This window comes from Micromonospora sp. CA-259024, assembly GCF_050936255.1.
Lineage (GTDB): Bacteria > Actinomycetota > Actinomycetes > Mycobacteriales > Micromonosporaceae > Micromonospora.
Map to the genome: position 1 here is coordinate 2220193 of NZ_JBNJND010000001.1, position 56851 is coordinate 2277043.

Consider the following 56851-nt stretch of genomic DNA (forward strand, 5'->3'; position numbering starts at 1 on the left):
GCCGCCGCCGCCGAGCAGCGCGAGGTCGACGTCGAGCGGCGCGGGTTCGGTCACCGCACCACGCTGCCACACCAGCACTCCCCCGCAAGCGCCGCCACCCACGCACGTCGCCCCACCAGGGGCGCATTTCCGCCGTCGCCGGCTATACCTCGCCATCGTCCCAGCGGCGACAGCCCGACCGGAGGAGACATCGATCGGGTCACCGGCACCGCTCGGGCCGTCCGGGCCTTTCCGCAGCTCTCCCCGCCTTCGGGTGGACACGTGACGGCAACGAAGGTTTCTCATTTTCACCTGATCGAGAACCCAACCCACCTAGTGTTGGGCACACCGGTGCTAGTCACGGAGTTGGCCACCCGAACGACGTCCCACGCAGTCAGCGGACGAAAAGTGAGGGAAGACGCGTATGAAGGTCTCAACAGCACTCTGCTCGGCGGCGCTCGGCGTGGGCCTCGGCACGCTCCTGCTGCCAGGCGCCGCACTGGCCGACACCACGGTGTCACCGGCCACCACCCCGGTCGGTGGGACCGTCGTGCTCACCGCGACGACCTGCAACCCGAAGTCGGGTGACGCCATCTTCCGGGTCACCGGCCCCAATCGCGACCAGAACGTCCGATCCACCACGGCCGCCGCTGGCGGCGGGCTGAGCGCCGAACTCTTCACAGCCGGGTTCACCCTGGGTACGTACACGGTGGCAGCGACCTGCGGCGACGGCAGCTCGGCCGGCAGCGCCACGTTCACCGTCACCCCGATCGGCGGCGCACCGGCCGGCTCCGGCGGCGACAGCCGCGACACGGGCGCTCTCGCCGCGGGTGGCACGCTGCTCGGCACCGCCGTCGCCGGCGCGGTGATCCTGATCCGCCGGCGCCGTCCGGTGTCCACTGTCGCCTGATCGGCGACTGCTCCATCCCTGAGGACGGGTGCCCGCGCCGGTGACACCGGCGCGGGCACCCCGACGATTCCCGTACGGAGGTACCCACGTGTGGTGGCGGCGGAGCCTACCGGCCGTGGTCGCTCTGCTCGGCGTGACCGGACTGGGGCTGATCACCGTCGGCCTCACCGCCGACCCGGCGCGGCCACCACGACCACCGGCCGACGCGCCGGGGCGCACCCATCCCGCACCGGACCTGGCGCCGCTACCGCGCTCCGCGCCGGTCCGCGTGCAGATCCCCGCCATCGGCGTACGCGCGGAGGTCGTCCCGGTCGGCGCGGACGCCACCGGCGTGCTGGAGGTCCCACCACTGGATCGACCCACCCTCGCCGGCTGGTACCGACACGGGGTCAGCCCCGGCGAGACCGGCAACGCGGTCCTGGTGGGACATGTCGACTCCCCGGCCGGCCCGGCCGTCTTCTTCGACCTCGGACGGCTGCGCGCCGGCCAGCAGATCCAGATCACCCGCGCCGACGCACAGGTCACCACGTTCACTGTGCACGACGTCCGCGCGTACCCCAAGGATCGCTTTCCCACCGCGCTGGTCTACGGGCCGGCGGACAGCGCCGCGCTGCGCCTGATCACCTGCGGCGGCCGGTTCGATGCCACGACCGGCAACTACGTCGACAACGTCGTCGTCCTCGCCACCCGCACCGCCTGAGCCGTGCCGCCCGCCTGTCGGGAGCCGGACCCCGCTCGGCAGAATGCGGTGGCACCATCCCCCGCGGGCACCGTGGTCGGGGCGGTGCGCCGGCGACGGGAGGCACACGGTGGATCAGCGACCGGTACGGGACCGGGCCGGTCGAGGCGTACGCGGCCTGGCCCGTCGACTGCTCGGCCAGGTCGAGCGCGACTCCCCCACCCCGCGCCGGTCCAACCCGGACGCCGTGGTGGACTGCGCCGTCTACGTCAACGGCCGCCGCGAACCCGGCCAGCCGCACTACGCCGACGCGTACGCCCGCGCTCGGCACCGCCGCGACGCCTTCGTGTGGCTGGGTCTGCACGACCCGGGTCCGGTCGTGCTCGCCGCGGTCGGGCGGACCTTCGGCCTCGACGAGCTGGTCGTCGAGCAGGCGCTCGCCGACGGGCACCGGCCCACCGTGCAGCGGCACGGGCCGGTCACCCTGCTGGTGCTGCGCACCGCCGGATACGTCGAGCACGACGAGCTGACCGACACCTCCGAGGTGATCGACACCGGGGACGTGATGGTGCTGCTCGGTGACCGGTTCGCCATCACGGTGCGGCACGGCGCCGTCGGGGCGCTGCGCAGCGTCCGCGCCGACATCGAACGCCGCCCCACGCTGCTGGCCGCCGGACCGTGGGCGGTGGCGTACGCGGTCTGCGCCCGGATGGTCGACTCCTACCTGGAGGTCGCCGGGCACGTGGAGCGGGACCTGGAACGGGTCGAGGAGGCGGTGTTCGCCCGCGACCGTGCGGCCGACATCCAGCACATCTACCAGCTCAAGCGTGAGGTGGTGGAGTTCAAGCGGGCGGTCCTGCCGTTGCAGACACCCCTGCGTACGCTGCTCGACCCCGACTCCGACGGCCCGCCACGCACCCTGCACCGCTGGTTCGTCGACGTGGACGGCCGGTTGAGCCGGGCGGTGGATCGGGTGGCCGCGTACGACGACCTGCTCACCTCGATCGTCCAGTCACGACTGGCGCAGCTCGCCGTCGAGCAGAACAACGACATGCGAAAGATCGCCGCCTGGGCGGCCATCGCGGCCACCCAGACCGGCATCGCCGGCATCTACGGCATGAACTTCGACCACATGCCGGAGCTGGCCTGGCGCTACGGCTACGCCGGCGCGCTGGCCCTGATGGCGACAGCGGCCCTGTTCCTGTACCGCCTGTTCCGCCGCTCCGGCTGGCTCTAGTTCCGCCTGCCCGGAAGTGGGGCGGACAGGAAGGCGCGGATTCTGGCCCGGGGGTTGTCCGTCAGCTCCGGGCCGTGGGTGAAGGCGGCCGTGTCGTACTCCAACTCGCCCAGGACGTGGGCGGTCCGCTGGGTCATCCGGAAGTCGCTGCACAGCAACTTCGGTGAATAGCGGACCCCGAGCACGTTGAACAACGCGTCGCCGGTGATCAGCAGTCGGGTCGGTTCGTGCAGCAGTGACACGTGACCGGGCGAGTGCCCGGGGGTGTGCACCACCCGCAGGCCACCGCCGACGTCGAGCAGGTCGCCGTCGGCCAGCGGCTGCGCCACCTCGACCGCCGGAAACCGGCCACCGTCGACCCGGGCGAAGAACCGGCCGCCGGTCACCGTCGGATCGTTGCCCGGTTTGCGGCCCGCCTCGGCGTACGGCACGTCGGCGGCGTGCGCCGCGACCGGGGCGCCGGTGCGGCGGGACATCTCCGCGGCACCACCCGCGTGATCGGGGTGCGCGTGGGTGAGCACGATCCGGGTGACGTCCGCCGGCACCTTGCCGATCGCCGCGAGCCCGCGCACGATCCGGGCCGGCGCCCTCGCCAGCCCGCAGTCGACAAGCGTGACACTGCCGTCGTCGTCGTCGACGAACGCGTACGAGTTGACGGCCGAACGGCCCACGGTGGGGATGCGCCAGACGTTCGGGGCGAGCGGCACGACGGGCGAGCGCGTCATGCCGCGAGTCTAGGAATGGTCGTCAACCGGCGGGCGACGCCCGGAGCCAAGCGGCGGTGCGGCAGGATGGCGGGGTGGGTAAGGGTGCCAAACGCCGATCGGCGAACGCGACGACGGGACAGGCGTGCCCGTGCGGCTCCGGCCGGGCGTACGCGGACTGCTGCGCTCCCCTGCACAGCGGCGACGCGCACGCGCCGACGGCCGAGGCGTTGATGCGCTCCCGGTTCAGCGCCTTCGCTCTCGGCGACGCCGACTACCTGCTGCGTAGCTGGCACCCCTCGACCCGACCGCCCCGCCTGGAGCTGGACCCGGGGCAGCGGTGGGTCCGGCTGGAGATCGTCGACACCGAGCGGGGCGGCCTGCTCGACACCGCCGGCACCGTGACGTTCCACGCCCACCACCGCGATGCGGGTCGACCGGGCACCCTGACCGAGCACAGCCGGTTCGTCCGCGAGGACGGCCGATGGGTCTACCTCGACGGCGATCAGCCCTGACGGCCGTCTTCGACGGTGTCGGCGAGTCGAGGGCGCGGGTCGACGTCCCGCGCGAGAAGCTGACCGGAGCCGAGCAGACAGCGACGACCGGGAGTCCCTCGATGACCATGACGTTCATCAACCTGGCGGTGCGCGACCTGACCACCGCCGCCGAGTTCTACCGGGCGCTCGGCTTCACCAGCGACCAGGCCGAGCCGGCCGGCGACAGCATGATGCTCACCATCTCCGACACCACCCGGCTGATGCTGCATGTCCGCTCGGCGTTCGAGACGTACACCGGGGTCGCCGCCACGGACACGGCGACCAGCCGGGAGGTCATCGTGGGGCTGTCCGCACCGAGCCGGGAGCAGGTCGACGAGCTGGTCGACCGGGCGACGGTCGCCGGTGGGGAGACGCTCGGGCCGGGAACGAGCAACGGGCCGATGTACATGCGCGGCTTCCGGGACCTCGACGGCCACCAGTGGTCGTTCCTGCACATGGCCGGCTGAGCGAGCGCCCGGCGGCGGCACATCCCGACCGCCGTCGGACGCCGGTCAGGTCGGACGCCGGGCGGCGCCGGTGGGCACGGCCGCCGAGCGCCGGTGGCGACGCAGCAGCGCCAACGCCACGACGAGGTACGGTCCGGCCGTCACCGCGAACGCCACCGCGTTGCCCGCCGCCGTGGCGAGGACTCCGTAGGCGGCGTACGTCACGATGATCAGCACGTCGGTGGCCATCCCGGCCAGTGAGGTGACGGTGGCGCGGCTGCCACCGGTGATCCGGGCCTGTAGCCGCGCATCGGCCAGGACGGTGGCCAGTTGCGCGGCTCCGAAGGCCACCGCGAGCAGCACGAACCCGACCGGATGCCCGAGCAGTGCACCCCCGGCCAGCCCGACGGCGACGACGGCCAGCAGGCCGGCGTAGCCCCGGCCGCCCATCCGCTCCGCCGTCGGGGCGAGCAACCCGCCGACGGTCACCCCGGCCCAGAGCAGCAGGAGCAGCAGCGGCACGACCTGCGCCCCGACGCCGGTGTCCAGGGCCAGCAGTGGGGCGAACTCGTCGAGTGCGCCCCAGTCGGCGGCGACCACGGCGACCAGCAGCACGGCGGCCCGCACCGGCGGACGCGTGCGGACCTGCGACACTCCAGCCCGGAGCGTGTCCCACCAGCCCAGCTCGCCATCGTCGTCGAGGGCCGGTTCGCGCTCAGCGGCCGGCGAGCGGTGCTCCGGGAACCGGGCGGCGACGGCGGTGGCGAGCAGGCAGGCGAGCACGCTGGCCGCGCCGACCGCCGGGTAGCCGCCGACGGCGAGCACCGGGCCGGCGAGCACGCCGGAGAGCACCACGCCCAGCACACCCGCCGTCCGGGCCCGCCCCAGCACCCGGGGGTACCGGCCGGCCGCGCCGAGCCGGTCCAACTCGGTCCAGACCAGCGCCTCCAACGCGCCGGAGACCAGCGCCCCACCGGCGCCCCAGAGCAGGAACCCGAGCGCGAACGCCGGGTACGACGGCACCAGCACCCAGAGCGCGTACCCGGCGGCGGTCACCAGCGGGGCGAGGCACAGCAGCAGCCGGCGGGACACCACGTCGGCCCACGCGCCGGAGGGCACCTCGAACACGACGCCGGCCGCCGACCAGATGACGAAGAGCGAGGAGATCTGCCCCGCCGACAGGCCGGTGTCGGCGAAGAACACCACGTACAGCGGGTAGAGCAGGACGAGGTCACTGAGGAACGCGTACCCGTAGAGGGTCGCCGTCAGCCGGCGGACCACCGGGTCGGGCACGCGCGTGGCGATGCGGGTCATGGGGCCTTCCCGTGGGAGTGGATTCGGACACCGGACGTGCGGTGCCCGTGGTGGCCCACGGGATCGGCCTACGGCACTGGATCAATGTCGCCAGGTCATGTCGGCGATGCTAACCAAGCCGTCACGGTCCCGGCCAGCGCTTTCGGCAGGGCGTACGCGCGAGGCGGGGGCGGGATCCGAAGATCCCGCCCCGCCGTGTCGCTGGATGTCAGCGCCGGTCGACCGGCGGGATGACCGTGGTGATCTCGCTGTCGTCACCGGCGCGCTGCTCGGGCACCGGACGACCGGAACCACTGCCGATCACCTGGGTCGTGTCCGCGTCGGCAGCGGAGCCCACCACCTGCGTGGCGTCGGCATCGGCGGACGGACGTACCACCTGCGTGGCGTCCGGATCGGCCGGCCGGGTCACGATCTGGGTGGCCTCCGGGTCGCTGGCGGGGGTCGCCGCCCGGGCCGCTTCGGCCTCGGCGTCACGGCGGCCGGCCCGGTACGCACGGGCGTGGGTGGCGATCAGCTGCGACTCCTGCTCCGCACGGGTGAGCCACACCTCCCAACGGCTCTGCATCGGACGGATCAGGCCACCGCCCACCCCGACGACGAGGATCCCGCCGACGGTGGCCAGCACGGCGATCAGCACGGGAGTGGTGACCGCCGTGGCCACGCCGATCTGGTTCAGCGCGGCGATGACACCGAGGCCGAGGATGAACACCGAGGCGGTGGTGGCCAACACCCGGCCGTACGACAGTCCGCCGAGCGCGCCGCTGATGATGTCCCTGACCGCGTTGGCGATGGCGGCGGCGACCACGACGATGACGATGGCGACGAAGGCGCGGGGCAGCCACGAGACGACCGCGGCGATCAGGTCGGAGATCGGGTTCGGCCCCCAGATGCCAAAGGCCAACTGGAGGGTCAGCAGCAGCACCGCGTAGTAGACGAGCTTCGCGACGATGTCGCTGGCGTCGTACCGGGATCGGCTCAACGCGCGGCGGACGCCGCCGCGTTCGACGGCGCGGTCGAAGCCCACCCGTTCCAGGACCTTCTCCACGATCTTCAGCACGGCCTTGGCGATCAGCCATCCGGCCAGCAGGATCGCCACGAAGGCGACGGCCTTGGGCAGGAAGAGCATCACCGAGCGGAGGGCGTCGCCCACCGCGTCGTCGACGTTGTCACTCATATGGTCATTCCTTCATGGGGGTCAGCCGAGACGGTCCGCCCAAGGCCTACCCCCAGGAGCCTGCGGGGAAACGCCCACCGGCATCGGGTGATCATGCGGATGTGGAGTGCCCTTGGTGGTCGGCTGCGGAAGTCCGCCGGGGGTTGGTGTAGCTGCGCGTCGCGGTGCTCGGGATGCTGATGCCGCGCGCGCCCGCTCTCTCTTCGCACGTGACGCGGGTCATGTCAGCCCCCATGTCACGAACGGAGGGGCAGCTTGCGTCTGGTGGTCGTCCACACGGCGGGAACGACCGGCACGAAAGAGGCAGCAGAGCGATGAACGCGACAACAGCGCAGCAGCACGAGGTCCTGGTCCTGGGCGCCGGCTACGCCGGGCTCTCCGCCGCGATCCAGCTCGCGGCCCGCACCAGGAAGCGTGGGAGCCTGCGAGTGACGCTGGTCAACCCCTACGACACCTTCACCGAGCGGCTCCGACTGCACATGACTGCCACCGGCCAGGAGACGGCCGAGATGAACATCCCGGAGCTGCTGGACGGCACCGGCGCCGGATTCGTCCGCGGCTGGGTCACCGCCGTGGACGCCGAGGCGAAGACCGTCCGGATCGACGACGACCGGGTCCTGCGCTACGACAGCCTGGTCTATGGCCTGGGCAGCATCGCGGACACCGTGGCCGTCGCCGGCGTGGACGACCACGCCTACACCCTCAACAGCCCGGAGGACGCCGCCCTCCTCGCCGACCGGTTGACCCGGCTCGACGGCGGGACCGTCGTGGTCGGCGGTAGCGGCCTCACCGGCGTCGAGGCGGCCGCGGAGATCGCCGAGCGGCACCCGGAGCTCCAGGTGGTGCTGCTGGGCCGGCAGGAGCCGGGGGCGAGCATGCACCCGAGGGCCAAGGCCTACCTGGACGCGGCGCTCGCCCGGCTCGGCGTGCGGGTGCGCAGCGGCGTCGAGGTGGTCAAGGTGCTGCCGGACAGCGTCGAGCTCGCGGACGGCTCCGGCACCCCGGCGGCCGCGGTGCTGTGGACCAGCGGCACCCGCGTCTCGCCGCTGGCTGCCGCCGCGGGCCTGACCGTCGACGAGCGCGGCCGCGTGGTCACCGACCGCGCGCTGCGCTCGGTCTCCCACCCGGACGTCTACGCCGTGGGCGACGCGGCGGCGATCCGTCAGGGCTACGGCGTGATGCACGGGACCTGCCAGGGCGGCATGCCCACCGGCGTGCACGCGGCCCTCTCGATCCTGCGGGTGCTGGCCGGCAAGGAGCCCAGGCCCTTCCGCTTCGGCTACTACCACACACCCGTCAGCCTGGGCCGGAACGACGGCGTCGTGCAGTTCACCCACCCCGACGACAGCCCGCGCCCGATCGTGCTGACCGGCAAGCGGGCCGCGAAGTACAAGGAGACGGTCACTGCCGCGCCGTGGCCGACCTTCGCCCGCATGAAGAAGATGCCCGCCTCGGGCGCGTTCTGGCCGCACGGCGGCCGCTACACCCGGATCCGGAGCGCCAAGTGACCCAGCCGCAGCAGACCGGCCCCGACCAGCTCGCCTTCCAGCGGTACCGCACCCTGCTCTTCTCCGTCGCCTACCGCATCCTCGGCACTGCCGCCGACGCCGAGGACCTGGTCCAGGACGCCTGGCTCAAGTGGTCGGCGGCCGACCGTTCCCAGGTCGCCGACCCCAAGGCCTATCTGACCCGGATCGTCTCCAACCTGGCGATGGAGCGGCTTCGTTCGACCCGCCACCAGCGCGAGACCTACGTCGGGCCATGGCTCCCCGAGCCGATCCTCACCGGCCCGGACACCGCCGACGGTGTCGCCATGGCGGACTCGGTCTCCATGGCCCTGCTGGTGGTCCTGGAGACGTTGAGCCCCCTGGAGCGCGCGGTCTTCGTGTTGAAGGAGGTCTTCGCCTTCAGCTACGCGGAGATCGCGGAGGCGGTGGAACGCTCGGAGGCGGCGGTCCGGCAGGCCGCGCACCGCGCCCGCGAGCACGTCCAGGCCCGCCGGCCCCGTTTCACCGCCGACCGCGCCCGCCAACGCGACGTCACCGAACGCTTCTTCGCGGCGACGACGGGCGGCGACATCAACAGCCTCATGGAGTTGCTCTCCCCGGACGTGACGCTGTGGACCGATGGCGGCGGCAAGGTCCGCCAGGCCCTCAAGCCGGTGGTCGGCCTGGAGACCGTGGCCCGTTGGTTCGCCGCGCTCGGCACCGTGACCTACCAGGGCATCGAGCCCGGGCAGATGCGGGCAGAGCTCACCTGGATCAACGGCGGCCCGGGCGTGGTCTTCCGCGGCCCGGACCGCGTGGTCGCCACGCTGACCTTCGACTTCGACCCGGAGGGTCGCATCTCGACAATCCACAACGTGGCCAACCCCGACAAGCTCCACGCCGTCGCCGACGGCACTCGGCACGAACTCTCGTGAGCTGCCGATCGTTGTCGACGCCGGCTTTCGATCTGCAGGCCCGGCTCGACCGGCACACCGCCGATCATCCAGACGTACTCGGCGCAACTCGGCGACGGGCAGGTTGGGCGGGGTCTAGCGCGCGGCCGACTTTTGGCAATATTCTCCGGAGTGCGTGCGGCCACTGGAGCTACTTTTCATCCCCCCGCCGTCGGCCGCAGGAGGAGATGTCATGCACGTCGACCATTCCGAAGTGGATCGCCGGACGCTGCTGCGGGCCGGTCTCGGCGCCGCCACGGTCGCCGTCGTCGGGAGCGAACTCGCCTTCCCGGGCGCGGCCCAGGCCGCCCCGGGCACCGACCTGGACTGGATCATCAGCTGTGACGAGTGGGCCGCCCGCCCGCCGAAGGACCCGCTGTCGGTCAGCGCCATCGCCACCAACAAGATCATCGTGCACCACATGGCGTTCCCGAACGTCACCGACTACTCCCGCGAGCAGGCGGTCAAGCTGGCCCACGACTGCCAGGACCTGCACATCGACGGCAACGGCTGGTCGGACACCGGCCAGCACTTCACGGTGAGCCGCGGTGGCTACGTGCTGGAGGGTCGCCGAGGCAGCCTGGAGCGCCTCGAAGCTGGGGACCGGCAGATGATCTCGGCGCACTGCCCCGGGGAGAACGGCCGGGCCATCGGCATCGAGAACGAGGGCACCTACGTCACCGAGACGCCGCCGGACGCGCTGACCGACTCGCTGGTCAAGCTCTGCGTCGCCATCTGCCGGCAGTACGGGCTGCACGCGCACGACATCTTCGGCCACTGGGACTTCCGCACCACCGCGTGCCCGGGCGCCGCCTTCTACCGGCAGTTCCCGGCCCTGCGTCGACGGGTGCACGCCGCCCTCGGCACCAGGCTGGGTGACGTGCCGGCGCGCCGCTGGCCGGACCTGTGGCGTTTCGTCAACTCCCCCTCGGTTCGGGTGGTGCAGCACCTACTCGCCCATCGGGGCTACGCGGTGACGGTCAGTGGCACCTTCGACGCCGCGACCGTGGCCGCCGTGCAGGACTGGCAGGCCCGCAACGGCATCCCGGTGGACGTGGACGCCACCCTCACCCCGCCGACCTGGGAGACGCTGGTGCCGGAGTTGGACCAGCACGCCACCGGCGCACCGGTCACGGCGGTGCAGGAGATCCTCGCCACCAAGGGGTACGCGGTCACCGTCACCGGGGCGTACGACCACGCCACCCGGACGGCCGTGCAGGACCTGCAGGCGCTGCACGGCCTGCCCCGCGACGGCAAGCTCAGCACGAGCACGTGGTGCACGGTCGTCGGCGGATCGGTGCGCCAGTCGTTCCGGCACCGCTGATGCTGCGGCGGCGGTGCGGGGCGCACCCGCACCGCCGCCAGGCACACCACCAGCGCAAACACGGGCGCGCCTCGTTGTTCACCCTCCATCGGTCTGCGACGATGACGCCGACCAGGACCAAGGAGGGTGCTGTGCAGACGCGACTCAACCCGTACCTGAACTTCCCCGGCACCGCCCGGCAGGCGATGGAGTTCTACCACCGCGTGTTCGGCGGCGAGCTGACGATGAACACCTTCGGCGAGTTCGGCAGCACGGAGCCGGGCCTGGCCGACCAGATCATGCACGCGCGACTGGAGTCCCCCAACGGCTTCACCCTGATGGCCTCGGACACGGCGCCCGGGATGAACCACGTGCCCGGCACCAACATCGCGATCAGCCTCAGCGGCGACAACGCCGACGAGCTGCGCGGATACTGGGCGCAACTCTCCGCGAGCGGGTCGGTGATCATGCCGCTGGAAAAGCAGATGTGGGGCGACGAGTACGGCCAGTGCGTCGACCCGTACGGCATCGACTGGATGGTCAACATCACCCAGCCACAGGCCTGAGCAGCGCCGGGCCGGTTTGGCCCGTGGCGCGGGCGGAGAAACTGCCGGGCATGAGATGGGCCCGCCGAGCCGTACCCGCTGTCACCGCCGCCGTCGCGGCGCTCGCCGCGCGGGATCTGATCCAGCGCGATCACGCGTTACTCCGCAACTTCCCGGTGCTCGGCCGCGCCCGCTATCTGCTGGAGGCGATCGGGCCGGAGCTTCGGCAGTACATCGTGGCCGGTAACAACGAGGAACGGCCGTTCACCCGCGACCAGCGCCGCTGGGTGTACGCGTCGGCGAAGCGGGAGAACAACTACTTCGGCTTCGGCACCGACAACGACATCGAGTACACCCCCGGGTACCCGATCATCAAGCACCGCACGTTCGGCCGGGCCGTGCCGCCGTCGACACCGGCCGCCGGGCACGACGTGCGGTTGCCCTGCGCGAAGGTGCTCGGCGCGGCGCGGGGGCGGGCCCGCGCGTTCCGACCGGAGTCGGTGGTCAACATCTCCGGGATGAGCTTCGGCTCGCTCTCCGGCAACGCCGTCGCCGCCCTGAACAAGGGGACGGCGCTCGCCGGTTGTCTGCAGAACACCGGCGAGGGCGGCCTCTCGCCGTACCACCGCAACGGTGGTGACCTGGTCTTCCAGCTCGGAACGGCGTACTTCGGCTGCCGCGACGAGCACGGCCGGTTCAGCCTCGACCGGCTGAAGGACCTCGTCGCCGGCGCACCGGTGCAGGCGTTGGAGATCAAACTGAGCCAGGGCGCCAAGCCCAGCCTCGGTGGGCTGCTGCCCGGGGCGAAGGTGTCCGCCGAGATCGCCGCCACCCGGGGCGTCCCGGCCGGCCGGGACTGCGTCAGCCCGTCCCGGCACGCCGAGTTCTCCGACTGCGACAGTCTGCTCGACTGGGTGGAGCTGCTGGCCGCCGAGACGGGCCTCCCGGTCGGCATCAAGTCGGCGGTCGGCGACCTGGGCTGCTGGCAGGAGCTGGCCACCCTGATGCGCGACACCGGTCGGGGCGTGGATTTCGTGACGATCGACGGCGGTGAGGGCGGCACCGGTGCCGCGCCGCTGATCTTCACCGACTCGGTGTCGCTGCCGTTCCAGCAGGGCTTCTCCCGGGTGTACAAGGTCTTCGCCGAGCACGACCTGCACGAACAGGTGGTCTTCGTCGGTGCCGGCAAGCTCGGCCTGCCGGACAACGCCATCGTGGCCTTCGCGCTCGGCTGTGACATGGTCAACGTCGGTCGCGAGGCCATGCTGTCGATCGGCTGCATCCAGGCGCAGAAGTGCCACACCGACACCTGCCCCACCGGCGTCGCGACACAGAACGCGTGGCTGGCCCGGGGCCTGGACCCGGCGTCGAAGTCGGTCCGGGCGGCCAACTACCTGCGGACGTTGCGCCGGGACCTGACAAAGGTCGCGGAGGCTTGCGGCGTGGAGCACCCCAGCCTGATCGACACGGACGCCGTGGAGATCCTGGACGGCCGCACCGGCTCCACCCCACTGCACAAGGTGTACGGCTACCGGACGGAATGGGGCCTCCCCTCGGCCGCCGACCAGGCGGAGATCATCCGGCTGATGGCACCGGAGGCACCACAGGGCGGCAGCGCCCCGCCGTCGGCCACCGCCGTCGGCTGACCCGCGCCCGCCGATAACCCGTGGAGCCGGCGCCGGTGGCACCGTATCGTGACGCGGTGCTGATCAGACGCGAGACGCCCGCCGATGTCGATGCGATCCGGGCGGTGCACTCCGCCGCCTTCGCCGCGAGCGACGGCGGTGGCGTACCGGTCGAGGCGACCCTGGTTGACGCGCTGCGCGTCGACGAGGGCTGGCTGCCCGCGTACTCCCTGGTGGCGATCGACCCGGATGGCCAGGTGGTGGGGCACGTGGTGGCCACCCGTGCTCAGGTGGCCGGCCAGCCGGTGGCGCTCGGGCTGGGGCCGCTCGGTGTGCTCCCCGACTGGCAGCGGCGTGGAGTCGGCTCGGCGTTGATGCACGCGGTGCTCGGCGCGGCCGACGCCCGCGACGAGCCGCTGGTGGTGCTTCTCGGGCACCCCGACTACTACCCGCGGTTCGGGTTCCGGCCCGCCGTCGAACTGGGCGTCACCCCGCCGCAGCCGTGGGGCCCGCAGTACTTCCAGGCCCGCTCGCTCACCGCGTGGCGGGATTCGATCCGTGGCGAGTTCCGTTACGCCGGCCCGTTCGACGACCTGTGATCCAGGCCCGCATCCGCCGACGGCGACTCGGCGACCTCGATGGCTGCGTCGCGGGGCTCGCAGAGGTCCACCAGGCCGACCGGTACCCCCTGAACTGGCCCGCCGACCCGCACCGCTGGCTACGCGAGCCGCACCCGGCGCGCGCCTGGGTCGCCGTCGACGCCGACGGGCGGATCGTCGGACACGTCGCGGTGCACCGGGTGCCCGACCCGGCGGAGGGGCCACCCGCCCGGCCGACGGCCGAGGTCGCTCGTCTCTTCGTGTCGCCGGCCGCCCGGGGGTTGGCGCTGGGCAGCGCGCTGCTGGATCGGGCCCGCCAGTGGGCGAGTGCGCGCGGGACCGACCTGGTGCTCGAGGTGGCCTCCGGTGGTGCCGCGGCCACCGCCCTCTACGAACGCACCGGTTGGCGGTGCACCGCCACCAGCACGGCACCGTGGACCGCCCCCGACGGCAGCCCGGTGTCGCTGCGCCACTACACCCTGTGCCCCGACACCCCGCGCCCCGACGCCGCACCAGCCATCGCCGCGAGGCGCCGGGCGAGCAGGCCGGCGGCCTCACGCAGCTCCGGAGGCTCCAGCACCTCCACCTCGTAGGTCAGCCGTGCGAGGTGTGCGGCGAGCCAGTCCAGGCTCTCCCCGCCGACGACCAGCACGCACCACCCGTCGCGGTCGTCCTCGACACGCCCCACCTGGGATGGCACCAACGCCCGCACCTGATCGGGCTGGGCGTGCACCCGCACGCGGGCGAGATGCCGGTACGGTGCCTCGGTCACGGAGCGGCGCACGAAGGCGACCGGATCCGGGTGCTCGCGCGCCCGGAAGCGCCAGGTCGTCGCCACCGCCGCACGCATCCGGTCCAGGCGGAACGTCCGCCAGTCGTCGCGGTCGACGTCCCAGGCCATCAGATACCAGCGGCGGCCTGTCGTGACCATCCGGATCGGCTCGACCGTCCGTTCACGTTCCCCGCCGGCATGGCCGGGATAGGTGAACCGGACCCGCACGGCGTCCCGACAGGCACGGGCGAGTGTCACCAGCAGCTCCGCGTCGATCTCGGCCACCGGGCCGATGAGCGTCTCGGTGGCGCCGTGCACCGCCCGCACCTCGGCCCGCAGTCGCGACGGCATCACCTGGTCCAGCTTCGCCAGTGCCCGCAGGGCCGCCTCACCGGCCCCGGCGACCGTGCCACCGGAGGCGAGCCGCAGGGAGACCGCCGTCGCGATCGCCTCCTCGTCGTCGAGGAGCAACGGTGGCAGCCGGGTGCCCGCGCCGAGCTGGTAGCCGCCGCCGACACCCGACACCGCGTGCACCGGATAGCCGAGCGTACGCAGTCGCTGCACGTCGCGGCGTACGCAACGGGCGGTGACCCCCAGCTCGGTGGCCAGCTCGGCGGCCGTCCAGGACGCTCGCCGCTGCAGCAGCGCCAACAGTCGCAGCACCCGCTCGGTCGTCGCCTCGACGGTCATGCGTCGATCGTTGCACGAATAGCGGAACAACCCTGTCCGCTATCCACGAGAGGCTGGGATCCATGACCGACCAGATCAGGAAACAGGAAGCCCCCGTGATCCGCGACGTACAGATCACGTTCGACTGCGCCGACCCGGCCCGGTTGGCGACGTTCTGGACCGAGGCCCTCGGCTACCAGGTGCAGAGCCCGCCCGGGGACTTCGAGTCGTGGGAGCAGGCACTCGACGCGATGGGCGTGCCGCCGGAAAACCGTAACGACGCATCGGCGGTGGTCGACCCCGAGGGATCGCGGCCACGACTGTTCTTCCAGCGCGTGCCGGAGCACAAGCGGGTGAAGAATCGCGTCCACCTCGACGTACGCGCCGCCCCGGGGCTGGAGGGTGACGAGCGGATGGCGGCCCTGGAGGCGGAGGCCGAACGGCTCGTCTCGCACGGCGCCACCCGGCTCAGTCGTCACGAACCCGCTCCCCCACTGGGCGCCGGCCACCTCATCATGGCCGACCCCGAGGGCAACGAGTTCTGCCTCGACTGACCGGGCGTTCGCCCAGCTCACTGCCGTTATGGTCGGGCGCCGTGCGAACATGTGTACGTGTCGACCGGCGCCACCATCCTGCACGCCGACCTGGACGCCTTCTACGCGTCGGTCGAGCAGCGCGACGACCCGCGCCTCCGCGGGCGGCCGGTGATCGTCGGCGGTGGCGTGGTCCTCGCCGCCAGTTACGAGGCGAAGGCGCGGGGGGTACGCAGCGCGATGGGCGGCCAGCAGGCCCGCCGGTTGTGCCCGGACGCGATCGTGGTGCCGCCCCGGATGTCGGCGTACACGGCGGCGAGCCGGGCGGTGTTCGAGATCTTCCGGCAGACCACCCCGTTGGTCGAGGGGCTCTCCATCGACGAGGCGTTCCTCGACGTGGGTGGCCTGCGGCGGCTGGTCGGGCCACCGGCCGACATCGCCGAGCGGCTGCGTCGGGAGGTCCGCGAACGGGTCCGTTTGCCGATCACGGTGGGCGTGGCCCGGACGAAGTTCCTGGCGAAGGTGGCCAGCGGGGTCGCGAAGCCGGACGGGCTGCTGGTGGTCGCACCGGATGCCGAGCTGGCGTTCCTGCACCCGCTGCCGGTGGAGCGGCTGTGGGGCGTCGGTCCGGTCACCGCCGCGAAACTGCGGGAACGCCGGATCCGTACCGTCGGGGAGGTGGCCCGGCTCGGCGAGGCGGCGCTGGTGTCGCTGCTCGGGTCGGGCGCCGGCCGGCACCTGCACGCTCTGGCGCACAATCGCGACCCCCGGGCGGTGCAGGTGGGGCGCCGGCGCGGTTCGATGGGCGCGCAGCACGCGCTGAGCCGCACCCCGCATGCCCCGGCGGAGCTGGACGCGATCCTCACCGGCCTGGTCGACCGGGTCAGCCGGCGGATGCGGACGGCCGGGCGTTCCGGGCGCACGGTCGTGCTCCGGCTGCGCTTCGGCGACTACACCCGGGCGACCCGTTCGCACACGGTGGGCAAGGCGACGGCGGACACGACGCCGCTGCTCGGCGCAGCGCGTGCGCTGCTGCGGGCCGCGCTGCCCGAGATCGGTCGCCGCGGCGTCACCCTGATCGGCGTCTCGGTGGGCAACCTCGATGACAACCCGGTGCAGCCGGAGCTGCCGTTCCAGCCGGACCCGGGGTCCGAACTGGACGCCGCGGTGGACGCGGTCCGCGACCGGTTCGGATCGGCGGCGCTCACCCGGGCGGTACTCCTCGGCCGGGAACCGGGCGTGGAGATGCCGCTACTGCCGGATTGACCGATCTGCGTGCGGCGTCCTGCGGCGAAGCTGCGACCGGAGACACATCACAGCAGGTCGGCGGTTTAACCGGCGGCCGACGGGTGACCCTTGGGGGCGTACAGACTGACAAGGGGGGACCCACGATGTCCGACGACACCAGCAACCGACCGAGCCGCAACGCCGAGCGCCCACACGACGTGACCGACCCGCTGCTCTGGCAACTGGCGGTGGATGTGCTGAGCGCCCACGAGCCGGACGACGAGGGTCACTGCCGCAACCTCCAGTGCGCCGGGCAGGCCTGGCCATGCGCGGCCCGCACCAGCGCCGAGCAGTCGCTGCGGCTGGCCCGCAGCACGCCCACGTCGGTCGAGATGACCGTCGAAGGCGTCGGTGACGAGAGCCGCACCGGATGGCCAAGCGAGGCGGTACCGGCTCCACGCTGGGGTCGGAACGCCGGCGCGGTGACGTCGCAGCGGGGGCCGAAGGCGTCCGCCTCGGCGGCGTGACGCGACCTGCGTACCGAACCGCACACGCGCGAACGCTCGGCCGGTGACCCGGCCGAGCGTTCGCGTTCGTCCGTCAGAGGCTGAGCCGCTGACCCGGGAAGATCAGACCCGGGTCGGCGCCGATCAGCTGCCGGTTGCGCTCGTACAGCGCCTGCCAGCCGCCGGTCTGCCGGTGATTGTCGGCGATCTCCGAGAGGGTGTCGCCCGGCTTGACGGTGTACGTCCCGCCGCCCGCCGCCGGCGTGGTGCGCTCGTGGCTGCGCGTAGCCGATTGCTCGCCGCGCGACGACCGCTCCTGCTGCCTGCTGGGCTTCGCTGTCGACGTCGTGGACTCGGTCGACCTGGTGGCGGAGCCGCCCGACGAGCCGCCCTTCTTGCCGCAGGTCGGCCAGGCGCCGATGCCCTGCCCGTCGAGCACCTTCTCGGCGACGGCGATCTGCTCGCCGCGGCTGGCCAGGTCGGCGCGGGCGGCGTACTTCTTGCCGCCGAATCCGGCCCAGGTGCTCTGCGAGAACTGCAACCCGCCGTAGTAGCCGTTACCAGTGTTGATCTTCCAGTTGCCGCCGGACTCGCACTGGGCGATCGCGTCCCAGTTGACCCCGGCCTGCGCCGGGGCGGCCGGGCCGAAGAAGGCGACGGCTCCGGTGACCGCACCGACGGCCAGGGTGCCGACGGCGACGCGGCGGGTGGTGACCCGTCGATGACGGGGCGTGTGAACAGACGTCATGTGAGTTTCCTCCACGCCGGCGAGGTCAGCTGTCGGGTTCGGGCCGAGGAGCCCGGCCGCGCGGTGGCGGCTTCACCCCGAGGTGACGTGCACCGAGGAACGTTGGGTCCCCCGCTCCTGCCCGGGTGACTGGGTTCCGACGACCGGGGGCAGAATTTGGCGTTGCCGGCCGTGGTGTCCGCAGTGGCGAACCCGACCGACGTTAGGCACGGTCGGTGACGTTCGCCCAACCGCTGTGAAGTTCTTCACCGGGGTACGCGGGGCGCCGCACCCAGCGGTTGCGGGCGACCGGAACCTGTGCAGTGAGCACAGTGGACCGGTTTCGATCAGGCGTCGTGACGCAGCCAGGCCACGCTGCGGCGCAGCAACTCGACGTGCCCTGGCGACTCGTACGACCGGACGTCGTGACCAAGTGCGCTGTAGACGATCCGGCTGCTCCCGACGGTGCGCGCCCAGACCAGCGGGTGGGTAACGCCGCCTTCCTCGTGGACGTAGAGGGGCTCGATCTCGGCGCCGTCGACCAACTCCAGGTCGGTGTAGCGCTCGTCGAAGACCTCGATGTCGCCGAGACCGTCGGTGATCGGATGCCCGACACGGGTACGCCGGACGAGGCTGAAACCGATCGGGGGGTGGAACGAATGGTCGTGGTCCCAGGCGGCGCCGATCGTCGCCCGCCAGCTGGGCAGCCCGGGGAACGCGAGGGTGGCGCTGTGCGTGGCGAGCAGACTGCCCCCGCGAGCCAGGAGTGTGTCGAGGGCGCGGCCGAAGTCCTCGTCTTCCCCGATCGGGCCGCGGCGGTCGGCGCTCGCGTTCACCACCAACAGGTGGGCGCGGTCGAGGGCCGCGTCGAGGTGCTCGACGGAGGTCACGATCGCCACCGAAGCCGCGTCACCGATCAGCGCGGCCAGCGCGGTACTGGTCTCTGCCAGGGAGTGCCAGCGGTCGGCGTGCGGGCCGGCCCCACTGAAGATGACGGTGTCGACAGGCATGATCATCTCCCGGTGCCGAGGGCCGGCCGGCGGGCCCCGACCAATCGGGTGGCCCGCCGGCCGCAACGAATACGCCCGCTACAGGGTGCGCGCCAGCCGATCGGCGAGCATGCGGGTGAAGCGGGCCGGGTCGGTCAGCTCACCGCCCTCGGCGAGCACCGCCAGGCCGTACAGCAGCTCGGCCGTCTCGGTCAGGGCGACGGGGTCGCTGCCCTGCTCGTGGGCCTTGCGCAGCCCGGCGACCAGCGGGTGACCGGGGTTGATCTCCAGGATCCGCTTGGTCGGGGGGATCTCGTGCCCCATCGCCCGGTACATCTTCTCCAGGGTCGGGGTGAGGTCGTGCGCGTCGCCGACGACGCAGGCCGGTGACGCGGTGAGCCGGGACGACAGGCGAACCTCCCGGACACTGTCGGTCAGGGTGGTGCCCAGCCAGTCGAGCAGCGCGGCGAACTCCTGTCGCTGCTGCTCACGCTCAGCCTCGGCCTGCTGCTTCTCCTCGTCGGTGTCGAGGTCGATCTCGCCCTTGGCGATCGAACGCAGCGGCTTGCCCTCGTACGTGCCGACCCGCTCGACCCACACCTCGTCGACCTGGTCGGTAAGGAGCAGCACCTCGTGGCCCTTGGCCCGGAACGCCTCCAGGTGCGGAGAGTTCTCGATGGCGGCCCGGGAGTCGCCGGTGGCGTACCAGATGTCGCTCTGGCCGTCCTTCATCCGAGCGACGTAGCCGGCCAGGTCGGTGAGCTCCGCCGCGTCGTGGGTGGAGGCCGCCGATAGGATGTCCAGCAGGCTGTCGCGGTTGTCCGTGTCGTCGATCAGCCCCTCCTTGACCACCGCGCCGAACTCGGTCCAGAAGGTGCGGTAGCGCTCGGGGTGGTTGGCCTTCAGGTCCTTGACCGTGGTGAGGATCTTCTTCACCAGGCGGCGACGGACGATCTGGATCTGCCGGTCCTGCTGGAGGATCTCCCGGGAGATGTTCAGCGACAGGTCGTGCGCGTCGACCACGCCCTTGACGAAGCGCAGGTAGGTGGGGACCAGCGCCTCGCAGTCGTCCATGATGAACACGCGCTTGACGTAGAGCTGGACGCCACGGCGACCCTGCGGGGAGAACAGGTCCAGTGGGGCGTGGCTGGGCAGGAACAGCAGCGCCTCGTACTCGAAGGTGCCCTCGCCCTTCATGTGCACGACCTCGAGCGGGTCGGCCCAGTCGTGGCTGACGTGCTTGTAGAACTCGTTGTACTCGGCGGCGTCGACCTCGTCACGGGGCCGCGCCCAGAGCGCCTTCATCGAGTTGAGGGTCTGCACCTCGCTGGTGGCGGCCTCGCCGTCGGCGCCGGGGCGCTCGACACTCATCCGGATCGGCCAGGCGATGAAGTCGGAGTATCGCTTGACGATCTCCCGGATGGTCCACTCGGCGGTGTAGTCGTGCAGGTTGTCCTCGGTGTCGACCGGCTTGAGGTGCAACGTCACCGTGGTGCCCTGCGGCGCCTCGTCGACCGGCTCGATCGAGTACGTGCCCTCGCCGGTGGACTCCCAGCGGGTGCCGGCGGTCTCCCCGGCCTTGCGGGTCAGCAGGGTGACCTTGTCGGCGACCATGAACGCGGCGTAGAAGCCGACGCCGAACTGACCGATCAGGTCCTGCGAGGCGCGGGCGTCGGAGGACTCGCGCAGCTGGCGCAGCAGCTCGGCGGTGCCCGACTTGGCGATGGTGCCGATCAGCCCGACCACCTCGTCGCGGGTCATCCCGATGCCGTTGTCCCGCACGGTGAGCGTGCGGGCGTCCCGATCGACCTCGAGTGCGACGTGCAGGTCGCTCGTGTCGGCGGCGAGGTCCTTGTCGACCAGGGTGGCCAGCCGCAGCTTGTCCAGCGCGTCGGACGCGTTCGAGATGAGTTCCCGCAGGAAGACGTCCTTGTTCGAATAGATCGAGTGGACCACCAACTGGAGGAGCTGACGCGCCTCGGCCTGGAACTCCAACGTCTCGGCCTGGTTGCTCACACCGTCTCCCATCTCGGCTCGTACGGAGGTTCGCGGAAAGGATACGAGTCGTCACCAGCCGGGCGGTGGCCGCATCCGGGTCCTATTCCCGATCCGGGCGCGCCGCCCACGTGAGATAGCTGACTTTTGTTTACAGAAGTCAGGTGGGATAACCTGACGCCCATGAAGATCTCTGGAAGCACCGCCCTCGTCACCGGCGCCAACCGGGGCCTCGGCCGACACCTTGCCGCCGAACTCCTCGCCCGGGGCGCCACCGTCTACGCCGGCGCCCGCAACCCCGACACCGTCGACCTGCCCGGCGTCACGCCGGTCCGCCTCGACATCACCGACCCCGCCTCGGTGGCCGCCGCCGCCGAGCTGGCCGGCGGCGTGAACCTGCTGATCAACAACGCCGGCATCGACACCCGGACCGACCTGCTCGACGGCGACCTGGACCTCGTCCGGCTGGAGTTGGAGACCCACTACATCGGCACCCTGTCGACGATCCGGGCGTTCGCGCCGGTCATCGCCGGCAACGGCGGCGGGACGGTCCTCAACGTGCTCTCCGTGCTGTCCTGGTTCGGCTCTCCGATCCACGCGGCCTACAGCGCCGCCAAGTCCGCCGAATGGGCGATGACCAACGTGCTGCGCGTCCAACTCGCCGACCGGGGCATCCGGGTCGCCGGCCTGCACGTCGGCTACCTGGACACCGACATGGCCGCCGACATCACCGGCCCCAAGTCCGACCCGGCGTCGATCGCCCGGATCGGCGTGGACGGCATCGAGGCCGACGCGTACGAGATCCTCGCCGACGACCTCAGCCGCCAGGTGCAGGCCGGACTGGCCGGCGGCGTCGCCGCGCTCTACCCGCAGCTCCCCTGACCCGCGACACCACGGCCACGGCGGGCCGCCGCCGGGGGTCCGGCGGCGGCCCTTCAGGGGTACGTGGTCAGCTCGCCTGCAACGTCACGTCGTCGATCACGAAGCTGGTCTGCAACGAGGCGTCCTCGGTGCCGGTGAACCTCAGTGTCACCGTCTGCCCGGCGAACCCGGCCACGTCGAAGCTGCGCTGGACGTAGCCGGCGGCGGCGTTGAGGTTCGAGTACGTCGCCAGCGTCGTCGAACCCACCTGCACGGTGAGCTTGTCGTACGCCGTGGAACCGGTGGTCTCGGCGGTGTCGATGTGCAGCCAGAACGACAGCGTGTAGCTGGTGCAGCCGGCCGGCACGGTCACCGACTGCGACAGGGTGTCGCTGTGGGTGCTGCCGTACCCGTCGAGCCACGCCTTGTACGACCCGGTGCGGGCCGGCTGGCCGCTGGCGTTGGTGATCACGCCGGAGGACGCGGTCCACGGCGTACTCCCGCTCTCGAACCCGCCGTTACCGATCACCTGGCCGCCGGCACAGCCGCCGGTGCCGGTCACGGTCAGCGTGAGGCTCGCGGTGCGGGTGACCGAGCCGGTGCCGGTGACCGTGACGGTGACGGTGACGGTCGCCGCGCTGGCCGAGGCGGTCAGGGTCATCGTGGCCGAGCCGCCGGAGGTCACCGAGGACGGGCTGAACGAGACGCTCACGCCGCTGGGCGCGCCGGAGGCCGCAAGGCTGACCGACTGCGCCGAACCGGCGGTGGTCGCGGTGACGACGGTGGCGGTGGTGCTGGCGCCCCGTGCGACGGTACGCGTGGTGGGGTTGACCGCGACGGAGAAGTCGTTGGTCGGGGTGCCGCCGCCCACGGCGAGCTGCCACAGCGCGTACGCGACGCCGTCCGCCGAGCGGTTCAGCACCGTGGCGCTGACGTTGGCGGTGGTGTCGCAGGCCCGGTGGTAACACGGGTCGTACGCCGAGTTGGCCGTGCCACCCCACTTGGCCGCCTGGGTGCTGGTCTTGCGGGCGCTGGCGCCCGCGGCGTAGCCGGAGGTGGGGATGCCGGCCTGCTGGAAGTAGTAGTCGTCGGAGCGGCCCTGACCCTCGACGTTCTCCTCCGGTTGCAGACCCAACGAGTCCCAGTACGCCTTCAGCGGCGCCGCGGTGGTCGAGGTGACCCGGTTGACGAAGTAGCCGCCGTTGACCGAGCCGACCATGTCGAAGTTGTAGTAACCCTTGAGGTAGCCGCGCTGGGTGGCGTTGAGCGAGTTGACGTAGAACCGGGAACCGTTGAGCCCCTGCTCCTCGTCGGTCCACCAGGCGAACCGGACCCGCTTGGTCATGGTCGGGTTCTGTGCGGCCAGGGCCAGCGCGTTCTCCAGGAGGGTGGCCGAGCCAGTGGCGTTGTCGTTGATGCCCGGGCCGGCTGAGACTCCGTCCAGGTGAGCGCCGAACATGACCACCTGGTCGGCCGGGCCGCCGGGCCACTCGGCGATCAGGTTGTTGGACGGGTACGTGCAACTGGAGCAGTACTGCTCGCTGACGGTGTAGCCGGCTGCCTGAAGCCTGGTCTTGACGTAGGTGAGCGAGGCGGTGTAGCCGGCCGAACCGGCCCGTCGGTTGCCGCCGTTGCTGGTCGCGATGGAGTGGAACTGGGTCAGGTGCGCCTGGACGTTGGTGACGGAGATGTCCGGTGCTGCCACCGCGGCGGCGGGCGCGGCGATCGGCCGGGCCAGCGTCGTCGCGGCCGTGGGCGACGCGGCCACCGGCTGGGCGGCCAGCGTCACCGTCATCCCGGCGAACACGGCGAGCGCGACTCCCGCGCTCAGCGTTCTGCCTCTCATGAGGGCTCCTCGGGGTTGGAGAGATACCCGAGACACTTACAGATGTCGATGTACTGAGCATCGGTCGTTCGTCCCGAACCCCCACCGGTTCGACGGTGGGTACCGGCGTCGGCACAGGTGAGTAGAGATGCCAGGATGGGTAGGTAATGCCAGCAGGGTCGTCGGGCCCGGAACGGGGGCTTGCGATGGGGCCGGGTCGAGCGTGACACGACCCAGCACCGACCTGTTCGCCGGCGGTGGTGACACCGGCCGGCTGATGGCGGAGCTGGACTGGGCCCGCACACCGCTCGGCCCGGTGACCGGATGGCCGCAGAGCCTGCGCGCCGCCGTCCGGCTGGTGCTCTCCTCGCGATACCCGATGCTGCTGCTCTGGGGTGAGAGCTTCTCCCAGCTCTACAACGACGCGTACTCCGCGCTGATCGGCGACAAGCACCCGGCCGCGCTCGGCGACGACGTGCGGGTGACCCTGGCCGAGGGCTGGGACGTGCTCGCCCCGCTGATCCGGGAGGCCATGGCGACCGGGGTGGCCAGCTGGGTCCCCGCACTGCGGCTGCTGCTGGAGCGGGCCGGCTACCGCGAGGAGGCGTACTTCAGCGTCTCGCACGCCCCGGCCCGCGACGACGACGGCCGCACCGTCGGCGTGCTCACCGTGTGCAGCGAGGTCACCGAGCAGGTCGTCGGCGAACGCAGGCTGCGCCTGCTGCGCGACCTGTCCGTCGTCGGCGACGGGCGCACCGTCGACGTCGACGCGACCGGCGCTCGGCTGATCGACGTGATCGACGGCCACCCGCTGGACGTGCCGTTCGCCGCCATCTACCTGCACGACGGCGCGGTGCTGCGGCGGATCGCCTGCACCGGCAGCGACCAGGGGCACGCGCGAGTGCTGCCGGACACCGTCGTGTTGGCCGACCCGGGCCCGGTCGCGGACGCCTGGGGGCTGGCGGACGCCGCCGAGGGCCGACCGACCCAGGTGACCGACGTCGCCGACCGGCTGCCACTGCCCGCCGGCCCGTGGCGCGACCCGGTCCACACAGCGCTGGCGCTGCCGCTGCCCTCGGGCGACGAGGACCAGCCGCTCGGCGTCCTGCTGGCGGGGGTCAGCCCCAGCCGAGGGCTCGACGAGGCGTACCGGTCCTTCAACCAGCTCCTGGCCCAGCAGATCTCCATGGCGCTGCGCAACGCCCAGGAGTACGAGGAAGAGCGGCGCCGCGTCGAGGCGTTGGCCGAGCTGGACCGGGTGAAGACCGACTTCTTCGCCAACGTCAGCCACGAGTTCCGTACCCCGTTGACCCTCATCCTCGGGCCGCTGGCCGACGCCCTCACCGACGCCACCGCGCCGCTGGCACCCGGGCAGCGGGAGCGGGTGGAGACCGCCTGGCGTAACGCCACCCGGCTGTTGACCCTGGTCAACAACCTGCTCACCTTCTCCAGCCTGGAGGCCGGGCGAGCCCGCAGCGACGCCCGCGTGGTCGACCTGGCCGCGCTCACGGCCGAGCTCACCGGTGTGTTCCGGGCCGCCGTCGAGCGGGCCGGGCTGACTCTCGAGGTGATCTGCCCGCCGCTGCCCCGGCCGGTCACTGTCGACCCGGTCAACTGGGAACGCATCGTCACGAATCTGCTGTCCAACGCCCTGAAGTACACGTTCGTCGGCCACATCCGGGTCACCCTGGACTCCGACGACGAGGAGGTACGCCTCACCGTCGCGGACACCGGCATCGGCATCGCTGACCGGGACCTGCCGAAGCTCTTCGAACGCTTCCACCGGGTGCGGGGTGCCCGCTCGCGCAGCCACGAGGGCACGGGCATCGGCCTGGCCCTGGTGCACGAGTTGGCCCGGCTGGAGGGCGGTGAGGTCCGGGTCTCGAGCCGAGTGGGCGTCGGCACCACCTTCACCGTCGCGCTGCCCTGGTCGGCGGCGCGCCGCCCGGCGGTGACCGGTCCGCGCCAGGATGGGCGGGGTGACGCGGCCCGCGCCGCTGTCCAGGAGGCGACGAGTTGGCTCGCCGAGCCGGGCGGCAGCCTCCCAAAGCCCGACCTCGCGTCCGGGCCGACGGTGGACGAGTTCGCCGGGGCCCGGATTCTCCTCGCCGACGACAACACCGACATGCGGGCGTACCTCAGCCGGCTGCTCACCGGGCAGGGCTGGCGGGTACGGGCGGTCACCGACGGCCGGCAGGCTCTCGACGAGGTCCACCGCGAACAGCCGGATCTGGTCCTCACCGACGTGATGATGCCGGGGCTGGACGGCTTCGACCTGGTGCGCCTGCTGCGCGCGGACCCGGCGACCCGGGCACTGCCGGTGCTGGTGCTCTCCGCCCGCGCCGGTGGAGAGGCCAGCGTGGAGGGCCTGAGCCTGGGCGCCGACGACTACCTGGTGAAACCGTTCGCCGCGGCCGAGCTGATCGCCCGGGTCCGGGCCGCCCTTCGCCGAGCCCGTGACCGCACCCAGCGGGTCGCCGCACCAGCCACAGCGGCAGGTGACGCCGCACCGGCATCGCCACGGCCCACCCTGGTCAGCGACCTCGCGCCGGCCGGGAAACCACCTGCCGAGGACGAAAGTCCCGTGGCCGGCCCGGCCGACGCCGTCCCCAGCACCACCGGCGAACCCCGCATCGACGCGTCCGTGGTCGCCGAGGCCCCGGCCGACCGGGACGGGCTGGGCGACATCCTGGACGTCGAGCGGACGTACCCAGCCGCGCCCACCTCGGCGGCGGCGATGCGTCGGGACGTCCGGCTGACGCTGGACGACCTCGGTGTCGACCCGGACGTGCTGGAGGAACTGCTACTCGCCGCGTCCGAGGCGATGAACAACGCCGTCGAGCACGCGCAGCGGCCCAGCCGTCCGGAGGTGCGGCTGCGGGTCCAGGTGGGCGGCGGCCTGATCCGGATCTCGGTACGGGACTTCGGCACCTGGCGGGACCGCCGGCCGGCGATGGACCGGGGACGGGGCGCGCTGCTGATGAACGCCTACGGCGACGTGCGGCTGGTCTCCACCGCTGCGGGGACGACGGTGACCATCGAGCGCCGGCTGACCGGCCCGGCCTGAGCGACGAGCCGCCGGCGCGTCAGAGTCGCCGGCCGCTGCCGTCGCGGGCGATGATCCCGTCGAGCCGCTCCCCCGGAGTCAGCTTGCCCGGGTCGAACCAGAAGATCACCACCTGCTTGTCGACACTCCATCGGGCCAGTCGGGCATCGACCTGCCGGCCGTCCACTGTACCGATGATCCGCTGGGCGGGGCCGACGAAGTAGCCGAAGGTGGGCACCGGCTCGCCCGATGAGCGTTCGTCATAGCCGATCTCGTGAAACCCGGGGCTGCGGTCAGAACCCTCGACGCCGTTGACCAGGAGGTCCGTGGTCAGCCTGCCGTCCGGGGCGCGGCGACCCGCGGCCAGCCCGATGGACACCCGAGGCTGGCCGGGAACCGACACCCCGACGACGTAGTACACCCGCTGGTCGGTGCCGTGCCGCACCCCACTGTCGATCACCTGGCCCAGCGGCTTCGGAGGCGGCTCGCCGCTGGCCATGGTCGGCGGCGGCGTGGAATCCGGCATCATCGGCGAGACGCCCGCCGATGGCGGCGCGACGGCGACCGGCGGTGGACGCTCCGTCGGCGGCGGATCATCCGGCCGGGCGCCGAGGGCAACCACGACGACGACGGCGGCCAGCCCGGACGCGAGGGTCGCCGCCCCGGCCCCGGCGACCCGCCGGCGGGTACGCAACCGTCGCCCCTCGCGCATGACGGTGGCCAGGTCGAGCATGGCGTCGGGGCGTTCGGTCGCCCGCATGGCGTGGCGGAGCCGGTCCAGCTCGCTCATCGAGGGGCCTCCTTGTCGGCCATCCGCGGCGCGGCGGTGCGCAGCTTTTCCAATGCTCGCGAGCTGGTGCTCTTGACCGTGCCCACGGATACGGCGAGTTCCCGGGCCACCTGCGCCTCCGGAAGGTCGAAGTAGTAACGCAGCACGACGATGGCCCGCTCGCGGGGGCTGAGCGCGCCGAGGATGCCGACCAGCCAGCGCCGGGTGGCGACCTCGTCGGCCACGTCGTCGCGCCGCTGCTCGGGGACCTCCTCCGTCGGATACTCCCGCATCGGCCGCCGCCACCCGTCGACCAGGTGGTTGACCAGGGTGCGGCGGGCGTAGCCGTAGGCGTCGTCGTCGTGGATCCGGGACCACGACGCATAGGTGCGGACCAGGGCGGTCTGCGCGGCGTCCTCGGCCTGGTGATGGTCCCCGGTCATCAGGAACGCGGCATGCACCAGTCGCGCGGACGCCGCCCGCGCGAACTCGACGAACTCGGCGTCACCCCGCGCCACTGTGAAACCTCCCCCGTGCCACACCGCTATGGACGGGCGAGGACAGCAAATGGTTGAGCCTTGGGTCACATCAACTTTTCGCCACGGTCACCCGTCTTCTCCTCCGCGCCGCCGCCGGGCGAAGCGCGAGGGGAGAGACATGTCGACGAAGGTTACCCGCCGATGGCGTTCCGCCTCAGCGGCGTTGCTGCTGGCGGTGGCGCTGCTCACCGGTTGCGGACTGCCAGCCGCCGGGCAACCCCCGACCGGTCCCGTCGCCGCCGGACCGTTGCCGGCCGGGCCACCCGCACCCACCGCTTCCGGCCAGCCGGCTGGGGTAGCCGCAACCTCCGGTGCGACGCCCACCACCGCACCCGCCGTCCCGATCAGCTACCCCGCCACCGGCGGCAACCGCTGGTCGGTGGCGCCCGCCGAGACGGCACCCGCAAGCGCGGCCGGCGGCCGGTTGCTGCGCTACCGGGTCGCCGTGGAACGCGACATCCGGGGCCTGCCGATCGGTGAGATCGCCACGGCGGTCTCCGCGACGTTGAACGATCGACGCGGGTGGACGGCCGGCGGAACGTGGCGGCTGCGCCGGGTGGGTGCCGGCGAACCGACCGACTTCACCATCTACCTGGCGACCCCCGGCACCCGCGACACACTCTGCCAGGACGTGCCGGACGGCTACACCTCGTGCCGCAACGGTAACCGGGTGGTGCTCAACGTGGCGCGCTGGGTCAAGGGAGTGCCGGGCTACGGCGCGAGCCTGGTCACCTACCGGCAGTACATGGTCAACCACGAGGTGGGGCACCGGCTCGGGCTCGGTCACGAGCGGTGCCCGGGGCTGGGCGAGCCGGCGCCGGTGATGCAACAGCAGACGCTGGGTCTGCATGGCTGCACCGCGAACGCCTGGCCGTACCCGGAGGGCAAGACCCGCTACCGCGGGCCGGTCGGGGCGTACGACGACGGGATCCCGCAGCGGGAGGGTGCCCGTCTGGCGCACTGACCGGAGGCCATGCCTCAGGTGCGCCGGCCGCGCTCCTGCTCGAGCCGCTCGTCCAGCCGCCCCAGCTCATAGATGGCGTTGAGGTTGGTCGGCAGCCGACTGACATTGTCCGGCACAGGGCCGGGATCCGGCTCGGGAGCGGGAGCGGGGGCCGGCGCGGGTGCGGCGGCGGGGGCCGGCGCGACGATCACCGGGCGGCGGCGCAGGAGCAGCAGTGCCAGCACCACGAGGGCAGCCGCGACCAGGAGATAGTGCGCGGGCGGCCAGCCGTCGCTGGCGGGGTTGGCGAACGTCGGCGGGGCGTCCGGGGCGGGGGCGTCGCCGTTGCGCAGCGGCACGGGTGCCCGCGAGGTTCCCGTGCCCTCGCCAGCGCCAGGCCGATCGGGTGCGGCGGGGACCGCCGGGAGCGGGCCGGCCGACGACCCGGCGGACGTGGAGGTCGCCATGGGCGCCGACGGGCTGGGCTGGCCGGTGGTCGGTGGCGGGCTCGGCGTGGACGGCGGGGTGGGGGTGGCGGTCGGTGTCGGAGCGGTGCTCGGCGTGCCGCCGCCTCCGAGCAGGTCGTCGACGATCTGGCCGACGCCACCGAGGAGCTCACCGACCGGACCCGAGGTGGTCGACGGGGACGGCGCGGGCGCGAGGGCGAGAGTCAGCACGAGTGCGACGACGGCAGGCATGGGTCCACCTCGGATGTGTCGATGTGCCAGGCACGGTACCCGAGTGCGATAACGCATGGGTGACACAGCCACGCCGGGGCGGGGACGCGTCGTGCGCACGTCCCGCCGCAGTGTCCTCGATGGTCGGACGGGCGGCCCGCCGACCTCGGTGGAAATCCGTGATCGAGCGTCCGGCGGTGGCGAGCCTGTCCACCGGAGTCAGAAAGTGGCAGCGCCGCCCGCGGTGATCAGCGCCTCGCCCGCAGTCGTGCGGGCGTACAGCACGAAACGTCCGGCGCGGTGGGCGCTCACCAGACCGGCATCGCGTAGTGCACCCAGATGCTGTGACACGGTGCCCGAGGTGAGCCCACAGCGGTCGGCCAGCTCCAGGGTCGAGGTCGGCACCGCCAGCTCGTGCAATAGCGTGGCGCGGGTTCGTCCCAGCACCCGGGCCAGACCCTGCCCCTGGGGGGCCGGATCCCGCTCCCACAGGGTCGCCACCGCACGGGCCGGGTAGCGCAGCACCGGCTGCCCCGGGGAGCCGAAGTTGGACCAGACCCGGGGGCCGGTGAAGACCGACGGGACGAGCAGCAGGCCCCGCCCGTCGAGACGCGCCGTGCCGGCCACGGCGATGTGATCCACCCGTAGCGTCTCGGCCTCCAGCCGCACATACGGGTCGAGGTGGTTGAGCAGGCCGTGCACCCCGTCGGTGGCCATTCGTCGTGCGCCGAGCAGCACCTCCCGCTCCAACAGGGTGCGCATCCGGGGCCAGTAGGGCCCGATGGCCGCGTCGGCGTACGCGCGGATCGTCTCCGTCAGCCGGGTCAGCTCGGCGGCCGGCTCGGCGTAGAGCGCGGCCAGCCGTGACGAACGGGGGCCGGGAAGTGCGTCGAGACCTGCCCGTACCGCCTCGGGCGGGGTGGCGGCGAGGGTCGCCAGCTCCACGTCGAGAGCGGGTTGGGAGGTGGTCGGGGGCGGGCAGACGAACGTCGGAATGACCAGGGTCGGCATCTGCACCAGGTCGGCGAGGAGCCGCCAGTCCAGCCCGGCCAGGCGGGGTCGGACACGCCCGCACCAGGGCAGGTGCTCCGGGAACCGGTGCGGCTGCTTGACGATCCGGACGCTCGCGATCACCTCCCACAGTGGCGAGATCGCGAAGCGTGTCATCGCCAGATCGCGGGCTTCCAGCCCGACCAGCATCATTGGCGCCCCCGACAGATTCGGCGAGGGCCAAATCTATCGGTCTCGCCCGGTACGGCCGGCACGGTGGGCGGCATGACCACCCCGACCGCGACGCCGACCGACCACCGCGCCGGTCCCTGGCCCCGCTCTTTCCGGCTGCTCTACACCGCCGCCCTCGTCGACGGCATCGGCTTCCACGTCAGCCAACTCGCCGTGCCGGTGCTCGCCGTGTCCCTGCTCGCGGCCACCCCCGGCCAGGTGGGGCTGCTCGGCGCGCTGAGCACGGCCGCCTTCCTGTTGATCGGCCTGCCGGCCGGAGTCTGGGTCGACCGGTTGCCGCACCGTGCGGTGCTGATCACCGCGGACCTGACCCGGGCAGCACTGGTCGCGTCCGTGCCGGTGGCGTGGTGGGCCGGTTGGCTGAGCATCCCGCAGCTCTACCTCGTGGTGCTGCTGACCGGCGTCGGCACCGTCTTCGCCGACGTCGCCGCACAGAGCTACCTGCCGGAACTGGTCGGCCGGAATCGTCTGGTCGCGGCGAACTCCCTGATGTTGAGCACGAACGCGACGATGCAGATCGCCGGGCGAGGTTTCGGCGGGCTGGTCGTACAGGCGCTCACCGCGCCCGTCGCGATCGTGCTGGACGCAGTGACGTTCGCGGTCTCCGGAGCGCTCCTCGCCCGGATCCGCACCGACGCGCCCCGCCGGTTCGGGTCGCGGGCGACGGGCGGGTTCGCGCGGCAACTCGTCGCCGGCGTCCGGCACGTGCTCGACAACCCGCTGCTCCGCCCGCTCGCCCTCTCCACCGCGAGCATCAACCTGACCATGCAGCTCACCACCACGATGCTGCCGGTGGTCTTCCTGCGCGAGCTGGGGCTGGGTGCCGCCGCTCACGGCCTCTTCCTGGGCGCGGGTGGAGTCGGCGCCCTGCTCGGTGCGCTGAGCGCACGCCCCCTCGCCGAGCGGATCGGTCATGGCCGCACGCTCTGGCTGCCCGGTCTGCTCGTCGCCCCGCTCGGTGGGCTGGTCGCGCTGATCGACACCGGGCCGATGCTCTGGCTGGCCGCGCTCGGCTGGCTGGCGTTGGCATGGCGAACCGGGGTCGGCAACGTCATCGGGGTGAGCCTGCGCCAGGGCGCCACCCCAGACGCGCTGCTCGGCCGGATGAATGCCACCTTCCGGTTCCTACTCACCGGGGCACTCACCATCGGCGCGGTGGCCGCCGGCCTGCTCGGCCAGTACGCGAACGTGCGGACCGCGCTGGTGGTAGGCGCGACCGCAAACGCGCTGACCTGGCTTCCGGTGTTCTGCTCGCCGCTGCGCACGCTGCGCCGGCCACCCGGGACCGACTGACCGGGGCCGTCCACGGCACCGCGTCGACCGCCGTTACGTGGCTGTTACGACGCAGCGAAGTGGCCGTGCCGGGGCGGGACCACCGTCATGGCAGAGGGTCACCGGCAGCGCCGCCGCGACGTGGCCCCGAGCATCGAACGGAGAGACCACGATGAGGATCAGGAGCGCACTCACAGCGTTGGCGGTCGTCCTCGCCGGGCTGGTCGCCGGCGCGGGCAGCAGCACCGCGGCGGGCACCACCACGGCGACGGCGGCGTCGCCGTACTGCGGGATCACCTGGGGCAGCGCGGAGAAGTCGGCGGGCGCACTGAGCGGCCCCCCGCTGGTCGACGTACGAACCGGCCGGCACGACTGCCACGACCGGGTGGTGTTCGAGTTCGCCGGCCCGGTCGACGGTTACGCGGTCGGCTACGGCGAGACGTGGACCGAGGGCGAGGGGCTGGCGCTGTCGCCGTACACCGCTGGAGGCGCGCTGCTGCGGGTCTCGCTGCGGGCCCCGGCGTACGACGACGCCCACCAGGGCACCCTGCCGTACGCGGTCGGTGAGCATGTCGCGAACCTGCTGCGCTGTTCGACGCTGCGCGACGTCGTCTTCGGCGGCAGCTTCGAGGGCTACAGCACCTTCGCGGTCGGCGTACGGGCTCGGTTGCCGTTCCGTGTGTTCGTGCTCGCCGGCCCCGGCACACACAGCCGCATCGTCCTCGACGTCGCCCACCAGTGGTGACCGACCCGGGAGGCCACGCCCTCGTACTTTGAGGAGATTGGAGAGCCGGCGCGGTGACGGCCGGCATTCCACCAGCCGGGTCCCGCCTCCTGCGCTGTTACCGCAGGAGGCGGGCGCGGGAGTGTCAGGGCTTGCGGCCGACCCCGCCGAAGGCGTCGATGTCGGCAGGCGTGTCGACCGCGTCGTCGGGTCGCCACTGCGGGCACGCCACGACACCCGGCTCCACCAGTGCCAGGCCGTCGAAGAACCCGGCGATCTGGTCGGGCGAGCGAAGCGTGTACGGGGCCGCTCCGCTGTCGTTGTAGTCGTCCTGCGCCTGCTGCATCTCCGCGCTGATCAGGCTGGTGCCGTCGTTGAGTGAGAGGTAACTGCCGCTCGGCAGCGGTGCCAGCAGCCGCCGCGTGATCGACCGGGCCGTCTCGTAGTCGGGCACGTGGCCCATGACACCGCTGAGAATGAGACCGATCGGCTGCTGGAAGTCGAGCGTCTTGCCGGCCTCGGCGATGACCGCGGCAGGGTCGTGCAGGTCGGCGTCGATGTAGGCGGTCCTGCCCTCGGTCGCGCCGACCAGCAGCGCACGGGCGTGCACCAGCACCAACGGATCGTTGTCGACGTAGACGATCCGCGCGTCCGGCGCGATCCGCTGCGCCACCTCATGGGTGTTGTTGGCCGTCGGCAGCCCCGTGCCGACGTCGAGGAACTGGCGGACGCCCGCTTCACCGGCGAGAAACATGATCGAGCGGACCAGGAACTGCCGGGAGGCACGGGCGACGTCGACGACCCCGGGGAAGACCTGCCGGTACTGGTCGCCGGCCTCGCGGTCGACCGCGAAGTTGTCCTTGCCCCCGAGCCAGTAGTTCCAGATCCGCGCCGAATGCGGCACCGACGTGTCGATCTTCTGCTGCACCTCGGCCTCGCCCGCCTCCGGCGAGCCGGTTGCCCGAGAATCCATGGTCACGACTAACCCCCCATGTCGACCGCGTACACGCCTCCGTCGCGGACAGCACTGCCGAGGAAGCAACGGCCCGTGACCGTGCCACGGTATAGAAGCTGGAAGATCCGCGCCACCACCCGGCCGCCCGGGATGCGTTCGGCGGCACGGATTCCGCCGTCACGACGTTCGACAGTCAACGATGCATGTCAATATGATTGCCATTGCTCGTTGATGGAAGTCCCGCGACATCCCGCGTCCCTGCTCAGCTACCACCCGACGCCCACCACCCGCGCTTCGGGCACAGCTGCACCGCCCGCGGCGACTCGCCCCCCGGAGACGGCATGACACGTCAGGTCCCCATCCGCCCCGTCCCGCCCCTGCTGCTCGTCCTCGCCCTGATCGCCGGCGTCCTCGCCGCACCGGCCCGACCGGCACAGGCCGCACCGGCCAAGACGCCGCCACTGACCACCCCGTGGACCAGCCGGGCGTTGGCCGGCACACCGCTGCCGGAGTATCCGCGACCGCAGATGACCCGACCGGACTGGCTCAACCTCAATGGTGAGTGGCAACTGCGCCAGTCCGTCACCGACGACAGCCCGCAGTTCAACACCGACCTGCCCGAGCGGGTCAACGTCCCGTTCCCGGTGGAGAGCGCCCTCTCCGGGATCCAGCGGGCCGCCAACGACAACCGCAACTACCTCCTCTACCGGCGTACCGTCACCGTCCCGCCGAACTGGTCGGGACGGCGGACTCTGCTGCACTTCGGCGCGGTCGACTGGCAGAGCACCGTCTGGGTCAACGGCATCCGGGTCGGTGCGCACACCGGCGGCTACGACGCCTTCGCCTTCGACGTGACCCCGCAGCTCAACGGTGGCACGAACGAGATCGTCGTCAGGGTGTGGGACCCCACCGACACCGGGCAGGGCGGTAGCCTGCCCCCGATCGGCAAGCAGACGAAGCAGCCTGGCGGGATCTTCTACACGCCGAGTTCCGGCATCTGGCAGACGGTGTGGATGGAGCCCGTGCCGGCCGCGTCGATCAGCAGCGTGGACGTCTACCCCAACCTGGCCACCAACACCCTGCGGGTGCGGGTCTTCACCCGCGGCGACGTCGGCGGTCACAGTGTGCTCGCCGAGGCGTTGAACGGTGCCACGGTGGTCGGCTCGGCCACCGGCGGCTTCACCGACTTCAGCGTGCCGGTGCCCAGTGCCCGCCGCTGGTCACCCGACGATCCGTTCCTCTACAACCTGCGGGTCACACTGCGCAACGCCAGCGGTGCGACGCTGGACCGCACCACGCACTACTTCGGGATGCGGGAGATCAGTACGGGCCTGGTGAACGGAGTGCTGCGGCCGAAGCTCAACGGTCAGTTCGTCTTCCAGGTCGGCACCCTCGACCAGGGCTTCTGGCCCGACGGGCTGTACACCGCGCCGACCGATGCGGCACTCGCCTTCGACCTGCAGAAGCACAAGGACCTCGGCTTCAACATGGTGCGCAAACACATCAAGGTCGAGCCGCAGCGCTGGTTTTACCACGCCGACCGCCTTGGCCTGCTGGTCTGGCAGGACATCCCGTCGATGACCGCGCAGACCATCGACGCCACCGATGCCCAGCAGGCGCAGTTCGAGACCGAGGCACGCGAGATCGTCGACGAGCACCGCAGCTCCCCCGCGGTCATCGCCTACACCGCCTACAACGAAGGCTGGGGCGAGCGAAACCTGGCCGACACCCGCCGGGTCGGGCAGAACATCAAGAACCAGGACCCCACCCGGCTGGTCAACACCCACAGCGGTTACAACTGCTGCCAGTCGCTCGGCAACCCCGGCAACGGCGACATCGACGACTGGCACGCCTACCTGGGGCCGGACTCACCCTCGCCGTCGAGCAGCCGGATCGCCGTACTCGGCGAGTTCGGGGGTCTGGGCCTGCGCGCGCCCGGCCACGAATACAGCCCGAACGGCCAGTTCTTCGCCTACGAGTGGCAACCCACCTCGACTACGCTCACCGATCGCTACGTAGGGCTGGTGCAGGGCACCCAGAACCTGATGCTCGGCAAGGGACTGAGCGCCTCCGTCTACACGGAGATCACCGATCAGGAGGGGGAACTGAACGGCTTCCTCACCTACGACCGGCAAGTGACCAAAATGGATCAGGCCCGGGTCCGCGCCGTCAACACCGCTCTCATCAACGCCTCGAAGTCGATCGGCAGCTCCGCACCCGTTGCCCTACCGGTCGACACGCGTAGGTCGTTGCAGGTCACCACGCCCGGCTACACCAACAGGTACCTGCGGCATCAGGACAGCCTGGCCTACACCGAGGTGGTGGACGCCGGCAGCTCGGCCCTGCTGAAGAACGACGCCACGTACACCATCCGGCCCGGCCCGGCCGACACCAACTGCTACTCGTTCGAGTCGGTGAACTATCCGGGGCAGTATCTGCGGCACCAGGACTCCCGGGTCCGCAACTCGCCGAACGATGGATCCGCACTGCTACGCGCGGACGCCACCTGGTGCGCCCGGGTCGGCCTGAGCGGCAGCGGCGTGTCGTTGGAGTCGTACAACTTCCGAGGCAGGTACCTACGGCACCACAACTCGGAGGTCTGGCTCAGCAACGGCGCCGGCGGCGACGCGTACAACACGCCAGCCCTGTGGACGGTCGACAGCACCTGGAACATCGCCGTTCCCTGGACGCCCTGACCGGCGTGCCCGCCGGGACCGGCCACGTCGGCCGGCCCCGGCGGGCACCCGAGTTTCATTCAGCCGCGTCGGTCAAGTGCCAGATCTCCCGCATCGGAGCCCACCAGTGCCCCGAACCGGGCTCGGCGAGCGACTCCTGACACGGATCGGTCAGCTTCCACCACTCCTGCGTCTGCGGGTCCGCGGCGATGAGCCGCTGGTCGGCGTCGTAGTCGTCACCGACGTACTCGTAGTAGCCGAAGAGCAGGTCGTCGTGCAGGAAGATGGTGTAGTTGCGGAAGTTCGCCGCACGGAGCGTCTGCTCGACGCTCGGCCAGACGGCGGCGTGTAGCCGCAGGTAGGTTTCCCGCTGGTCCGGGCGGAGCCGAATCACGCAGCCATAACGTTGCACGTCGTGCCCTTCGTGTGAGCTGGTCGGGTCGAGGCGCCCGATCGCCACCCACCACGACACGGGCCGCTCCCCGACCGACGGCCGCGGCGGGCGACGCGCGCTGGGTGGCTGATCAGGCGGTGCTGATGGACCAGAGCAGGTTAGTGGGTTTCTGACCTCAGGCGGTGCCGAAGATCACCATGCGGGCACCGTCGGACGATGCCGGGCAGAAGAGCCAGCCGGGCCGCCGACATCGACCGTTTCGCCAGGACTGCACACCGTGGCGGCGGGTCTACCCTCAGGTGATGGAGGGCCGCGTGCTGGTGGTCGAGGACGACGCCTCCATCCGGGAGGTCACCGCCCTCGGTCTGCGCCGCGCCGGCTTCCGGGTCGACACCGCCGTCGACGGGCGGCAGGCCCTGGCGTCGTGGCGGGCCCACCCGGTCGATCTGATCGTGCTCGACATCATGCTGCCCGGCCTGGACGGCCTGGAGGTCTGCCGGGAGATCCGGCGTACCGGTCAGGTGCCGATCCTGATGCTGACCGCGCGCACCGACACGATCGACGTGGTGGTCGGGCTGGAGTGCGGAGCGGACGACTACCTGCGTAAGCCCTTCGACCTGCCCGAGCTGGTGGCCCGGGTCCGCTCGGTGCTGCGCAGGGCGAGCGCGCCGGTCGCGTCGACAACCATCGAGGTCGGCAGTCTGGAGATCGACCCGGGCAGCTTCGTGGTGCGCCGGCACGGCCGGGAGGTGGCGCTGACCTCCACCGAGTTCCGCCTGTTGCTGGAGCTGGCCCGCCGACCCGGCCAGGTCTTCACCCGGGAACTGCTGCTGGACCTGGTCTGGAACCACAGCTTCCTCGGCGACTCCCGACTGGTCGACGTCGCGGTGCAGCGCCTGCGCGCCAAGATCGAGGACGACCCGTCGCAGCCACGGCTGATCCGGACCGTACGCGGCGCCGGCTACAAGCTGTCCACCGGCTGACGGGAGGTCGGCGATGGCCGGACACCCGGTGACCCCGGGCCGCCTGCGGCGCCGGCTGACGATCGCGTTCGTCCTCGTCGCCGGGGTCTCCGCCGGGCTGCTCGCCGGTGGGACCGGGTTGCTGCTGCGACAGTCCTGGTTGGACGCGTCGCTGCACGAAGCCGCCGCTGACGCCCGCTACCAACTCGTCCTCGCCGGACAGTTCCTACCACTGACCGAGCAGCGCGGCACCGAGCTGCTCACCAGTTTCGAGGCCAGCGGCCGGCACGTGGTGCTCGTCGACGGCCCGATCCGCCCCTCGCACCCCGCGTACGCCCCGGCGCTGGGCAGCCGGTTGCGGTCCACGGTCGCGGACGGGCAGCTCGGCTACCAACGCTCCGCACCGGCGGAACGTCCTCGGCTGCTGGTGGTCGGCGGGCGCATTCCCGGCTCGACCGCCGAGCTGTACGTGCTCACCGTGGAGGACGACGTCGCCACCGACCTGGGTCAGCTGCGCACCGCGCTGGTGGCAGGCTGGGTGATCGTGGTGTTGCTCGCCGCCGGGGTGGGCCACGCGCTGGCCCGCCGCACCCTGGAGCCGGTGGGTCGGGCGAGTCGGGCCGCCCGAGCGCTCACCGAGGGCCTGCTCGCCACCCGCCTGCCGGTACGCGGGCGCGACGAGTTCAGCGTCTGGGCGGCGACGTTCAACGAGATGGCCGAGGCGCTGGAGTCGAAGATCGTGGCACTGTCGGCCGCGCAGGCCCGCGAGCGGCGGTTCACCGCCGACGTCGCGCACGAGCTGCGTACCCCGGTGACCGCACTGGTGGTCGCGGCGTCGCTGCTGCGCGAGCACCTCGACCAGCTGCCCGACGACGCGAAAGAGGCCGCACGGTTGTTGGTCGGCGACGTCGTCCGGCTGCGCCAGCTGGTCGAGGACCTGATGGAGATCTCCCGCCTGGACGCCGGTCGGGAGCAGCCCGCCGTCGGGCCCGTCGACGCGTCGGCGCTGCTGCACGGGATCGTCGGCGCGCGCGGTTGGTCGGAGCGGGTGCTGGTCGTCGGCGACCCGGTCACGCTGCGCACCGACCCGCGCCGGCTGGAGCGCGTGCTCGCCAACCTGGTGGCCAACGCGATCGAACACGGCGGCGGAGAGATCCGGGCCACCGTGGTCGGAGCAGGCCTGCTGGTCGTGTTCGAGGTCACCGACCAGGGGCCGGGCATCCCGGCGGAACACCTGGCCCGGGTGTTCGACCGGTTCCACAAGGTCGACCCGTCCCGCTCCGCGCCCGGCAGCGGGCTCGGGCTGGCCATCGCGCGGGAGAACGCCGCTCTGCTCGGCGGCGTGCTGAGCGTCCGCAGCGGACCCGACGCCGGCACCTGTTTCCGGCTGGAACTGCCGGCCCACGGTCCGGTCGAGCCACCGGGCGACGACGACGCGCAGCGGCACAGCGGGGCCGGCACGGCGGCGGGCGGTGCGCGATGAGCCGGCGAGGTGCCGCCAGGGCGATCGCGCCGGTCCTCGTCGCCGCGCTTCTCGTGACCGGGTGCGGTACGCCGCGCTCGGGTGCGCTCGGCCCGGCCCCCACCGCGCCGCCGTCGAGCGCCACGCCGTCGAGCGCCGCACCGACCGAACGTCCGGATCCGACCCGCACCCCGCCAGCGGACCCAGCACGGTCACCCGCGGAAACCCCGTCTAGGCCGACCAGCACCGGTACCCGTGACACCGTGATCGTCGAGCTGTGGTTCGTCCGCGCTGGGCAGCTCGTTCCGACCCGGCGGGCTCGGCCGGCCACCGTGGCGACGTCCCGGCTGGCGCTGACCGAGCTCGCCGCCGGACCCACGCCGGCGGAGGCCGCCACCGGGCTGACCACCCTCGTCCCGGCCGGCGTCGAGGTCACCCGGATCACCGACGGTGTGGCGACGCTGCGGCTCCCGTCCGCCGACGATCCGGCCCAGCGGCGGCTACGCGAGGCGCAGGTGGTGTGGACGCTCACCCAGTTCCCCACCGTGCGTCAGGTGCGCGTCGACGACGCCGCCCCGGTCGACCGGACGGACTACGCGGACCTGCTGCCGCCGATCGTGGTCACCGGCCCCATCCCCGGTGACCGCGTCTCCACCCCTCTGATTGTCACCGGCACCGCCACTGTGTTCGAGGCCACGGTGAGCGTCCGGGTGCTGGACGCCGCCGGCCGGGAGGTGGCCACCGGATTCGGCACCGCCAGCTGCGGCAGCGGCTGCCGGGGTGGCTACCGGGTGGTGGTCGGCTGGCGCGTGGCCCGGGAGCAGCGGGGCACGGTCGAGGTGTACGAGGTGTCGGCCCGCGACGGCTCGCGGATCAACGCGGTGGCCGTGCCGGTGATCCTCGCGCCCGGCGGCTGACCACCGGGTTCACCCGCCCGACTCCACGGGGAAACGCAATCGTTTCGTTAACCCGGTGGGACGCAACTCACGAAAGCCTGCACGTTCGGGGAACCACGAACTAGTGTCAGTACGACATCGTTTCGCGGGGGGTTCGGGTGCTGGGTGGTCAGCAGGTGGGCGCGGGTGCCGGGGTGCCGGCGGCCCGGGGGCCCCGGTGCACCGACAGCGACCTGTTCGCCGTGGTCATCGACCTGCTGCGCGAGGTCGGCTACGACCGGATGACGATCGACGCCGTCGCCGCCCGCGCCCACGTCAGCAAGGCCACCATCTACCGGCGCTGGGACGGCAAGGCGGAGTTGGTCGTCGCCGCCCTGCGCGACCGGCACGTGGGTGTGCACAACCCGCCCGACACCGGCTCGCTGCGCGGCGACCTGATCGAGCTGCTGCGCGTCACGGCGGCGATCTGTGTGGCCGACTGCGACCTGATGCAGGCGTTGACCTTCGCCATGCGGACCAACCCCGAGCTGGAACGCCTGGTACGCCGCCAGGTGCTGCCGGCCGGGCGGGTGGGCAGCACCGCCATCCTGGTCCGTGCCGCCGCCCGCGGGGAGATCCCGCCCGAGGCCGGCGAACGGGAGCTGTTCCACGACCTTGCGCCCGCGCTCACCATGTCCCGCATCGTCGCGCACGGCCTACCCGCCGATGACGCGTTCCTCACCCAGGTCGTCGACCAGGTGCTGATCCCGGTACTCCGCTACCAGCCCGACCGCCCGTCTCAGGCCTGATTCATCGACACTCGCAACACGGAAGGCTTCACGATGCCCGGAACTACCTCGACCGCGCCCGGCGCACCCGGCGCCGAGACGTCGACAGGCGCACCGCACCCGCGGCGCTGGATCGCCCTGGCGGTCATCGCGGTCTCGCAGCTGATGGTGGTCCTCGACGCCACCATCGTGAACATCGCGCTGCCGCAGGCCCAGACCGACCTGGGGATCACCGACGCGAACCGGCAGTGGGTGATCACCGCCTACACGCTGGCCTTCGGCGGGCTGCTGCTGCTCGGCGGCCGTATCGCCGACTACTGGGGCCGTAAGCGCACGTTCCTGGTGGGCATGACCGGCTTCGCGCTCGCCTCCGCGCTGGGCGGTCTGGCCACCACGGGTGGGATGCTCTTCGCCGCCCGCGCACTGCAGGGCGCCTTCGGCGCGCTGCTCGCTCCCGCCGCGCTGGCGCTGCTCACCGTCCTGTTCACCGAGGCCACCGAGCGGGCCAAGGCCTTCGCGGTGTACGGCGCGATCGCCGGCGGTGGGTCGGCGGTCGGTCTGCTGCTCGGCGGGGTGCTCACCGAGTACGCCGACTGGCGCTGGTGCCTGCTCGTCAACATCCCGGTCGCCGCCATCGCGATCGCCTTCGCGCTCCCGCTGGTGCCGGAGAGCCGGGCGCACGGCAACACCCGCTACGACGTACCCGGTGCGATCGTGGTGACCGCCGGCCTGGTCTCCCTGGTCTACGGCTTCACCAAGGCCGCCGAGGACGGCTGGGACGCCACCGCGACGCTCGGCTTCATCGCCGCGGGCGTGGTGCTGCTCGCCGCCTTCGTGGTGATCGAGCTGCGCTCCAGCCACCCGCTGCTGCCGCTGCGGATCCTCCTGGACCGCAACCGGGGCGGGGCGTTCCTCACCTCGACGTTGATCGGCGCCGGCCTGTTCGGGGCGTTCCTCTTCCTGACCTTCTACTTCCAGGTGGTGCTGCAGTACAAGCCGCTGGAGGCCGGGCTCGCGTCGCTGCCGGTCACCGTCGGTGTGCTGATCGCCGCCGGTGGGGCCAGCCAGCTGATGCCACGGCTGGGTGCCAAGCCGCTGATGGTCGCCGGTGCGGCGCTCGCCGCCGTGGGCATGCTGGTGCTGACCCAGATCGACGTGAACACCTCGTTCCTCACCCACCTGCTGCCCGCCCAGGTGGTCCTGGGTCTGGGCCTGGGCTTCACGTTCGTCCCGCTGTCCAGCCTCGCCCTGGTCGGGGTGCCGGAGCACGACGCCGGCGCGGCCAGCGCGACGCTCAACGCCACCCAGCAGATCGGTGGCTCGTTGGGCACCGCGCTGCTGAACACCTTCTACACCAGCGCGGTCGCCGCCTATCTGGTCGGCCGGGCGCCGAATCCGGTCAACCAGGTCGATGCGCTGGTGCACGGCTACCGCGTGGCGTTCGCCTGGGGCGCGGCCCTGATCGTGCTCGCCGGGCTGGCCACGCTGGTCCTGGTGAAGGTGCGCAAGGAGGACATCCCGGCCGGCAACGCCGTGCACATGGGCTGAGCGACCGACACGGCCGCCGGCCGGACCGCCCCGACCGCGGGTGGGCCGGCCGGCGTCCCGCTTCCGGTAGCGTCCCGACCACTGTCGACAATCCGTTTGAGGAGATCCATGCCGACCCCTGCTGACCAGATCATCACAGCTCTGCGCGCGGGCCACGAGGAGCTCACCGCGCTCGTCCGGGACCTCAAGGAAGACGACCTGCTCCGGCCCTCGGGGGCCAGCGAGTGGCAGGTGTCCCAGGTGCTGAGCCACCTGGGCAGCGGCGCCGAGATCAACCTGGCGTCGCTGGACGCCGCCCGCACCGGCACGCCCGGCCCGGACGGGGACTTCAACCGCGGTGTCTGGCAGCGCTGGGACGCGATGTCCCCGGCCGAGCACGCCGCCGGATTCCTCGCCGCCAACGAGCGGCTGGTCGAGGCGTACGAGGCGCTGGACACCGAGACCCGCGCCTCGCTGCGGATCGACCTCGGCTTCCTGCCGGAGCCGGTCGACGTGGCCACCGCTGGCCGGTTCCGGCTCAGCGAGTTCGCCCTGCACCAGTGGGACGTCGAGGTGGCGTTCAACCCGTTCGCGGCGGTGACGCCGGAGGCGGTGACGCTGCTGCTCGACCAGATCGGCGGCATGCTGGCGTGGACCGGCCGGCCGCAGGAGCTGGCCGGCCGGGAGGCGACCCTGCTGCTCCGGCTGCACGCGCCGGAGCGGACGTACGGGCTGCGGCTGGGCGAGCGGATCGAGCTGACCGATGCGCCGGAGCAGCCGGACGGCGAGCTGACCGCGCCGGCCGAGGCGTGGCTGCGGCTGGCCACCGGACGACTGGGTGCCCAGTACACCCCGGACGGGGTGCGGGCGACCGGCCCGGTGAGCCTGGACGACCTGCGCCGGGTCTTCGCCGGCTTCTGAACAGGTGCCGCGCGGGCCGGTCGCCCGGCCCGCGCGGCTCGTCCACCCGGTCAGCCCTTCACGCAGACCACCTGCTTGAGGTGTGCGACCACCTCGACCAGGTCCTCCTGCTGGGCCATCACCTCGGTGATGTCCTTGTACGCGCCGGGGATCTCGTCGACCACCCCAGCGTCCTTGCGGCACTCCACCCCGGCGGTCTGCGTGGCCAGGTCGTCCGTGCTGAACGTCCGCTTGGCCTGCGCCCGCGACATCCGCCGTCCAGCGCCGTGCGAGGCCGAGCAGTACGCGTCCGGGTTACCCCGACCCCGCACGATGTACGAGCCGGTGCCCATCGACCCGGGGATGATGCCCAGGTCGCCCCGGCCGGCCCGGATCGCGCCCTTGCGGGTGACCAGCACGTCCACCCCGTCGTAGCTCTCCTCGGACACGTAGTTGTGGTGGCACGAGATCGGCTCGTCGTAGGAGACCTGCGGGAAGTGCTCGCGCACCACACCGCTGAGCAGGGCCAGCATGACGGCCCGGTTGCGCCGCGCGTACTCCTGCGCCCACCACAGGTCCCGCCGGTAGGCGTCCATCTCCGGCGTGCCGGCGAGGAACACCGCCAGGTCCCGATCGGGCAGGTCGGCGTTGTGCGGCAGCCGCCGCGCCACCCCGATGTGCCGCTCGGCCAGCTCCTTGCCGATGTTGCGCGACCCGGAGTGCAGCATCAGCCACACCCGGCCCTCGTCGGCGCCGCCCTGCTCCAGGCAGACCTCGATGAAGTGGTTGCCCCCGCCGAGGGTGCCGAGCTGCCGCCGCGCCCGCGTCTCCAGCTGCGCCACCCGCCGATCCAGGCCGGCGAACCGGCCCCAGAAGTCATCCCACCCGGCCTGCTCCAGACCACGGATCCGGCGCGTGTCGACCATGTCCTGCCGCTGGGCGAAGCCGACCGGGATGGTGGCCTCGATGGCGGAGCGCAGCCCGGCCAGGTCGTCCGGGAGGTCGGCGGCGGTCAGCGAGGTGCGTACCGCCGACATCCCGCAGCCGATGTCGACACCGACCGCGGCCGGCGAGACGGCCTGCCGCATCGCGATCACCGAGCCGACCGTGGCGCCCTTGCCGAAGTGCACGTCCGGCATGACGGCGACGCCCTGCACCCAGGGCAGCGCGCCGATGTTGCGCAGCTGCCGGGCGGCCTGCGGCTCGATGGCGTACGGGTCGGTCCAGACCCGGACCGGTGCCCGGGTACCGGCGAGAGGGGTGAATCCCATCGTGGTCTCCTCATGTCGTGCGGGCACCGCGTCGCGGGTGACCGGAAGTGATCGCGCGCCGGGCAGCCGGGCACGGAAGTCGGATACGAAAAGGCCGCCCGACCTCAGGGGTGGGCGGCGACATCGGACGCGCTGGCGTCAGCGGTGATGTCGCCCTGGTTGCCGGCCCTGGGCGGGCCAGCCGAGACACCGGTACCACGCGCCGGAGGGCAACGCGGCACCCGCATCTGGCGTACGCCAGATGGTTGTGGTGCGGTCGCGCTGCGACACGGCGTACTCCTCGGGGTGGGATCTGTTGGCCTTCCCCGGTGACGCTAGGCGGACCGGGCGGCGTCCGCAATGGATATGTGGACGCCGCCGGCTACCGGCCGACCCGGCGGGCGACCGCCAGCAGGTACTCCTTGCGGTCGAGCGGGTTGTGGTCCCAGCGGCGCCGGATCGGGGCCGGCCCGCGAACCGGCTGGTACCGGTCGAACGCGGTCTCCAACACGCCCTCGCCCCGGGTCAACCCGGGCAGACGGCGCTCCAGCGCGTGCACCCGACCCGCCGGGATCTCCCCCTCCACCAGGTACGAGGCACCCTGCCCCGTGGTGTCGGTCGGCACCGCCTGCAGCCGGACGAGCGCGGGCAGCAGGGTGCCGAGGACATCGCCCGGCACCTCCAGCCGGAAGCGGTGCACCGGCTCGTGGACCCGCGTCCCGGCACGGGTCAGCGCCTCCATCAGCACCAGCGGGGTGAGATTGCGGAAGTCCCCGGCGGTGCTGGACATGCTCTTGTCGAAGGTGCCGTGGGAGTGACTCTGCCGGGCCCAGTAACCGGCGTGGGTCATCGTCACCTCGCAGTCGGGGACCTGCCACCCGTACAGGCCCTGGCGCAGGGTTCGGCGCACGGTCTCCTCCACGGCGGCGAAGAAGGCCGGTGGCATCGAGCCCAACTCGACGCCGAGCCCGAAACTCACCCCGGCCCCGGTCGGAGCCGGGGCGATCCGCAGTCCGACGGTGGCCAGGAACGGGTTGGGCGCCACGGCGATCACCTCGACCGCCGCGCCGACGCCGCACACCCGCTCCACGTGCACCGTGCTGGTCTCCCGGAAGGTGACCCCCACGCCGAAGTCGTCGGCGAGGGTGGCCTGGATGACCTCCTTCTGCACTTCGCCGTAGAGCGACACGCTGATTTCGTGCTGCCGGTCGTCCTGCCGCAGATTGATCAGCGGATCCTGCTCAGCGAGTTGGCTCAGCGCGGCGTGCAGCGCGACTCGGTCGGCGGGGCGCGCCGGCACCACCACGGTCTCCAACGTGGGTGGCGCGAAGTGCCGGTCCGCGCCGCCACGTTCGGGGGGTACGCCGACCGGGTCGCCGATCCGCGCGTCCGTCAGGCCCCACAGTCGGGCGATGTGGCCGGCGTCGACCGACGACGCCCCGACGTCGGCCCCGTCGGCGGCGACGCGGATCGCCGTGACCAGCGCCGGGCCGGCCGCGCCCACGCGAACCCGATCACGGACCCGGATCGTGCCGGCGAAGAGCCGGACCAGGGCGATCTTCTCCCCCGCCGGGCCGCGTTCGATGGCGAACACGGTGCCGGAGACGTCGGCGTCGACGTCGCCCTGGACCCCGGGCAGCAGTTCGGTGATCCCGGCGATCAACGCGTCCACCCCGGCGCCGGTGATGGCCGAGCCGGCGAACACCGGCTGGACCAGCGCGCGGCGGGTCCGCGCCGCCAACTCGCGGCGCAGTCGGGGGTACGGCATCGACGACGTGTCCGCCACCCAGTCGGCGAGCAGCGCGTCGTCCTGCCCGGCGAGCAGGTCGAGCAGCCGATCGGTGAAGGTGACATCGGCGGGGCCGTACGGCGTGCAGTGGGCGCCACGGGTGCCGGGCGCCGCTACCGACCCCATCGCCACCACGGCCGGGGTGAGCTTCTCCGCGACGGCCCGTACGACCCGCTCGGGGTCCGCCCCGGCCCGGTCGACCTTGTTCAGGAAGATCAGCGTCGGGATGCGCAGTCGGCGCAGGGTGCGCATCAGCACCCGGGTCTGCGGCTGAACCCCCTCCACGGCGGAGATCACCAGCACCGCACCGTCGAGGACGCCGAGCACCCGCTCGACCTCGGCGATGAAGTCCGGGTGACCGGGCGTGTCGATCAGGTTGACGGTCACGTCCTCCAGCACGAACGAGACGACGGCCGAGCGGATGGTGATCCCGCGTTGCCGCTCCAACGCCAGGGAGTCCGTGCGGGTGCTGCCCGCGTCGACGCTGCCGAGCTGGTCGGTCACACCGACGTCGTGCAACAGCCGCTCGGTCAGGCTGGTCTTACCGGCATCGACGTGAGCCAGGATGCCGAGGTTCAGGGTTTTCACGCAGCGTCAGGTCCTTCAGGTAGGCGACAGATCCCTTCTGGTCGGACATCGACGCAGCGCGCATTGGTACTCCCTGGAGGTTGGTGACGATTCAGGTAGTTCAGCAGTCCGCTCACGGGCCGGGCAACCGATTAACCGGCGCCTCCGATCCCCGGCCCTCGGGGTGGCCACGAATGCCCTGTTCACCGTCTGTCCGACTCCGTGACGTCTCGTGCACACCGGCGGTGGCTAGATTCGCGCGGGCATGATCCGCCCCTGTTCAGGGAGAACCACCATCAGTGCCACCTGGCCGTTGCACCGCACCGGCACCATCGCCACCCCACCAGCACCCACCCGGGCGCACGCGGATCGGTCATCCTCCGACACGAGCGGCGCAGGGCCGTACCCGAACCCCTGGACGCGGGCGTGCGGGGCGGTCCCCGCGCTGGTCGCGCTGGTGCTGGGCCTGTGGCGGCTGACCGGCCCGGCGCTCTGGGCCGACGAGCTGGCCACCTGGGGTGCGGTCCGGTTGAGCTGGTCCCAGTTGTGGCAACTCGCCGGCTCGGTGGATGCCGTCCTGACTCCCTACTACGCCCTGATGAAGGCGTACACCACCGTGGCCGGCACATCGACGGTCGCGTTGCGGCTGCCCTCGGTCGCCGCCATCACCCTCGCCACGGTGGTGGTGTCCACGATCGGGCGGCGCCTCGGTGGCACCGGGATGGGCCTGCTCGCGGGGCTGATCTTCGCGGTCCTGCCGGTGACGTCCCGGTACGCGCAGGAAGCCCGGTCCTACGCCGTGGTGATCCTCGGTGCCGCTGTCGCCGTGTCGTGCCTGATCCGGCTGCTGGAGGAGCCCTCGCGTCGTCGACTCGTCGGGTACGCCGCCACCGTCGGACTCGTCGGGTTGCTCCATCCGCTCAACGGTCTGCTCATGCTCGCGGGTCACGCCGTCGCGGTCGGCTGGTGGCAGCTCCCCCGACGTGCCGAGGGCTGGCGGACAGCGCGCCGGTGGGTGGCGGCGGCCGGTGTGGGTGCCCTGCCGGCGCTCGCGTTGTCCGTCTGGGGTGCCGGGCAGACGGCGCAGGTGTCCTGGATCGCGCTGGTCAACCTGGGCGCCCTACAGGCGTTCCCCGAACGCCTCTTCCACTCCGCGGCAGTCGGCGGGCTCATCCTCGTCCTCGCGGTCCTCGGCGTGCGCCGCGCCCCGGCGTACGTCTGCCTGGCCGGTGCGGCATTCGTCCCGCTGTCGCTGCTGCTGCCCGCCGGCACGCAGTTGCACGTCTGGGTGGCCCGCTACGTGCTGGTCGTGCTGCCGGCGCTGGCCGTCCTCGCCGCGTCCGCCCTGACCCGCGTCGGTCGGCCGTCGGCCGTCGTCGCGTTCTGCCTGATGGTCGTCCTGGCCGTCCCCGCGCACGTCACCATCCGCGCGCACGCTGGTCACAGCCAGGATTCGTACCGGATCGCGGCGGTCATCGGGCCCCGCCACCGACCCGGCGACGTCGTGGTATTCCCGGACACCCACCCGAGTATCCCCTGGTCACCGCGAGACATCTACGAGCGCTACCTGCCCGCCCCGCGCCCCCCGGACGTGTTGCGCACAGCGCCGCAACGCACCGATGGCAGGTTCCTGGCAACGGAATGCCCCGATGCCGGCTGCCTCGGCACGCCGCCGCGCATCTGGATCGTCCGGGCCGACTCCTCGGCCGACCCGCTGCGGGACATGGCACCCGGCAAGCGGGAGCGGATCGGTCACGGCTACCGGGAGGTGCAGCGGTGGCAGTACCCGCTGCTGGGCATCAGCCTCCTGGAGCGCACCGACTGAGGACGACGAGCAGCCCACCAGGCGGTCGTACGGCAGACTCGCGGACATGGTGGAGACGTCCGTGCGGCTGCTACGGCTGCTGACCCTCCTGCAGGCCCGCCGGGAGTGGTCCGGCACGGAGCTGGCCGACCGGTTGACGGTCACCACCCGCACCGTACGCGCCGACGTGGAGCGGCTACGGGTCCTCGGCTACCGGATCGAGTCCCGGCCCGGGGTCGCCGGCGGCTACCGGCTCGGCGCCGGGTCCGCCCTGCCGCCACTGCTGCTCGACGACGACGAGGCGGTGGCGGTGGCCGTCGGGCTGCGGGCGGCCGCGGGCGGCTCGGTGACCGGCATCGAGGAGACCTCGCTACGCGCGCTGGCCAAGGTGGAGCAGTCGTTGCCGTCGCGCCTGCGGCACCGGGTGGACGCCCTGAGGACGGCGACCGTCTCCGCGGCGGGCGGCGGCCCCACCGTGGACGCCGACACGCTCACCGCCGTCTCCACTGCCGTGCACCGCCGCGAGCGCCTGCGTTTCGACTACGCCGGGCATGACGGCACGGCCACCGTGCGCGACGTCGAGCCGTACCGGCTGGTCTACACCGGCCGGCGCTGGTACCTGCTGGGGTGGGACACCGACCGGGCCGACTGGCGGACCTTCCGCGCCGACCGCATCCGGCCCCGCGTGCCGGCCGGCCCACGCTTCGCGCCCCGGGAGCCGCCAGGTGGCGACGCGGTCGCGCACGTGCTGCGCGGCGTCGGCTCCACGGCCTGGCCGCACCCCGCCCGGGTACGCCTGCACGCGTCGGCGGACCGGATGGCGCAGCGGATCCCTCCGACGGCGGGTCTGCTGGAGGCGATCGACGAGCAGAGCTGCCTGCTGCACACCGGCGGGGAGTCGCTGCGCAACCTGGCCGCCTTCCTCGGCACCCTCGATGTCGACTTCGACGTGCTCGACCCACCGGAGCTGCGCGCCGTCATCCGCGGGGTCGCCGCCCGGTTCGCTCGGGCCGCCGGCCCCGCGCCAGGGTGATCCGGTACGTCGGGAACCACCCTGGCGGGGATGGAGCAGTCGGTCCTACGGCTGCGGCACCAGCCGGAAGGACTGCGCCGCGGTGCCGTTGCAGGTGTACTGGATGAGCTGGACGCTGTCCGCCAAGGACGCTCCCGGTACGTCGAGACACTTGCCGCTGAGACGGTTGACCAGGCGGTAGTAGCCGCCGCCCTCCGATTCGGCCCGCCACTGCTGGTTGTTGCCGCCGCTGTAGGACCAGAGCTGGATCGGCGCCGAGTCGGCGGTCGACACGTTCGTCACGTCGAGCACCTGAGCGCTGTTGTTGCGGTTGTTCACCCGCAGGTAGCCGCCGCTGGTCGGCGCGAACTGGTACTGCTGGGCGGCGCTGCTGTTGCAGGCGTACTGCTGGATGGCGGTGCCGTTCGCGCTGGCGGCGGCCCGCGCGTCCACGCACTTGCCGCTGCCCCGGTTGACCACGGTGTGCCAGGCGGTCGGCGAGATCGGGCCGTCGGTCGGCGGGGGCGTCGTCGGGGGGACGGTGCCGATGCCGGCGAGCCAGTGCAGCCCGTCGATCAGCAGCCGGTTCTGCTGCGCGCTGTCGAAGGTCGACGAGAGGCCGGTGTTGGTGCTGTAGTCCATCGCGTTGTGGCCGAAGTTGGCGTAGAGCATCCTGTACTGCCGGTTGCTCCAGACCAGCGGGTAGTAGCCGCCGTACCAGGACTGGTTGGGGTCGGTGCCGACCGGGAAGCTGGACGGGTCGACCGAGGCGAGGATGTCGATGTTCGGGTTCTGCCGCAGGTCGTTGCTCCAGGAGTACCACTCGCTGATCGACGAGGGAAACGTCGCCGGGAGGTTGCGGGTGGCGGCGTGGGTGCGGTTGTCGGCGCGCATGGTGACCCGGGTGGGCCCCCAGGTGTTCGTCTGGAACGAGCCGGTGCCGAGGAAGGTGTTGTAGTACCAGCTCCAGCTCGACGGGTTGTCGGTCCACGCGCTGACGTGGAAGCCCAGCCACGCCCCGCCGTTCTGCATGTACTGCTGGAACGCGGCGCGCTGCGCGGTGGGCGGCGCGTCGTCCAGGAACATGATCACCTTGTACTGGGCCAGGTTGGCGGTGTTCAGCAGACTCCAGTTGTTGGTGGCCTCCCAGGAGAAGCCGTACTGGGCGGCCGCCTGCGGGAACCAGGCCCGCGCGTCGCGGACGAAGTCGATGTGCGCGGCGTCCCAGGTGCCGTTGTAGAAGGCCAGGACCTTGAACGTCGGCGCGGCCTGCGCGCTGCGCGACGCGGTGACCGCGACGCCGGCGGTGAGCGCGACGACGAGGGCGACGAACAGCGAAAAGATCCGTCTGGTACGGGAGGAGAGTTCTGCGATCACCTGATCGTCCCTTCGGTCGGGACGCGCGCCGCCGCGTCGACGTGAACCATCTGTTCACAAGGTTTACAGATAGATGAGAGGTTATGCCTCACGCCGAACGGCGTCAATCGCGGACCGGCCGGCTAGACGCCGACGGTGCCGTCGATGCCCTCACGGAGGAAATCGGCGTGACCGTTGTGCCGGGCGTACTCGTGGATCAGGTGCAGCATCACCAGCCGCAGCGACACGGTCTCACCGGAGCGGACGTTGTGCCCGGTCACGTCGAGCGACGCGGCCGTCCGCTCGATCCGGCGGGCATGCTCGACCTCGCGCTCCCAGGCGTCGAAGGCTTCGGCACGGGTGGCCGAGCTGGCGTCGTACGCCTTCTGGAAGTCGCCGGCTTCCGACCAGACCAACGGGATGTCCTCGCCGTCGATGACCCGCCGGAACCAGGCGCGTTCCACCTCGGCCATGTGCCGTACCAGACCCAGCAGGGACAGCGTGGAGGGCGGCATCGACTGCCGGCGCAGTTCCTCGTCGGAGAGGCCGTCGCACTTGAGGGCCAGCGTCGCGCGGTGAAAGTCGAGGAAGGCGCGCAGGGTCTCCCGCTCGTCGCCGGTGACCGGGGGGCCGATCCGTTCGGTGGTCATTGAAAGAATCATGCCGGATGGCATCGGGGGCGGTGTGGCGGGCTGCGGTCAGCCGACGGAGGAGCGGGCGACCGGCGCGGCGAAGAACGTGTCCGGGTACGGCTCGTCGCGCAGGCTGTAGTGCCACCACTCACGGTCGTAGTTGACGAACCCGGCGTCGGTCATCAGTCGCTGCAACAACCGGCGGTTGTCCCGCGCCGTCCCGGTGATGCGGGGGTCGGCGGTGTGCGCCCTGGCGTCGAAACAGTCGAAACCGGTGCCCATGTCGATGCTGTTGTCGGCGAAGCGCTGCCCGCGCGGCGCGGTGCAGGCGACCAGCGGTTGCCCGACCCGGTACGGGGGTTGGCTGGCGGCGGGCTCGTCGACCAGGGTCAGGTCCATGGTGCTGCCCCGGCTGTGCGCGGTGGGCGCGCCGATGTAGCCCTCGGCGAAGAGGCGGTCCTTGGCCACGTCCGGGTAGAACTCGGCCTTGGTCTGCTGCTCACCGGGGCGCTTCGACCAGGCGACGAACTCGTCCACCGCCGGCTGCGGGCGGTAGCAGTCGTACACCTTGAGGCTGTGCCCACCAGCCAGCGCGGCGTCCTGCACGCGGCGCAACGCCTCGGCCGCCTGCCGGGTGAGCAGACACAGCGGCTCCGGGTAGCCGGTGATCGGCCGGCCGACGAAGTTGTGCGCCGTGGCGTACCGGATGTCGGCGTGGATACGCGGGTCGAGGTCGGTCAGCACCACGAACCCCGGCAGCCGCTCGGCGGGGGACGGGGTGGGGGTGGGGCTCACCGGCGTCGGCTGCGGCACGGCCGGCGCCGGGCGGTGCTCCGGCCGCGAGCAGCCGCCGAGCAGCACGGCGAGCGCGAGCACGGCGGCGATGCGGTTGCGCACCAGTCCTGTCTATCAGCCCTGGCCGGGGCGTTGTGCGGGATCAGCCCTCGGCCAGGTGCCCCCGCAGGAAGCGCAGCGCCGCCTCGTCGTCGTCGATGCCGCCGGCCTCGTGGCCGTTGTACCGCCAGACCGCCACCTCGGTCGGCCCGGCGTGGGCGTTGATCGCCGCGTAGACCGTCGACGGCGGCACGATCTCGTCCATCAACGCCACCGAGTACCGCGCCGGGCGGCGGCAGCGCCGGGCGAAGTTGACCCCGTCGACGTACGCGAGGGTGGTCAACACCTGTTCCTCGGCGCCGCGGTGGATCGCCAGGTAGTCGCGGATCTCCCGGTACGGGCGGGCGGCGGTGGTCACCACCGCGCGCGGGATGTCGCAGAGGAACGGCACGAACGCGACCACCGCGCGCACCCCGGGTGCCAGTGCGCCGGCCGCGAGCGCCAACCCGCCGCCCTGGCTGTGCCCGAGCACCGCCACCCGGGTCGGGTCCACCACCGGCAGGGTCCGGACGGCGTCCACCGCCCGGACGGCGTCGGTGATCAGCCGCCGGTAGTAGTAGGTGCTCGGATCGGCGATGCCCCGGGTGGCCACTCCGGGCGCCTCCGGGCCGGCGGCGCCGAGGTCCGGGGTGTCACCCCGGCTCCACCCGGAGCCCTGACCCCGGGTGTCCATCTGCAGGTGCGCAAACCCGGCCGACACCCAGAGCAGGTTCTCCAGCGGGTGCCCGCGCCCACCGCCGTAGCCGGCGAACTGGACCACGGTCGGCAACGCCGTGTCGACGCCGCGGGGCAGCCGCAGCCAGGCTCGCACGGGCTGGCCGGCGAAACCCGCGAAGGTCACGTCGAGTACGTCGATGCTCGCCAGCCCGGTCTCGACCGGCTCGGCCCGCACCGGCCAGCCGGCACCCCGGGCTTCCGCCAGGGTGCCGGCCCAGAAATCGTCGAAGTCCGCCGGTTCCCGGACCACTCCGCGGTAGCCGCGCAGTTGGTCCTCAGGTAGGTCGGTGTACACGCCGTCCTCAGTCCATGGGGTTGACGGTGAACAGGGGATGCATCCGGCGGGTGTGGTCCACCCGCCGCACGGGCCCGGTCAGCGCCACGGTCGTCACCAGCCGCGGTCGGGTGCTGGACGAGGAGAGCCGCAGCTCCACCTCGCCCGGCTCGACCACCCGTCGTCCGTCCCGCCCGGTGAACGAGAACACGTCGGCCGGCACGGTGACCTCGACCCGGCAGCGGTTGCCGGCGTCCAGCGGCACCCGCAGGTAGCCGATCAGCCTCTGCACCGGCTGCACCACCGAGGCGACCGGGTCGTGCGCGTAGAGCTGCACCACCTCGCTGCCCCACCGGTCGCCGCTGTTGCGCAGTGTGAAGCCCAGCCGCAGCTCACCGTCGGTCGGGGTCGCGGCCCGCTCGACCGTCAGCTCCGACCAGTCGAATCGCGTGTAGCTCAGCCCGTGCCCGAAGCCGTACGCCGGGGTGGGGTCGAGGTTGGAGACGTCGCTGGCGTGCCCCAGCCGGGCGGCGAGGTAGGTGGTCGGCTGACCGCCGGTGCCACGCGGCACACTGACCGGCAGCCGTCCCTGCGGCTCGACCCGCCCGCTGAGCAGCCCGGCGATCGCCGAGGGCCCCTCCTCACCGGGGAAGAACGACTGCACGATGGCGGCCGCCTCGTCGACCGCCCGGCCCAGCGCGTACGGCCGGCCGGCGATCAGTGTGACCACCACTGGCGTGCCGGTGTCCAGCAGCGCGTCGAGCAACTGCTGCTGCAGCCCCGGCAGTGCCAGCGACTCCGCGTCGCAGCCCTCACCGCTGGTGCCCTGACCGAACAGGCCGGCCCGGTCGCCGAGCGCCGCGATCACCACGTCGGCGCCACGGGCCGCCTCGACGGCCGCGGCGATCCCGTCGGTCTCCGGGCTGTCGACACCCACGCCGACCTCGACGAGCACCTCACTGGCCGGGAACTCGCCGCCCAGCGCCCGGGCCAGGGTGGGCAGGTCGATGCCGACCGGCAGCTGCGGGTGGCGGGACCCGACGTGCACCGGGAACGAGTAGCAGCCCAGCGTCGCCGTCGGGCTGCCCGCCTGTGGGCCGACCACCGCGATCCGCGTCGCCTGGGCCAGCGGCAGGATGCCGTCGTTGCGCAGCAGGACCACCGCCTGCTCGGCCACCTCCCGGGCGAGCGCCCGGTTCGTCGGCGGGTCCAGGTCGACGATGCCGCGCACCGCGTCGGGATTGGCGATATCGACACCGTTGAGCGCCGGCGGCACCGGGCTCCAGTCCGGGTCGAGGAGCCCGAGCTGGGCCTTCTGCGTCAGCACCCGGTGTACGGCACGGTCGACCAGCGCCTCGGGCACCTGCCCGGCGGCGAGCGCCGCGCGCAGCGGCTCACCGAACGTCTTCACGGTGGGCAGCTCGACGTCCACGCCGGCGGCGAGTGCGGCCCCGGCCGCCTCGCCCCAGTTGCCGGCCACACCGTGCAGGGTGTGCAGGAACGCGATGCCGAAATAGTCGGCGACCACCGTGCCGGTGAACCCCCACGTGTCGCGGAGCAGACCGGTGAGCAACTCCTCGTCGGCCGCCGACGGCATCCCGTCGGTGTCGGTGTACGCGTGCATCACCGACCGCACGCCGCTCTCGCGGATCGCCATCTCGAACGGCAGCAGCATCACGTCCGCCCGCTCCCGGGGGCCCATGCCGACCGGCGCCAGGTTGCGCCCGGCCCGTGAGGCGGAGTAGCCGACGAAGTGCTTGAGGGTGGCCACCACCCCCGTCGACTCCAACCCCTGGACGTACGCGGTGGCGACCGTACCGACCAGGTAGGGGTCCTCGCCCACCGTCTCCTCGACCCGCCCCCAGCGGGCGTCGCGGACCACGTCGAGCACCGGGGCGAGCCCCTGGTGTACGCCGAGGCGGCGCAGGTCGGCGCCGATCGTGGCGGCCATCCGCCGGATCAGGCCGGGGTTGAAGGTGGCACCCCAGGACAACGGCACCGGGTACGCGGTGGCGCCCCAGGTGGCGAAGCCGGCCAGGCACTCCTCGTGGGCGAGGGCGGGGATGCCGAACCGGTTGGCGGCGACGATCCGCTGCTGGGTCCGCAGCAGCGACAGCGCGCCGAGCGCCGGGTCGACCGGCGCGGTGCCGAACGGCCGGGTGAGCTGCCCGAGCCCGGTCTCCAGCAGCGCGTCGAGGTCGACCGTCTCCTCCATCTCGTGCTGGTAGGGCGCGACCTCCCCGCCGTCGGCGGACGCGCCGACCCACACGCCGTAGAGCTGTGCGACCTTCTCCGCCAGGGTCATCGCGGCAACCAGGGCGTCGACGCGGGTGGTCAACTCCTGGGTCGGGTCGTTCCAGATCGCGGTGCTTCGTTCGATGTCCAGCGTCACGTTGTCGGTCACTTTCCTCCGACGCCCATCGGCCCCCGTACGAGGGCCGATGGGCGAACAGGTAGACGGTTATGCGGTGTTTCGCCTCTGCGCGTACCGGTGCTGCTCAGCCCTTCACCGCACCCTGCAGGCCACCGACGATCTGCTTCTCGGCGAAGGTGAAGAAGAGAAGTGCCGGCAGCATCGCCAGCGAGGTGAACGCGAGGATTCCCGCGGTGTCGGAGGTGTACTGGCTGGAGAAGTTCTGCACGCCCAGCGGCAGGGTGTGCAGGTCGGCGTCGCCGAGCACGAGCAGCGGCAGGAGGAAGGCGTTCCAACTCGCCACGAAGGCGAGGACCCCGACGGTGACCAGCGCGGGCCGGGACAGCGGCAGCATGACGCGCCAGAGGAAACCGAGCCGGCCCGCGCCGTCGATCGCCGCTGCGTCCTCCAACTCGCGGGGTACGGCGGCCAGGAAGGGACGCAGGATCACGATCGTGAGCGGCAGCGAGAAGGCGACCTGCGGGAGGATCACCGCGTAGTAGGAGTTGATCAGGTTGAGGTCACGCAGCATCAGATAGAGCGGCAGGATCGCCGCCCCGGCCGGGAAGAGCAGACCGAGGGTGAAGAAGGTGTAGAGCGCCTCCCGGCCGCGGAAGCTGTAGCGGGCGAGCACGAACGCGGCGCAGACGCCGAGCAGCACGACGGCGAGCGTCGTACCCAGGGCGATCACCGCGCTGTTGAACGCCTGCTGCCAGAAGTCGCTCCGCGTCAGCACCCTGGCGTAGTTGTCCCACACCCACGGGTCGGGCAGCCCGGCCGGGTCCGCGACGATCTGCG

At 72.1% G+C, this 56851-nt stretch carries 51 protein-coding genes, 1 pseudogene and 1 riboswitch (2 of these 53 running past the window's edge); of the genes and pseudogenes, 29 read left to right on the forward strand and 23 right to left on the reverse strand.

Annotated features, from left to right (window positions below):
- Positions 1-72, reverse strand: partial view of a lycopene cyclase family protein gene (locus tag ACQEUX_RS09690; protein ID WP_433044395.1) — the start only. 1203 nt of this gene lie to the left of the window's left edge; the window shows 72 of its 1275 coding nt (coding positions 1-72); the start codon lies at positions 70-72; the stop codon falls past the left edge of the window.
- Between the two features lie 331 nt (positions 73-403).
- Here ACQEUX_RS09690 and ACQEUX_RS09695 point away from each other — a divergent pair, with 331 nt between their 5' ends.
- From ACQEUX_RS09695 to ACQEUX_RS09705, 3 genes are all read left to right on the forward strand, one after another.
- Positions 404-889, forward strand: a complete 486-nt coding sequence (locus ACQEUX_RS09695) for a hypothetical protein (protein WP_433044398.1) — start codon at positions 404-406, stop codon at positions 887-889.
- A gap of 115 nt (positions 890-1004) precedes the next feature.
- The gene (locus ACQEUX_RS09700; RefSeq protein WP_433044400.1) at positions 1005-1589 is read left to right on the forward strand and encodes a class F sortase; all 585 of its coding nucleotides are present in this window, start codon (positions 1005-1007) and stop codon (positions 1587-1589) included.
- Positions 1590-1698: 109 nt separating this feature from the next.
- Entirely contained in the window at positions 1699-2805 is a 1107-nt protein-coding gene (locus ACQEUX_RS09705) for a magnesium and cobalt transport protein CorA (protein ID WP_433044403.1), read from the forward strand.
- Here ACQEUX_RS09705 and ACQEUX_RS09710 read toward each other — a convergent pair.
- Positions 2802-3530, reverse strand: coding sequence for an MBL fold metallo-hydrolase (locus ACQEUX_RS09710; protein WP_433044406.1), 729 nt, complete (start codon positions 3528-3530; stop codon positions 2802-2804). The genes ACQEUX_RS09705 and ACQEUX_RS09710 overlap by 4 nt on opposite strands.
- A 74-nt stretch (positions 3531-3604) precedes the next feature.
- Here ACQEUX_RS09710 and ACQEUX_RS09715 point away from each other — a divergent pair, with 74 nt between their 5' ends.
- On the forward strand, positions 3605-4024 hold the full coding sequence (locus ACQEUX_RS09715; RefSeq protein WP_433044409.1) for a YchJ family protein: 420 nt from the start codon (positions 3605-3607) through the stop codon (positions 4022-4024).
- A gap of 101 nt (positions 4025-4125) precedes the next feature.
- On the forward strand, positions 4126-4512 hold the full coding sequence (locus ACQEUX_RS09720) for a VOC family protein (RefSeq protein ID WP_433044412.1): 387 nt from the start codon (positions 4126-4128) through the stop codon (positions 4510-4512).
- Between the two features lie 45 nt (positions 4513-4557).
- On the opposite strand, the gene ACQEUX_RS09725 is transcribed toward ACQEUX_RS09720, so the two are convergent.
- Both ACQEUX_RS09725 and ACQEUX_RS09730 read right to left on the reverse strand, forming a co-directional pair.
- Complete coding sequence (locus ACQEUX_RS09725) at positions 4558-5805, reverse strand: MFS transporter (RefSeq protein WP_433044415.1); 1248 nt, start codon at positions 5803-5805, stop codon at positions 4558-4560.
- A gap of 208 nt (positions 5806-6013) precedes the next feature.
- Positions 6014-6979, reverse strand: a complete 966-nt coding sequence (locus ACQEUX_RS09730) for a mechanosensitive ion channel family protein (protein ID WP_433044418.1) — start codon at positions 6977-6979, stop codon at positions 6014-6016.
- Between the two features lie 314 nt (positions 6980-7293).
- Between ACQEUX_RS09730 and ACQEUX_RS09735 the strand changes: the two genes are divergently transcribed.
- The 7 genes and pseudogenes from ACQEUX_RS09735 to ACQEUX_RS09765 form a co-directional block, all read left to right on the forward strand.
- Entirely contained in the window at positions 7294-8487 is a 1194-nt protein-coding gene (locus ACQEUX_RS09735) for an NAD(P)/FAD-dependent oxidoreductase (RefSeq protein ID WP_433044421.1), read from the forward strand.
- Entirely contained in the window at positions 8484-9401 is a 918-nt protein-coding gene (locus tag ACQEUX_RS09740) for an RNA polymerase sigma-70 factor (protein ID WP_433044424.1), read from the forward strand. The genes ACQEUX_RS09735 and ACQEUX_RS09740 overlap by 4 nt, the downstream gene beginning before the upstream one ends.
- A 211-nt stretch (positions 9402-9612) precedes the next feature.
- Positions 9613-10743 (forward strand): peptidoglycan recognition protein family protein, encoded by a 1131-nt coding sequence (locus tag ACQEUX_RS09745; protein WP_433044427.1) that lies wholly within the window; start codon positions 9613-9615, stop codon positions 10741-10743.
- Between the two features lie 131 nt (positions 10744-10874).
- Positions 10875-11288, forward strand: a complete 414-nt coding sequence (locus ACQEUX_RS09750; protein ID WP_433044430.1) for a VOC family protein — start codon at positions 10875-10877, stop codon at positions 11286-11288.
- Positions 11289-11338: 50 nt separating this feature from the next.
- Positions 11339-12913: a glutamate synthase-related protein gene (locus ACQEUX_RS09755; protein WP_433044433.1), complete on the forward strand. Its 1575-nt coding sequence runs from the start codon at positions 11339-11341 to the stop codon at positions 12911-12913.
- 56 nt (positions 12914-12969) lie between these two features.
- Positions 12970-13491 carry a GNAT family N-acetyltransferase gene (locus tag ACQEUX_RS09760; protein ID WP_433044436.1) on the forward strand — a complete coding sequence of 174 codons (522 nt, stop codon included), beginning with the start codon at positions 12970-12972 and terminating at the stop codon, positions 13489-13491.
- Positions 13488-13898: pseudogene (locus tag ACQEUX_RS09765) on the forward strand (GNAT family N-acetyltransferase); the annotation flags it as partial. The gene ACQEUX_RS09760 and the pseudogene ACQEUX_RS09765, both read left to right, overlap by 4 nt.
- A 65-nt stretch (positions 13899-13963) precedes the next feature.
- Here the strand turns inward: ACQEUX_RS09765 and ACQEUX_RS09770 are convergent.
- Entirely contained in the window at positions 13964-14953 is a 990-nt protein-coding gene (locus ACQEUX_RS09770) for a helix-turn-helix transcriptional regulator (protein WP_433044439.1), read from the reverse strand.
- A gap of 62 nt (positions 14954-15015) precedes the next feature.
- On the opposite strand from ACQEUX_RS09770, the gene ACQEUX_RS09775 reads away from it, so the two are divergent.
- The 3 genes from ACQEUX_RS09775 (at position 15016) to ACQEUX_RS09785 (ending at position 17219) form a co-directional block, all read left to right on the forward strand.
- Positions 15016-15486: a VOC family protein gene (locus ACQEUX_RS09775; RefSeq protein ID WP_433044442.1), complete on the forward strand. Its 471-nt coding sequence runs from the start codon at positions 15016-15018 to the stop codon at positions 15484-15486.
- A gap of 57 nt (positions 15487-15543) precedes the next feature.
- Positions 15544-16731, forward strand: a complete 1188-nt coding sequence (gene dinB / locus ACQEUX_RS09780) for a DNA polymerase IV (protein ID WP_433044445.1) — start codon at positions 15544-15546, stop codon at positions 16729-16731.
- 125 nt (positions 16732-16856) lie between these two features.
- Positions 16857-17219, forward strand: coding sequence for a hypothetical protein (locus ACQEUX_RS09785; protein ID WP_433044448.1), 363 nt, complete (start codon positions 16857-16859; stop codon positions 17217-17219).
- A gap of 73 nt (positions 17220-17292) precedes the next feature.
- On the opposite strand, the gene ACQEUX_RS09790 is transcribed toward ACQEUX_RS09785, so the two are convergent.
- The 3 genes from ACQEUX_RS09790 to htpG all read right to left on the reverse strand — a co-directional run bounded on the left by ACQEUX_RS09790 (position 17293) and on the right by htpG (position 20942).
- Complete coding sequence (locus ACQEUX_RS09790) at positions 17293-17946, reverse strand: transglycosylase family protein (protein ID WP_433044451.1); 654 nt, start codon at positions 17944-17946, stop codon at positions 17293-17295.
- Positions 17946-18098: riboswitch (cyclic di-AMP (ydaO/yuaA leader) on the reverse strand. (Overlaps the previous gene by 1 nt.)
- A 174-nt stretch (positions 18099-18272) precedes the next feature.
- Positions 18273-18935, reverse strand: coding sequence for a ThuA domain-containing protein (locus ACQEUX_RS09795; protein ID WP_433044454.1), 663 nt, complete (start codon positions 18933-18935; stop codon positions 18273-18275).
- A gap of 78 nt (positions 18936-19013) precedes the next feature.
- Positions 19014-20942 carry a molecular chaperone HtpG gene (gene htpG, locus ACQEUX_RS09800; RefSeq protein ID WP_433044457.1) on the reverse strand — a complete coding sequence of 643 codons (1929 nt, stop codon included), beginning with the start codon at positions 20940-20942 and terminating at the stop codon, positions 19014-19016.
- Positions 20943-21092: 150 nt separating this feature from the next.
- On the opposite strand from htpG, the gene ACQEUX_RS09805 reads away from it, so the two are divergent.
- Positions 21093-21791 (forward strand): SDR family oxidoreductase, encoded by a 699-nt coding sequence (locus ACQEUX_RS09805; protein ID WP_433044460.1) that lies wholly within the window; start codon positions 21093-21095, stop codon positions 21789-21791.
- A gap of 67 nt (positions 21792-21858) precedes the next feature.
- Here the strand turns inward: ACQEUX_RS09805 and ACQEUX_RS09810 are convergent, their stop codons facing one another.
- Positions 21859-23616: a M28 family peptidase gene (locus tag ACQEUX_RS09810; RefSeq protein ID WP_433044463.1), complete on the reverse strand. Its 1758-nt coding sequence runs from the start codon at positions 23614-23616 to the stop codon at positions 21859-21861.
- Positions 23617-23818: 202 nt separating this feature from the next.
- Here ACQEUX_RS09810 and ACQEUX_RS09815 point away from each other — a divergent pair, with 202 nt between their 5' ends.
- Positions 23819-26662: an ATP-binding protein gene (locus ACQEUX_RS09815; RefSeq protein WP_433044466.1), complete on the forward strand. Its 2844-nt coding sequence runs from the start codon at positions 23819-23821 to the stop codon at positions 26660-26662.
- 19 nt (positions 26663-26681) lie between these two features.
- Here ACQEUX_RS09815 and ACQEUX_RS09820 read toward each other — a convergent pair whose 3' ends face one another.
- The gene (locus ACQEUX_RS09820) at positions 26682-27431 is read right to left on the reverse strand and encodes a hypothetical protein (RefSeq protein ID WP_433044469.1); all 750 of its coding nucleotides are present in this window, start codon (positions 27429-27431) and stop codon (positions 26682-26684) included.
- Positions 27428-27928 (reverse strand): SigE family RNA polymerase sigma factor, encoded by a 501-nt coding sequence (locus ACQEUX_RS09825; RefSeq protein ID WP_433044472.1) that lies wholly within the window; start codon positions 27926-27928, stop codon positions 27428-27430. Before ACQEUX_RS09825 ends, ACQEUX_RS09820 begins: the two co-directional genes overlap by 4 nt.
- A gap of 139 nt (positions 27929-28067) precedes the next feature.
- On the opposite strand from ACQEUX_RS09825, the gene ACQEUX_RS09830 reads away from it, so the two are divergent.
- Positions 28068-28913 carry a DUF3152 domain-containing protein gene (locus ACQEUX_RS09830; RefSeq protein WP_433044474.1) on the forward strand — a complete coding sequence of 282 codons (846 nt, stop codon included), beginning with the start codon at positions 28068-28070 and terminating at the stop codon, positions 28911-28913.
- A gap of 14 nt (positions 28914-28927) precedes the next feature.
- Here the strand turns inward: ACQEUX_RS09830 and ACQEUX_RS09835 are convergent, their stop codons facing one another.
- Positions 28928-29590, reverse strand: coding sequence for a hypothetical protein (locus ACQEUX_RS09835; protein ID WP_433044476.1), 663 nt, complete (start codon positions 29588-29590; stop codon positions 28928-28930).
- 198 nt (positions 29591-29788) lie between these two features.
- Positions 29789-30736: a DUF5937 family protein gene (locus ACQEUX_RS09840; RefSeq protein ID WP_433044479.1), complete on the reverse strand. Its 948-nt coding sequence runs from the start codon at positions 30734-30736 to the stop codon at positions 29789-29791.
- Positions 30737-30844: 108 nt separating this feature from the next.
- Here ACQEUX_RS09840 and ACQEUX_RS09845 point away from each other — a divergent pair, with 108 nt between their 5' ends.
- Positions 30845-32104, forward strand: coding sequence for an MFS transporter (locus ACQEUX_RS09845; protein ID WP_433044482.1), 1260 nt, complete (start codon positions 30845-30847; stop codon positions 32102-32104).
- 151 nt (positions 32105-32255) lie between these two features.
- Entirely contained in the window at positions 32256-32828 is a 573-nt protein-coding gene (locus ACQEUX_RS09850; protein ID WP_433044485.1) for an AMIN-like domain-containing (lipo)protein, read from the forward strand.
- 124 nt (positions 32829-32952) lie between these two features.
- On the opposite strand, the gene ACQEUX_RS09855 is transcribed toward ACQEUX_RS09850, so the two are convergent.
- Positions 32953-33780: an SAM-dependent methyltransferase gene (locus ACQEUX_RS09855; protein ID WP_433044488.1), complete on the reverse strand. Its 828-nt coding sequence runs from the start codon at positions 33778-33780 to the stop codon at positions 32953-32955.
- Positions 33781-34103: 323 nt separating this feature from the next.
- On the opposite strand from ACQEUX_RS09855, the gene ACQEUX_RS09860 reads away from it, so the two are divergent.
- Entirely contained in the window at positions 34104-36458 is a 2355-nt protein-coding gene (locus ACQEUX_RS09860; RefSeq protein ID WP_433044491.1) for an AbfB domain-containing protein, read from the forward strand.
- A 55-nt stretch (positions 36459-36513) separates the two neighbouring features.
- On the opposite strand, the gene ACQEUX_RS09865 is transcribed toward ACQEUX_RS09860, so the two are convergent.
- Positions 36514-36909, reverse strand: coding sequence for an L-rhamnose mutarotase (locus ACQEUX_RS09865; protein ID WP_433044494.1), 396 nt, complete (start codon positions 36907-36909; stop codon positions 36514-36516).
- A 224-nt stretch (positions 36910-37133) separates the two neighbouring features.
- Here ACQEUX_RS09865 and ACQEUX_RS09870 point away from each other — a divergent pair, with 224 nt between their 5' ends.
- The 6 genes from ACQEUX_RS09870 (at position 37134) to ACQEUX_RS09895 (ending at position 43366) form a co-directional block, all read left to right on the forward strand.
- Positions 37134-37814 carry a response regulator gene (locus ACQEUX_RS09870; RefSeq protein WP_433044497.1) on the forward strand — a complete coding sequence of 227 codons (681 nt, stop codon included), beginning with the start codon at positions 37134-37136 and terminating at the stop codon, positions 37812-37814.
- 13 nt (positions 37815-37827) lie between these two features.
- The gene (locus tag ACQEUX_RS09875; protein ID WP_433044500.1) at positions 37828-39276 is read left to right on the forward strand and encodes an ATP-binding protein; all 1449 of its coding nucleotides are present in this window, start codon (positions 37828-37830) and stop codon (positions 39274-39276) included.
- A gap of 242 nt (positions 39277-39518) precedes the next feature.
- Positions 39519-40172, forward strand: a complete 654-nt coding sequence (locus ACQEUX_RS09880; RefSeq protein WP_433044503.1) for a Gmad2 immunoglobulin-like domain-containing protein — start codon at positions 39519-39521, stop codon at positions 40170-40172.
- Positions 40173-40309: 137 nt separating this feature from the next.
- Positions 40310-40939 carry a TetR/AcrR family transcriptional regulator gene (locus ACQEUX_RS09885; protein ID WP_433044506.1) on the forward strand — a complete coding sequence of 210 codons (630 nt, stop codon included), beginning with the start codon at positions 40310-40312 and terminating at the stop codon, positions 40937-40939.
- Between the two features lie 33 nt (positions 40940-40972).
- Positions 40973-42466, forward strand: coding sequence for an MFS transporter (locus tag ACQEUX_RS09890; RefSeq protein WP_433044509.1), 1494 nt, complete (start codon positions 40973-40975; stop codon positions 42464-42466).
- A gap of 108 nt (positions 42467-42574) precedes the next feature.
- Positions 42575-43366, forward strand: a complete 792-nt coding sequence (locus tag ACQEUX_RS09895; RefSeq protein ID WP_433044512.1) for a maleylpyruvate isomerase family mycothiol-dependent enzyme — start codon at positions 42575-42577, stop codon at positions 43364-43366.
- 50 nt (positions 43367-43416) lie between these two features.
- Here ACQEUX_RS09895 and ACQEUX_RS09900 read toward each other — a convergent pair whose 3' ends face one another.
- Together ACQEUX_RS09900 and ACQEUX_RS09905 are read right to left on the reverse strand one after the other, a co-directional pair.
- Positions 43417-44616 carry an RtcB family protein gene (locus tag ACQEUX_RS09900; protein ID WP_433044515.1) on the reverse strand — a complete coding sequence of 400 codons (1200 nt, stop codon included), beginning with the start codon at positions 44614-44616 and terminating at the stop codon, positions 43417-43419.
- Between the two features lie 361 nt (positions 44617-44977).
- Positions 44978-46972 carry a GTP-binding protein gene (locus ACQEUX_RS09905; RefSeq protein WP_433044518.1) on the reverse strand — a complete coding sequence of 665 codons (1995 nt, stop codon included), beginning with the start codon at positions 46970-46972 and terminating at the stop codon, positions 44978-44980.
- A gap of 244 nt (positions 46973-47216) precedes the next feature.
- Here ACQEUX_RS09905 and ACQEUX_RS09910 point away from each other — a divergent pair, with 244 nt between their 5' ends.
- Both ACQEUX_RS09910 and ACQEUX_RS09915 read left to right on the forward strand, forming a co-directional pair.
- Positions 47217-48776: a glycosyltransferase family 39 protein gene (locus ACQEUX_RS09910; protein ID WP_433044521.1), complete on the forward strand. Its 1560-nt coding sequence runs from the start codon at positions 47217-47219 to the stop codon at positions 48774-48776.
- A gap of 46 nt (positions 48777-48822) precedes the next feature.
- Complete coding sequence (locus ACQEUX_RS09915) at positions 48823-49788, forward strand: helix-turn-helix transcriptional regulator (RefSeq protein WP_433044524.1); 966 nt, start codon at positions 48823-48825, stop codon at positions 49786-49788.
- A 45-nt stretch (positions 49789-49833) separates the two neighbouring features.
- On the opposite strand, the gene ACQEUX_RS09920 is transcribed toward ACQEUX_RS09915, so the two are convergent.
- The 6 genes from ACQEUX_RS09920 to ACQEUX_RS09945 form a co-directional block, all read right to left on the reverse strand.
- Positions 49834-51144 carry an RICIN domain-containing protein gene (locus ACQEUX_RS09920; RefSeq protein ID WP_433044527.1) on the reverse strand — a complete coding sequence of 437 codons (1311 nt, stop codon included), beginning with the start codon at positions 51142-51144 and terminating at the stop codon, positions 49834-49836.
- A 122-nt stretch (positions 51145-51266) separates the two neighbouring features.
- Complete coding sequence (locus ACQEUX_RS09925) at positions 51267-51773, reverse strand: DinB family protein (protein ID WP_433044530.1); 507 nt, start codon at positions 51771-51773, stop codon at positions 51267-51269.
- Between the two features lie 48 nt (positions 51774-51821).
- Complete coding sequence (locus tag ACQEUX_RS09930; RefSeq protein ID WP_433044533.1) at positions 51822-52652, reverse strand: M15 family metallopeptidase; 831 nt, start codon at positions 52650-52652, stop codon at positions 51822-51824.
- 40 nt (positions 52653-52692) lie between these two features.
- Positions 52693-53661: an acetylxylan esterase gene (locus ACQEUX_RS09935; RefSeq protein WP_433044536.1), complete on the reverse strand. Its 969-nt coding sequence runs from the start codon at positions 53659-53661 to the stop codon at positions 52693-52695.
- Positions 53662-53668: 7 nt separating this feature from the next.
- A complete protein-coding gene (locus tag ACQEUX_RS09940) occupies positions 53669-56044 on the reverse strand; it encodes a beta-glucosidase family protein (protein WP_433044539.1) in 2376 nt (791 codons plus the stop codon).
- Between the two features lie 94 nt (positions 56045-56138).
- Positions 56139-56851, reverse strand: the 3' portion of a protein-coding gene (locus tag ACQEUX_RS09945; protein ID WP_433044542.1) for a carbohydrate ABC transporter permease. Its footprint extends 151 nt past the window's final position; 713 of the gene's 864 nt are visible here — the last part of the coding sequence; its start codon lies off the right edge, out of view; the stop codon is at positions 56139-56141.

What these genes read in the sequence shown, in the direction of transcription:
- ACQEUX_RS09755 (WP_433044433.1), top strand. Translation starts at nt 11,339, where the DNA reads ATGAGATGGGCCCGCCGAGCCGTACCCGCTGTCACCGCCGCCGTCGCG.
- ACQEUX_RS09840 (WP_433044479.1), bottom strand. Translation starts at nt 30,736, where the DNA reads ATGACACGCTTCGCGATCTCGCCACTGTGGGAGGTGATCGCGAGCGTC.
- ACQEUX_RS09830 (WP_433044474.1), top strand. Translation starts at nt 28,068, where the DNA reads ATGTCGACGAAGGTTACCCGCCGATGGCGTTCCGCCTCAGCGGCGTTG.
- ACQEUX_RS09695 (WP_433044398.1), top strand. Translation starts at nt 404, where the DNA reads ATGAAGGTCTCAACAGCACTCTGCTCGGCGGCGCTCGGCGTGGGCCTC.
- ACQEUX_RS09810 (WP_433044463.1), bottom strand. Translation starts at nt 23,616, where the DNA reads ATGAGAGGCAGAACGCTGAGCGCGGGAGTCGCGCTCGCCGTGTTCGCC.
- ACQEUX_RS09795 (WP_433044454.1), bottom strand. Translation starts at nt 18,935, where the DNA reads ATGCCTGTCGACACCGTCATCTTCAGTGGGGCCGGCCCGCACGCCGAC.
- ACQEUX_RS09720 (WP_433044412.1), top strand. Translation starts at nt 4,126, where the DNA reads ATGACCATGACGTTCATCAACCTGGCGGTGCGCGACCTGACCACCGCC.
- ACQEUX_RS09870 (WP_433044497.1), top strand. Translation starts at nt 37,134, where the DNA reads ATGGAGGGCCGCGTGCTGGTGGTCGAGGACGACGCCTCCATCCGGGAG.
- ACQEUX_RS09925 (WP_433044530.1), bottom strand. Translation starts at nt 51,773, where the DNA reads ATGACCACCGAACGGATCGGCCCCCCGGTCACCGGCGACGAGCGGGAG.
- ACQEUX_RS09875 (WP_433044500.1), top strand. Translation starts at nt 37,828, where the DNA reads ATGGCCGGACACCCGGTGACCCCGGGCCGCCTGCGGCGCCGGCTGACG.
- ACQEUX_RS09735 (WP_433044421.1), top strand. Translation starts at nt 7,294, where the DNA reads ATGAACGCGACAACAGCGCAGCAGCACGAGGTCCTGGTCCTGGGCGCC.
- ACQEUX_RS09835 (WP_433044476.1), bottom strand. Translation starts at nt 29,590, where the DNA reads ATGCCTGCCGTCGTCGCACTCGTGCTGACTCTCGCCCTCGCGCCCGCG.
- ACQEUX_RS09725 (WP_433044415.1), bottom strand. Translation starts at nt 5,805, where the DNA reads ATGACCCGCATCGCCACGCGCGTGCCCGACCCGGTGGTCCGCCGGCTG.
- ACQEUX_RS09790 (WP_433044451.1), bottom strand. Translation starts at nt 17,946, where the DNA reads ATGACGTCTGTTCACACGCCCCGTCATCGACGGGTCACCACCCGCCGC.
- ACQEUX_RS09770 (WP_433044439.1), bottom strand. Translation starts at nt 14,953, where the DNA reads ATGACCGTCGAGGCGACGACCGAGCGGGTGCTGCGACTGTTGGCGCTG.
- ACQEUX_RS09900 (WP_433044515.1), bottom strand. Translation starts at nt 44,616, where the DNA reads ATGGGATTCACCCCTCTCGCCGGTACCCGGGCACCGGTCCGGGTCTGG.
- ACQEUX_RS09805 (WP_433044460.1), top strand. Translation starts at nt 21,093, where the DNA reads ATGAAGATCTCTGGAAGCACCGCCCTCGTCACCGGCGCCAACCGGGGC.
- ACQEUX_RS09890 (WP_433044509.1), top strand. Translation starts at nt 40,973, where the DNA reads ATGCCCGGAACTACCTCGACCGCGCCCGGCGCACCCGGCGCCGAGACG.
- ACQEUX_RS09845 (WP_433044482.1), top strand. Translation starts at nt 30,845, where the DNA reads ATGACCACCCCGACCGCGACGCCGACCGACCACCGCGCCGGTCCCTGG.
- ACQEUX_RS09915 (WP_433044524.1), top strand. Translation starts at nt 48,823, where the DNA reads ATGGTGGAGACGTCCGTGCGGCTGCTACGGCTGCTGACCCTCCTGCAG.
- ACQEUX_RS09820 (WP_433044469.1), bottom strand. Translation starts at nt 27,431, where the DNA reads ATGAGCGAGCTGGACCGGCTCCGCCACGCCATGCGGGCGACCGAACGC.
- ACQEUX_RS09710 (WP_433044406.1), bottom strand. Translation starts at nt 3,530, where the DNA reads ATGACGCGCTCGCCCGTCGTGCCGCTCGCCCCGAACGTCTGGCGCATC.
- ACQEUX_RS09895 (WP_433044512.1), top strand. Translation starts at nt 42,575, where the DNA reads ATGCCGACCCCTGCTGACCAGATCATCACAGCTCTGCGCGCGGGCCAC.
- ACQEUX_RS09730 (WP_433044418.1), bottom strand. Translation starts at nt 6,979, where the DNA reads ATGAGTGACAACGTCGACGACGCGGTGGGCGACGCCCTCCGCTCGGTG.
- htpG (WP_433044457.1), bottom strand. Translation starts at nt 20,942, where the DNA reads ATGGGAGACGGTGTGAGCAACCAGGCCGAGACGTTGGAGTTCCAGGCC.
- ACQEUX_RS09850 (WP_433044485.1), top strand. Translation starts at nt 32,256, where the DNA reads ATGAGGATCAGGAGCGCACTCACAGCGTTGGCGGTCGTCCTCGCCGGG.
- ACQEUX_RS09785 (WP_433044448.1), top strand. Translation starts at nt 16,857, where the DNA reads ATGTCCGACGACACCAGCAACCGACCGAGCCGCAACGCCGAGCGCCCA.
- ACQEUX_RS09855 (WP_433044488.1), bottom strand. Translation starts at nt 33,780, where the DNA reads ATGGATTCTCGGGCAACCGGCTCGCCGGAGGCGGGCGAGGCCGAGGTG.
- ACQEUX_RS09860 (WP_433044491.1), top strand. Translation starts at nt 34,104, where the DNA reads ATGACACGTCAGGTCCCCATCCGCCCCGTCCCGCCCCTGCTGCTCGTC.
- ACQEUX_RS09775 (WP_433044442.1), top strand. Translation starts at nt 15,016, where the DNA reads ATGACCGACCAGATCAGGAAACAGGAAGCCCCCGTGATCCGCGACGTA.
- ACQEUX_RS09910 (WP_433044521.1), top strand. Translation starts at nt 47,217, where the DNA reads ATGATCCGCCCCTGTTCAGGGAGAACCACCATCAGTGCCACCTGGCCG.
- ACQEUX_RS09745 (WP_433044427.1), top strand. Translation starts at nt 9,613, where the DNA reads ATGCACGTCGACCATTCCGAAGTGGATCGCCGGACGCTGCTGCGGGCC.